The organism is Streptomyces iconiensis (assembly GCF_028657195.3).
GTDB classification, from domain to species: Bacteria; Actinomycetota; Actinomycetes; order Streptomycetales; family Streptomycetaceae; genus Streptomyces; species Streptomyces iconiensis.
In genome coordinates, this window is sequence record NZ_JANCPR020000008.1 from 114,290 (window position 1) to 171,393 (window position 57,104).

Here is a 57,104-nt window from a genome sequence, read left to right on the forward strand (position 1 = left end):
CCGAGTCGGGCACCGTTCCCGGACTGCTCGCCACTCCCGGCTCCGAGCTGGCCCGCGAGCTGTTCCCCGTCGGCGGAGTGCCCTCGGCGCCCGGCCGTACGGTCGTCGACGTCACCTTCCACGGTGAGACCACGACCGAGCCGGTGATCTCCAAGCTGTCGCGCACCTACAACGTCGACATCTCCATCCTCGGCGCCGCCATGGACACCGTCGCGGGCAAGCAGGTCGGCCGGATGCGCATCGAGCTGCCCGGCAGCTTCGAGGACAACGTCGTGCCCATCGGGTTCCTGCGCGAGCAGGGCCTGACCGTGGATGTCGCCGCCGTCGCCGGATCGCCCGGCCTTCCCGTCCCCGATGACGGCGGTCGGCGCGGGCCCGAGGACGTGCGCGTCGAGGAGGGTGCCAAGTGAGCTGGTCCGAAATACAGCCGCTGCTCTCGCAGGGCTTCCTCGACACCCTCTACATGGTCGGCTGGTCCACCCTCATCGCGGTCCTCATCGGGCTTCCGCTCGGGGTGCTGCTCGTCCTCACGGACAGGGGCGGCCTGCTCGGGAACGCGCCCGTCAACAAGGTCGTCGGCGCGATCGTGAACATCGGCAGGTCGCTGCCCTTCATCATTCTGCTGATCGCGCTGATCCCCTTCACCCGCTTCCTGGTCGGCAGCTTCATCGGTCCGACGGCGGCCATCGTGCCGCTGGCCATCGGCGCCATCCCGTTCTTCGCGCGGCTCGTCGAGTCGGCCGTGCGCGAGGTCGACAAGGGGCTGGTCGAGGCCGTGCAGGCCATGGGCGGCGGCACCCCCACCGTCGTCTTCAAGGCACTGCTGCCGCAGGCACTGCCCTCCCTGGTCGCGGGCCTGACCACGACCGTCATCGTGCTCATCGGGTACTCGGCGATGGCGGGAACCGTCGGCGGCGGCGGACTGGGCTCCGTCGCCGTGCAGTACGGCTACCAGCGCTTCGAGACCAGCGTCATGATCGCCACCGTGGTCGCGCTGATCGTCATCGTCACCGCCGTGCAGCTCGTCGGGGACGCCGTCGTCCGTGGCGTGGCAGCGCACAGAGGCGGTGCCGCCGGTGGCGCAGCGGGCGCTTCGGGGCGGCTCGCGCGCCTGGGCCGGGGCCGTACGGTCGCCGTCACAGCGGCGGTCGTCGTCCCCCTCGCGCTGATCGGCTACGGCCTCGGCACGGGCGGCGACGACAAACAGACCCTCAAGGTCGCCGCCTCCCCGACCCCGCACGCGGAGATCCTGGAGTACGTCGAGAAGAACCTCGCCAAGAAGGAGGGGCTCAAGCTCGACATCCGCAAGTTCAACGACTACGTCGTGCCCAACACCGCGACCGAGAGCGGCGAGGTCGACGCCAACTTCTTCCAGCACAAGCCGTACCTCGACGACTTCAACGAGAAGAAGAACACCCACATCGAGCCCGTCGTCAACGTCGAGCTGGAGCCGCTCGCCCTCTACTCCAAGAAGGCGGGCGACCTCAAGGACCTCACAGCGGGCAAGACCGTCGCGGTACCCAACGACAGCACCAACGAGGGCCGCGCCCTCCACCTGCTGGCCGACAACGGCGTCATCGAGCTGAAGTCCGGCGCCGGCGCCGAGGCCACCCTCGGCGACGTCACCGACGACAAGGGCCTCAACTTCAAGGAGCTGGAGGCAGCCTCCGTACCGCGTGCCCTCGACGACGTGGACGCGGCCGTCATCAACGGCAACTACGCCGTCGACACCGGCCTCAACCCCTCCAAGGACGCCCTCGCCGCCGAGAAGGTCAAGGGAAATCCCTACGCCAACTTCCTCGCGGTGAAGGACGGAAACCAGGACGACCCCCGGATCAAGAAGCTCGCCAAGCTCCTCAACTCCGACGAGGTCAAGCACTTCATCGAGAACAAGTACAAGGGGGGCATCGCCCCGGCATTCGGACCTGTGGGATCGTGAGTCGGACGGGTTGAGTCCCCGTATCGACAAGTCTCTTACCAGCGCCGGGGCCCCCTCCCCAGAGGGCCCCGGCGCTGCACATCACGGTGCCGATGCTGCATGCTGTGCACCCCGACGTGTATGGAGCGGCGCATGACATCGACCTTCCCGGACATCTCGATCAGCACGGACCGGCTCGTGCTGCGCCCGTTCGAGGAAGCGGACGTCCCGGCCCTCACCGAGATGATGGCGGACGACCAGATCAGCGCCTGGATGAGTCGGCCCATGCCCTACACCCGCGCTGAGGCCAGGGAGTTCTGCCTCCGGCAGGCCCCCGCACGGCGCACGACGGGACGCGGCATCGTGCTCGCCGTCACCGAGTTCCTCACCCAGCGCCTCGTCGGCCTCGTCGAACTGGACGGCACGGACTGGCGCATGCTCTCCTCCGAGGTCACCTACGCCACCGCCTCCTGGGCCCGCGGCGAGGGATACGCCTCCGAAGCCGTGCTCGCGCTGGCCCAATGGCTCTTCCAGGACCACAAGTTCGAGCGCCTGGAACTGCGCACGGCGGCGGACAACACGGCGGCGCAGCAGGTCGCCCAGAAGCTCGGCTGCATCAGCGAGGGCGTACTGCGCAACGCGTGGATAGCCAGGACCCGCACGGAGGACTGGGGAACGCCCCGCCCCGAGTCGGGCGGAGGCTGGGCCGAGATCCGCACCGACCTCATCGTCTGGAGCCTGCTCCCCGAGGATCTCGACGTCTCCTTCGAGCAGATGGCCGAGGCCGGCGGCTACGCGCCCTATCCCGACTGGCCCCAGGGCGTCTGACCCGGGGCGTCCGACGACCGCGCCCCCGCGGCGTCCGCTCCGGCAACACCAGGTGACCGGCCGCACGCCTGGGGTGAGGGGCGGCCGACAGCTCCGGAACAGGGGTACTCTCAGGGAGCCCCGACCTGCGATGAGCCCAGACCAGCCAGGAGACACGCACCCATGGCCGACCGCGTCACCGTGATCGGGTGGGACGGTTCGCCGCTGACGGAGGCCGCCCGCTCCGCACTCGGAGCCGCCACCCTCGTCGCCGGAGCCGCGCACCACCTCGCGCTTCCCGAGGTGCCGGAGCACGCCGAGCGCATCCGCCTCGGCAGTGCCACCCTCGCGGCCCGCCGGATCGCACGTCACCGCGGCTCGGCCGTCGTGCTCGCCGACGGCGACCCCGGCTTCTTCGGCGTCGTAAGGACCCTGCGCGCGCCCGAACACGGCCTGGAGGTCGAGGTGGTGCCCGCTGTCTCCTCCGTCGCCGCCGCCTTCGCGCGTGCCGGGATGCCCTGGGACGACGCACAGCTCGTGGTCGCCCACACCCGCACCCTGCGCCGCGCCGTGAACGTGTGCCGCGCGCACAAGAAGGTCGCCGTCCTCACCTCGCCCGGCGCCGGGCCCGCCGAACTCGCCCTGCTGCTCACGGGAATCCACCGCACCTTCGTCATCTGCGAGGCACTCGGCACCGACCGCGAAGAGGTCACCGTCCTCACCTCCGACAAGGTCGCCGACCACACCTGGCGCGACCCCAGCGTCGTCATCGTCGTCGGCGGTACGGGCGCCGGAGCCGAGACGGGCACCACCCAGGGCAGCGGATGGATCGCGGGCCACGACGTCGGCTACCCGCCGGCCGTACGCGGCTGGGCGCTGCCCATCGCCGAGTACGCGGGCCAGGCGGCACCCGGCAGGGCGAGCGAGTCCCCGCAACTGCGCGCCGCCCAACTGGCCAGGCTCGGGCCACGCGTGGGCGACCTGGTGTGGGACATCGGCGCGGGGAACGGAGCGCTTTCGGTCGAGGCGGCACGCTTCGGCGCCGCGGTGATCGCCGTGGACAGCGACGCTGACGCGTGCGCCCGCACCCATGCGGCGGCCCGGCGCTTCGGGGTCCAACTGGAGACCGTGCACGGCGCGGCCCCGCACGTACTGGAGGATCTGCCCGAGCCCGACGTCGTACGCGTCGGGGGCGGGGGAGTGGCCACGGTCACCGCCGTCGCGGAACGACGCCCCACGCGCCTCGTCACGCACGCCGCCACCAGGGACGAGGCGGAAGCGATCGGAAGGGCGCTCACCGAAGGCGGATACGCGGTGGAGTGTGCGCTACTCCAGTCGGTGGAGCTGGACACCGGTAGCTGGGCGGAAACTGAACGCGCGGTTGTGTTCCTGCTGTCCGGTGTCCGTATCTGAATCACTGTGATTCGCCGCGTGACGAACCCCGACGAAGTGCGGTTTCTCTCCCACCCATGGCCAGCGGGGCACTCTGTGCCGGGTAGGCTGATGGACTGTTGTGCCACCGTTCGGGGTTGACGCTTCGTCCGTCATTGTCCGAATGGTGTGGGCGGAGGCACGTGCCGCACCGAGTGCGTGCTCGTTCTTCATCTACGGGGCGCGGCGGTCGTCCGCCGGGTTGGAAGGAGCACTAGCGATGGGCGAGGGGAACGCATGAGTGACACCGGCCAGGTCCCGGGAGAGGGGCTGCCGGAGAACGCAGGCGGGCAGCCGGAAGCGCAACCGGGCGTCCCGGTCTCCGGCACCTACACCTTCGCGGACCCGGCCGACGCCCTCGGCAGTCCAGCCCCCGAGGTCACTGTGAACGAGGAAGAGGATCTGCTGATGCCGGGCACCCAGGGCGCCTGGAGCGAGAACCAGCAGGCGCACCCCCAACAGCCCGCGCCGCAGCACCCGCACACGCCGGCCCAGGGCACCCCGGCGAACCAGCAGCCCACCCACGTCCAGCAGCAGCCCGCACACCACGGACAGCAGATGCCGCAGGAGCAGCAGGCCCAGCACAACCCCCAGGCTCAGCACAACCCACTGGACCCGCAGCCGGGCACGCCCCTTCCGGCGCACGCGCAGCAGGGAACGGTGGCGCCCGAAGCCCAGGGCCAGCAGCCGGTCCAGGAAGGGCAGTTCGCGCGGGACGCCGCGTACGCGCAGAACGGCGCTCCCGCGCAGCCGGACGGACAGCCGCAGCCCCACCCCTCACAGCAGCCGCAGGACCAGGCAGCCGTACCGCAGTCGGACCCCGTGCCCGTCTCGGTTCCCGGAGCGCACGAGACGGAGGGCCGCGACTCGGGTTCCATCGACTTCAGCGCCGTCCGTACGCCCCAACCGCCGGTCGCGGCACCGACGTCGGCCCAGAGCACGCCCAGCAACGGAACGCGCCGTCCGCTGCACCTGGGCCCGCCCGTCCCCGAGCAGTCCGGCGCCGTACGCCCGCTCTCCGACCGCGGCGCGGCCACCGCGCAGGCCAACGGCCTCAACGGTGCGGCAGCCCCCGCGCAGGCACAGCCCGCCGCGCCCGCACAGCCGGGCACGGCGCAGCCGGCCACGGCCACCCAACAGGCCACACACGCGCCTGCGGCCCCCGAGCCCCAGGCGGCACCTCAGCCCCAGGAGACCCCGGCCCAGGCTCAGGGCCAGGCCCCGGAGGGTCAGCCCGAGCAGCAGGCCCCCGCGTCCCCGGCACCGCAACAGCCCGCCGCGCAGTCCGATGCCGAGCAGCCCCAGGTGCCGGAGCCCGAGGCGCAGCAGCCCCCGGCTCCTCAGCCCGAGGCGGCGCCCGCCGAGCAGCAGGACGCGGCGCGTCAGGACATGAGCGCGCATGAGGGCGGGCAGCCCGGTGCGCCCGAGTCCGCCGAGGCCGAGGCTTCGGCGCAGCAGTACGCCCCGTCGCAGGTGGCGCCCGCGCCGCCGCAGGACCAGCACGCCACAGGCCCCGAGTACCTGGACATCGCGCCCCCCGACGCCGAGCCGCTGCCGGGCCCGCAACTCGGTGAACTCCCGCCGCAGCGCGAGGAGTGGACGGCGCAGCCTCAACCCGGCACCCCAGCAGAAACGGTCGCTCCCACCCCTGCGGACGGGCACCCCACGAACGAGCACCCCACCGACGGTCCCTCTGCGGCGCAGCCGCCGGTGACCGGAACTCCCGCCTCCGGAACCCCTGTCGAGGCGCAGACCTCCGAGGCCGCGCTCGCCGAGACGGCCACCGAGGCACCGACCGGGGCCGCCGGGACGCCCGCCGAGGCCACCGGTACGCCGGCGGCGGAGCAGGCCGGGCAGCCGGAGCAGCGGGAGCAGCCCGGGGAGCCCGTACGGAACGGCCCCATCGAGGTCTCCTCGTCAGGAGAGGCCGTCGCACCGGAGGCGTCCTCCGGTGGCGAGACCGTTCCGGGGCCCCGTCAGGAGGCGCAGCCTGAGGGGCTGCCCACCGTCCCCGCGCAGGCCACCGATTCCACAGCGCCCCGCGCCGCCGCGCCCGCCAACGCCGTTCCCCCCAATGCGGCTCCGCCCAACGCGGCTCCCCCCATAAACGACGAGGGTGCCTCCGCGCCCGAGGCGCCCGCCTCACCGGATGCCGGGGGGACGAACGCGACCGCCGGAACCGCGGAGGCGAGTGCGCCGCCCCAGGCACAGGCAGACGCACCGGCCACGCCGCAGGAGCCCGCCACCCGGCCCCCGGAGGCCGAAGCGGCACCCGAGGCGCCCGCACAGGGCGAACCGTGGAGCGGGGCACCCACCGCGACGCCCGGGACCCAGCGCCCCGAGGCGCAGGGAACTCCCGCCCCCCCTGAGCAGGCAGCAGCGGAAGCGGCCACGAATACGCGTACGAACACGGAGACCAACTCCGAGACCCAGAACGGGAAGACCGGGAACAACGGGAACGAGGCCCAGACGCACCCCGTGACAGAGACGGAAACGGACGGCGGAACCGCAACCGCAACGGAGACCGGTACGGAGGCGACGCCCGGTACGGGCGAGATCGCCGAGGGCGCGGCCGAGGTCGGGGGAGGGGCAGAGGCGCGGACAGACCAGTCCGAGACCGAGGCGGAGCCCGAATCCGAGACGGAGCCCGAGGACGCCCCTGCCCTTCCCCTCGGTGAACCGGCCCCCGGCTTCGCGGAGGCGGAGCGCGAGGCCGTGCACCGGCTGATGCGGGAACGCCGCGACATCCGTAACGGTTTCCGGTCGGACCCCATCCCGCACGAGGTGCTCCTGCGCGTTCTCGAAGCGGCCCACACCGCGCCCAGCGTCGGCCACTCGCAGCCCTGGGACTTCGTGGTCATCCGTTCGGAGGAGACACGGCGCACCATGCACGAGCTGGCCGAGCGCCAGCGCGACGCGTACGCCAAGTCGCTCCCGAAGGGCCGCGCGAAGCAGTTCAAGGAGATGAAGATCGAGGCCATTCTCGACACTCCTGTGAACATCGTCGTCACGGCCGACCCCACGCGCGGCGGCCGGCACACCCTCGGCCGTCACACACAGCCGCAGATGGCGCCCTATTCGTCCGCCCTCGCCGTCGAAAACCTCTGGCTCGCGGCCCGTGCCGAGGGCCTCGGGGTCGGCTGGGTCAGCTTCTTCGACGAGCGCGAGATGGTCCGTACGCTCGAACTCCCCGAGCACCTGGAGGTCGTCGCGTACCTGTGTGTCGGCTACGTCGACGAGTTCCCGCCCGAGCCGGAGCTGATCCAGGCGGGCTGGTCCAAGCGCCGTCCCCTCTCCTGGGTGGTGCACGACGAGTCCTACGGCCGCCGCGCGCTGCCCGGCTCCGAGCCGCACAACCTGCTGCGCGAGACCCTCGACGCGATCCGTCCGCTGGACGCCAAGGCGCTCGGCGAGGCGTGGGAGCGGCAGAAGCGGATGACCAAGCCGTCGGGCGCGCTCGGCATGCTGGAGATCATCTCCGCGCAGCTGTGCGGCCTCTCGCGCAAGTGCCCGCCGCCCATCCCCGAGCCCGCGGCCGTCGCCGTCTTCGCCGGTGACCACGGCGTGCACGCGCAGGGCGTCACGCCCTGGCCGCAGGAGGTGACGGCCCAGATGGTCGCCAACTTCCTGGGCGGCGGCGCGGTCTGCAACGCCTTCGCCAACCAGGTCGGTGCCGAGGTCTGCGTCATCGACGTCGGCGTCGCCGGTGAACTCCCGTCCACCCCCGGCCTGTTGCCGCGCAAGGTGCGCGCCGGCACGGCCGACATGACGGTGGGGCCCGCGCTCACCCGCGAGGAGGTCGAGCGCGCGATCGAGGTCGGTATCGAGACGGCACGCGACCTGGTCTCGGCGGGCAACAAGGCGCTGCTCACCGGAGAGATGGGCATCGCCAACACCACGGCCTCGGCCGCCCTCGTCTCGGCCTGTACAGGTGTCGACCCAGCCGAGGTCACGGGCAGGGGAACCGGCATCAACGACGAGACGCACGCCCGCAAGGTCGAGGTCGTACGCCGCGCGCTCGATCTCCACTCACCGGATCCGGCCGACCCCATCGGCCTGCTCTCCGCCTTCGGTGGCCTCGAACACGCCGCCATGGTCGGCCTGATCCTCGGCGGCGCCTCGCTCCGTACGCCCGTCATCCTGGACGGTGTCAGCGCGGGGGCCGCCGCCCTCGTCGCCCGCTCGATGGCCCCCGAGGCCCTCGCCGCCTGCATCGCGGGGCACCGCAGCGCCGAGCCCGGCCACGTCGCGGCACTCACCAAGCTCGGCCTCCGCCCCCTCGTGGACCTCGAACTCCGCCTCGGCGAGGGAACGGGCGCCCTGCTGGCCCTTCCCATGGTCCAGAGCGCGGCCCGCGCGATGCACGAGGTAGCGACGTTCGACGCGGCAGGCGTCACCGAGAAGAGCTGACCACGCGGCGGGAAGAGGCGCGCCCCTCTTCCCGCCGCTGGCCGTACGCCGGGCCCTCGGCCCGCGCGGCCCCGCGTCAAGGCCAGCCCGCGCCAGGGGCACCCCGCCTCAGGGACACCACCCGTCAGGGGCGCGGGGCGGTGACCTATGCGGCTCCGCCGCGCGGACACGCCAAGCCACAGGGCACGGCAGCCCGCGAAGCACGGACAGGCACACCCCGCGCTCACCCTGACCCGACAAGGCACACGGCGCCGGTTGGACGAGAGGCACCGCGCCCCCCGACGGCTTCCGGCCCGGCCCCGGCCCCGAGCCGGACAGGTGCCCGGTCGCCGGGGGCCCGCGCCAACGTTCTACGCTGGGCCGACACTCCGCCCCCCCGCCGCAGGCGGGCCCTCGCGACAAGGATGCCGTCCCAGATGCCCGAGACCCCCGCCTACCCCGTAGGACTCCGCCTCGCCGGACGCCGCGTCGTTGTGGTCGGCGGTGGCACCGTCGCCCAGCGCCGGCTGCCCGCGCTGCTCGCGGCCGGTGCGGATGTCGTGCTGGTCGCGCCCGTGACGACCCCGGCCGTCGAGGCGATGGCAGAGGCGGGCGAGTTCACGTGGGAGCGCAGGGCGTACCAGGAGGGTGACCTCGAAGCCGCCTGGTACGCGATCGCGGCCACCGACGAGCCCGCCGTCAACGCCGCCGTCACAGCCGAGGCGGAGGCCCGCCGCGTGTGGTGCGTACGCAGCGACGACGCGGAGGCTGCGACCGCCTGGACCCCGGCCACCGGCCGCAGCGAGGGTGTCACCGTCGCCGTGCTCTCGGGTGGCGGAGGCCCTCGCAGGGACCCACGCGCGCTGGCGGCCGTCAGGGACGCCATCGTCGCGGGCCTGGGCGACGGCACGCTCTCGGCCCCGCGCGGCCGGCCCCGTACGCCCGGTGTGGCGCTCGTCGGCGGCGGTCCCGGCGATCCCGATCTGATCACGGTGAGGGGGCGCCGCCTCCTCGCTGAGGCCGATGTCGTGGTCGCGGACAGGCTCGGGCCGAGGGACCTGCTCGACGAACTCCCGCCGCATGTCGAGGTGATCGACGCCGCGAAGATCCCGTACGGCCGTGCCATGGCGCAGGAGGCCATCAACCAGGCCCTCGTCGAGCACGCGAAGGCGGGCAGGTCCGTCGTACGGCTCAAGGGCGGCGACCCGTTCGTCTTCGGCCGGGGCATGGAGGAGGCCCAGCAACTCGCGGCCGAGGGCATCGAGGTCACCGTCGTACCTGGCATCTCCAGCTCGGTCAGCGTGCCGGCCGCCGTCGGTATCCCCGTCACGCACCGTGGCGTGGCGCATGAGTTCACGGTGGTCAGCGGCCATGTGCCGCCCGGGGACGCCAGGTCCCTGGTGGACTGGTCCGCGCTCGCGCGGCTGCGGGGCACCCTCGTGATGCTGATGGCCGTCGAGAACATCGGGGCCATCGCCGAGGCTCTTCTCGCGCACGGCAGACCGGCCGACACCCCCGTCGCGATGATCCAGGAGGGCACGATGGCCACCGAGCGCCGCGTCGACGCCACCCTCGCGACGGCCGGGGAGCGTGCCCGCGAGCAAGGCGTACGGCCGCCGGCGGTCATCGTCGTCGGCGACGTGGTCACCGTCGGCCCCGCTGCCGGCCCCGGTGCCGGCCCCGCAGCCGCCCCCGCAGGACCTGCTGCCGGACCCGACGCGGCACCCGCAGCGGATACGCGGCAGTAGCAACGCATTGGCACTTCGAGGACGACAAGGCAGTATCGAGCCTGTGGCTACAGCATCCTCCCCGGGAGCGCCTCCCGGATCCGCCGGACGGCTCATCACCGTCGACGACCCCGACGACCCCCGCCTGAGCGACTACACGGGGCTGACGGACGTCGAGCTGCGGCGAAGGCGCGAGCCCGCCGAGGGCCTGTTCATCGCGGAGGGTGAGAAGGTCATCCGCCGCGCCCGGCACGCGGGTTACGAGATGCGCTCGATGCTGCTCTCGGCGAAGTGGGTCGATGTGATGCGGGATGTCATCGACGAGGTACCCGCGCCCGTCTACGCCGTCAGCCCGGAACTGGCCGAACGCGTCACCGGCTACCACGTGCACCGGGGCGCGCTCGCCTCCATGCAGCGCAAGCCGCTCCCGGAGCCGGGCGAACTCCTCACCACGGCACGCCGAGTCGTGATCATGGAGTCGGTGAACGACCACACCAACATAGGTGCCATCTTCCGCAGCGCAGCCGCACTCGGCATGGACGCTGTGCTCCTCTCTCCCGACTGCGCCGACCCTCTCTACCGCCGCTCCGTGAAGGTCTCCATGGGCGCCGTCTTCGCCGTCCCCTACGCGCGGCTCGACACCTGGCCGCGCGGACTGGAGTCGGTACGCGACGCGGGCTTCCAGCTGCTCGCGCTGACCCCCGACGAGAAGGCCGTCCCCATCGACGAGGCCACCCAGGGCGGTTCGGAACGCGTCGCGCTGATGCTCGGCGCCGAGGGCGAAGGGCTCTCCACACGCGCGCTCATGGCCGCCGACGAATGGGTCCGTATCCCCATGGCCCACGGCGTCGACTCCCTGAACGTCGGCGCCGCAGCCGCGGTCGGCTTCTACGCCGTCACCCGCTGAGGCCCCGCCCCCAAGTACGGGCGCCAGACCCCCAAGTACGCGCTGCCCGCGGTGCGTCAGCGCCTGCGGTCCGCCGGCGTGCCAGATGGAGCGGGCGGCTCCATCGGTGCGCGCGGTCTTCCTGCGCGTGCCTACAGCCCGTCAGCGTTCTGGGACGAGGGCGTCGCTTTTCCCGTGAGACCGCCCAGGCCCCGGCTCGGCCCCTGGCAGCCCTGCGCCGCCGCGATCCCGAGCGCGACCAGCAAGGTCACGGTCACAAAGACGATGAGGCGCTGCCGCATCATGCGCCGCCTGCGCTCGGCCGGACTGCGTCCCGCGGGGCCGCGTCCTGCGGGCCGCTTCCCCGGTGGGCCGCCGTTCGTCCGCGCGCCGCCGCCGGTACGGGGCTGCGGCGCGGCCCCGCGCGATCCCGTACGCCCCTCGCTGTAGCCCTCGCGAGGTGTGCGCGGCGTCGAGGCGCGTGCCGAACTCGTCGTGCTCTCCCGCTGACTGCTCCTGCTGTCGCGCTGCGTGCGCTGCTGCGCGTACTCGCGAGCGCGCCGCCCCGTCGGCACCGGGGGGCCCTGCCGGGAGCCCGCGCCCTGGCGGGTGCCCGGGTGGCCTCCTGGCGCGCGTGCCCCGCCGTTCTGCGCCGTCTCGCCGCCGTCGTGCAGCCCGCGTGCCTCGCGTGCGGCGATCTCCTTGAGCCGCAACGAGAGTTGCAGCGTGCTCGGTCTGTCCTCGGGGGACTTGACGAGGCAGGCCCGTACGAGGGGGGCCAGTGCCGCGTGCACACCGCTCAGATGGGGCTCCTCGTGCACCACGCGGTAGAGCATCACCTCCGAACTGCCCTGCCCAAAAGGTGAGTCGGCCGTCGCCGCGTACGCCAGCGTCGCGCCCAGCGCGAACACGTCCGTCGCCGGCGTCACCGCCGCGCCCCGCACCTGTTCCGGCGCGAGGAACCCGGGGGAACCGACGGCGGTACCGACGTGCGTGAGAGTGCTGGCACCCGTCGCCCACGCGATGCCGAAGTCGATGATGCGGGGGCCCTTGGGCGAGAGCAGGATGTTCGAGGGCTTCAGGTCCCGGTGCACCACCCCCGCCTCGTGCACGGCGACCAGGCCCTCGGCCAGCGCGGCACCGATCGAGGCGACCTGCGAGGGCGGCAGCGGACCGCCGTCGTTGACCTTGTCGTGCAGCGAGGGGCCCGGCACGTACTGCGTCGCGAACCAGGGCTTGTCCGCGTCGAGATCGGCCGCCACCAGGCGTGCCGTGCAACCGCCCCGGATACGCCGCGCGGCCGACACCTCGCGGGCGAAGCGCGAACGGAACTCCTGGTCCTCGGCCAGTTCCGGCCTGATCACCTTGAGCGCCACGCGCTGTCCGCGCCTGTCCGAGCCGAGATAGACCACGCCCATCCCGCCGGCGCCCAGGCGCCGGTGGAGCCTGAACGAGCCGACGACTCGCGGGTCCTCGCGTCGGAGCCGCATCATCGCCATGTCCGTTCCCCTACCTCCGGTGTCCGGTGGGGAGGCCCCACCCCGCTGACCGGTCCGTCTGACGACGACAGCTTACGGACTGCCGCCATGTGGCGACGATAGGCCGCGCACGCGGCGACAGCCGGAATGTCAGAGCCCGGTGGAAGACTGGGAGTCAGGCGGACGCGCCTGTCCGCGCGCCGCCACGCCCCGCCCTGCGGGGCCAATGCGCCGTCACGGAAGGGGGATTGACGGAGTGAAGGGCGACTGGGTGGAGATCGTCATAGACACCGGTGACTCCACACGAACGTACGAGATGGTGGCCTCCCGAGCGGGCCGGAGGATAGAGACGCAGGTCCGCAGGGGGGTCGTCGAAGTGAGCGAAGTCACCAGGACCGGCTCCGTCGTGCGGACCGGGCGCTTCATGGCCGGCCGCGTACTGGCCCTCGTGGAGCACCCGGTGCCGCGCGGGGACGCGGTCCCGTAGCCCCCCGGCTGACCTGCGACGGAGGCCGGCCCCCCGGCGTCCCCTGGGGGATGACCCCGGGACGGGTGAGCGGACCTCCACCCTGGGGAGTAGCCGTCGGCACGCCTCGTCATCCTGGGGGAGGCCCAGGAGTCGATACGCGCGCATGACGCCCTGCTTCCTCGCGATGCCTAATGTTGTTCTCAAGCGGCGGGCGCAGCACTCGTCCCCCGAGGTCAGACGCCCGCCGCCCCCAGACCACGACAGGAGCGGATCATGGCGATCACCGCGGGGCGCCCGGCGCCCAGAGGACAGGGAAAGCTGGCAGCGCTCGCTGCCTTCGGCACCCGTCCGGGTGGCCGTCGGCATCCGCTGGTGGCAGCCGCGATGGTGCTGCCGCTGGCCATCGTGCTCGGTTTCGTCTCGGGCTGGGCACAGATGGTGATCACACAGGCGTCGTCCGTGGCCGGAATGCTGGGGTCCTGAGCGGGGCCCCGGGCCTGGTGGAGCGGACCAGGTCGGGGACTTCCGGCTGAACAGCCCCGTGGGGACGGGGGTGCGGCGGACGGCACGAGGCCCGGGCAGCTGGGGAGCTGCCCGGGCCGTCGCGTGTCCGCTTCCCGACCGGCGCCCAACCCCCGCGCCCCGTACCCCGGTTCCGCCCGTAGCCTGGACGCTCCCCAGCCGAGGAGCCCCGTGCGCCGCGCCGCCCTGCCTGTCCCCGTCACCGCCTACCGCACCCGCGTACGCGGAGACGGACTCGAAGGCGTACGCGGAGACGGGCCGCATGACGACCTTCCCCACGTGCGCCCTGCGGGCGAGTGCCTCCCGTGCCCCGGCGGCCTGGTCCAGTGGGAACGTCGCGGCGACGACGGGCCCGGGTGCCACGCGTGAACTCCCGTCTCCACGACGCTCTCTGCGCCCTCGCACATGCCTACGTCCCGCCGGAAGCCGGCCGCGCTGACCGCGCGGACCGCGCCGACCGCGAGGGCCGCGCCGACCGTACGGTGACCGTGGAAGAAGGAGGCGTGGGTACGCTCGCCGACCGCCCGGACGGCACCGTCGTACGGGTCGGCCACCTCGTCGCCAAGGCCCACGCACCGGACGCCGACACCTCGGCCCTGGCCACCCGGATCGCCCTGGCCGCCCACCCAGCCCACGCCGGCATCCTCCTCCCGCCCGCGTCCCCGCCCGCCTCTCCGCCCGACGTCCGGTCCGAGTTCCCCTCCCCGCCCATGCCGTACGGGCCCCCGCCCGCGACCGCGCCCTCGCGCCTGCCTCTCACGGCGCTGCCGTACGGCCGCCCGGCGAGCGTGTGGCCGTACGGGACCCCCGTGGACCCTGCGCGCCCAGAGGCAGCGCCATGGGAGGCGGCGGGCGCGCTGCTCGCCCGGCTCCACACGGCGCCGCGCCCGCAACTGCCCACGCCCGTACCGCTCATGCGCGGCCCCGCCAAAGCCGCCAGGGCCCTCGCGCGGATGCGGCGGGCAGGCGCTGCCGGCGTACCGGTGGCGCACACGTCGGCAGCAGCCGCTGTCGAGCGGGCCTGGGCCTCGCTGCCGGCCTGGTGCCGTGACGAGGCTCCGCCGCCCCGCGCCACTGCCCTGTGCCATGGCGACTTCCACCTCGGCCAGCTCGTCCGCCACCCCGCACCCGACGGCCCCTGGCACCTGATCGACGTCGATGACCTCGGCCTGGGCGACCCCGCCTGGGATCTCGCGCGCCCCGCCTCCTGGTACGCCACAGGGCTGCTGCCGCCGTCCGACTGGGAACGCTTCCTCGGCGCCTACGCGCGCACCAGGGAGGCAGCGGAGACGCGGGAGTTCGGCGACCCGTGGCCCGATCTCGAAGCGCCGGCCGCCGCGTTGACGGCGCAGACGGCCGCGCTCGCGATCGCGAAGGCCCGTACGGCGGCCCGTGCGCTGGACGAGGCCGAGGAGGCGTGCGTCGACGCGTGCGCCAGGATCGCCGCCCTCAACGCCCGTTCCGAACTGCCCGCTCCCCAGGGGCCGTAGGCTGGTGCCCGACCGTGAGAACCGGGAGCCGGGCAGCCCGCGCGACCGGTGAGAGAGGAAGACGACGATGATGCAGTGCCCCAAGTGCGGTGCGCCGATGAGCACGTACAACCGCAACGGCGTCCAGATAGAGCAGTGCGGCGGTTGCCGCGGAATCTTCCTTGACTACGGCGAACTGGAGGCCCTCACCAGGATGGAGGCCCAGTGGTCCCAGCCCGGCCCCCCGCAGCCAGGCCCCCCGCCCGGCGGTCCGCAGTCCTACCCGGCCGGACCCGCGTGGGGCGCCCCGCATCAGGGTTCGCACGGCCACCAGGGGCACTACGGCCAGCACGGCCACCACGGCCACAAGAAGGGCTTCGGACGGATGCTCTTCTCCTCCTGAGCCCCGCGTCCTGAGCCCCAAGAACAGACAGGCCAGGAACAGACGAAGAGGGCCCCGGCCGATACGGCCGGGGCCCTCTTCATGTGTGGACGATACTGGGATTGAACCAGTGACCTCTTCCGTGTCAGGGAAGCGCTCTCCCGCTGAGCTAATCGTCCATGCGGTGCTGTGGCTCTCGGGGGACGACCCCCGAACCCCCAGCCGTCGCTGTGGTTCTCCGGGGGACGACCCCCGAACCCCCAGCCGGTAAAGCGTGCGCGGTACTGGGATTGAACCAGTGACCTCTTCCGTGTCAGGGAAGCGCTCTCCCGCTGAGCTAACCGCGCGGGAGGTCCTTGCGGACCAGTGGACGATACTGGGATTGAACCAGTGACCTCTTCCGTGTCAGGGAAGCGCTCTCCCGCTGAGCTAATCGTCCTTGGAGGTGGAGACGGGATTTGAACCCGTGTAGACGGCTTTGCAGGCCGTTGCCTCGCCTCTCGGCCACTCCACCAGGAGCGTGGGGGTTCGGGAAGATCCCCCACTTCGAGCGGACGACCAGGTTCGAACTGGCGACCTCAACCTTGGCAAGGTTGCGCTCTACCAACTGAGCTACGTCCGCGCGGCCCCGGTTCGCTTGTGCGTTCCGGCGACGTGTTGAACTTTAGCTGATTCCCGGGCCAGCTCAAATTCCGTTTCCGCAGCGTGGCCGCGCAGTCGCCCCCCATAGACTCGCTCCCGTGTCCGATCTGACCCCGCTCGCCCGCTTCGGCGGAAGCCTCGCCACCGACCTGCGTGATGTCACCAGCGACCCCGAGGCGCTGGACTCGAACGGCTGGTGGGCCGTGATCGCGGACTTCGAGGGCGGGTTGCGCTGTGCCCGCTTCGGAGACGTACGGCCCGCGCCCGTTCCCCGGCCCGTGCCAGGTCGCTGGCAGGGCCCCGCACCCGCGGCCTGGACCAGCTCACTCGATCATGCCGCCTACACCGAAGGCGTACGCCGTATACGTACGTCCATAGCGGCGGGCGACGTCTATCAGGCCAACCTCTGCCGCGTACTGACCGCTCCGCTCCCCGACCCGGAGCCGTCCGCGAGCGACATCGACCAGCTCACCGCGCTCCTCGCCCGGGGCAATCCCGCGCCGTACGCGGGCACCGTGCGCCTTCCCGCGCACGGCATCGAGATCGCGACGGCCTCTCCCGAGCTGTATCTGCGCCGCGACGGGTACACCGTCGAGTCCGGACCGATCAAGGGCACGGGGCGTACGGAGGCCGACCTCCTGGAGAAGGACCACGCCGAGAACGTGATGATCACGGACCTGGTCCGCAACGATCTCGGCCGGGTCTGTGCCCCGGGGAGCATCACCGTCCCCGCCCTCTGCGCCGTCGAGCCGCACCCCGGGCTCGTCCATCTCGTCTCCACCGTGCGCGGTGAACTCGCGGAAGCGGGCGGTTCCGGGCGCGGTGGCTGGGCCCGGCTGCTGGCGGGCACCTTCCCGCCCGGCTCCGTCACGGGAGCACCCAAGTCCAGTGCTCTGCGCATCATCGGCGAGCTGGAGACCGCGTCGCGCGGCCCGTACTGCGGAGGCATCGGCTGGGTCGACGCCGACCGGGGTACCGCCGAGCTGGCCGTCGGCATACGGACCTTCTGGATCGAACGTGACGGCGCCGCGCCCCCCGTACTGCGCTTCGGTACCGGGGCGGGGATCACCTGGGGCTCCGACCCGGAACAGGAGTGGCAGGAGACCGAGCTCAAGGCGTCCAGGCTGCTCGCGGTAGCGTCAGGGGGGTACGAGACGCGCGGCCCGGCGCCGGACACCGTGACCGTCCGGCCCCGAACAGCTCCATGAGGTGAACGAGATGAAGATCTGGCTCGACGGCGGACTGCGGGACGCGCACAGCGCGCACATCTCCGTGCTCGATCACGGGCTGACGACGGGTGACGGCGTCTTCGAGACCATCAAGACCACCGAGGGCGTCCCCTTCGCCCTCACCCGCCACCTGGACCGGCTCGCGACCTCGGCACGCGGACTCGGCCTGCCCGAGCCCGACCTCGACGAGGTACGCAGGGCGTGCGCCGCCGTCACCTCGGCCAATCCCATGCGCCGCGGGCGGCTGCGCATCACCTACACCGGCGGCCTCTCGCCGCTGGGGTCCGACAGGGGCGAGGCGACGCCCACGCTCGTCGTCGCGCTCGGCGAGGCCAGCCGCAGGCCCGACACGACCTCCGTCATCACCGTCCCCTGGACACGCAACGAACGCGGCGCACTCGCGGGTCTGAAGACCACCTCCTACGCGGAGAATGTGGTCGCGCTCGCCCGAGCCCGCCAACAGGCCGCCACCGAGGCCCTGTTCGCCAACACGCACGGACAGCTGTGCGAGGGCACGGGATCCAATGTCTTCGTCGTGCTCGACGGCGAACTGCACACACCACCGCTCTCCTCCGGCTGCCTCGCCGGCATCACCCGCGCCCTGACCGTCGAGTGGGCCGGAGCGCGCGAGACCGAGATGCCGATGGACGTGCTGGAACGGGCCGAGGAGATCTTTGTGACCTCCAGCCTCCGCGACGTACAGCCCGTCGCCCGCCTCGACGGCCGCACGCTGCCCGGAGCGCCCGGCCCCGTCACCGCCAAGGCCGTACGCGTCTTCGAGGAGCGCTCAGCCGCCGACATCGACCCGTAGGCGCCCCAGGGAGGGCCCGCGCTCGCAAAACCGGGTGACGGCGGCCGTTCGGGCGGGGTAGAACACCGACGTGACCACCACCCTGCGCCCGACGGGGCCCGAGCACCGCGCCGATGACGGTGTGCGCTCCCGCACGTACAAGATCTGTGTCAACTCCCGCCCCGTGGGCGCCGTACGCCTCGTCTGCGACCCGCGCTCAGGGCAGCCGGTCGGCCGGATGGGCGGTCTGACCGTCGATGAGGGCGAGCGGCGCAGGGGCAGGGGCACCGTCGCCGCGCTCGCGGCCGAGGAGATCCTGCGCAACTGGGGCTGCTCCCGCGTGGAGACCAGCGTTCCGCTCGACCCCGAGGCGGGCGAGGAGGCGGGCCACGCGGCCCCGCACCTGCTGGACGCGCTCGGCTACCAGGAACGCAACCGCAACATGGTCAAGCCGCTGAGCGAGCGCCCCGATCTGCCGCCAGGCAGCACCGTACGCGCCATGACGGACGCCGAGTTCCCCGACTGGTGGACACACGGCCGTGACACGTTCGTCAGGGAGCAGATGGCGCGTGGGTTCACCCGCGAACAGGCCGGGGCCAAGATGGAGGCGACGCGCTTCGCCCAGCTCCCGGACGGCGCCTCGACCCCGGACACATCGCTGCTCACCCTCACCCACGCGGGAGACGACGTCGGCACGGTCTGGATCAGCTACCGCAACCTGCCGCGTACCGACGTGGACGCCTGGATCTTCGACATCGAGGTGCGCGAGGAACGACGCGGCGAAGGCCACGGCCGCGCGATGATGCTGGCCGCCGAGCGCGAGTGCCTCGACGCCGGAAAGCCCTGCCTGGGCCTCAACGTCTTCACCGACAACCCCCGCGCCCAGCGGCTCTACACGTCGCTGGGCTACCGCACGGTGGAGCGCTTCTACGCGAAACCGCTGCTCTGAGCCCCATGCCCTGCTGCGTGCAGCCGGGCGCAAGAGCAGTGACCGGGAGGCGGCGGGGGAGGGGTCAGCGGCCCAGCAGCCCGTCCGCGAGGGACTCGATGCGCTCGCGCAGCCCCTCCTGGCTCTTGCCGCCGTCCAGCCGCTCGCCGGCGATCACATACGTCGGCGTGCCGGTCACCCCGATCGCCTTGCCCTCGGCCTGGTCGGCGTCGACGGCCAGCAGATGCCTGCCGTCGATCAGCGCGGTCTCGAACTCCTCGGAATCCAGGCCCAGTTCGCGGGCCACCTCGATCAGTACCTCCTCGCCGCGCTCGCCCAGATCCCGCGTGCGCGCGAGCACCGCCTCCTCGTAGGCGGGCCCGTTCCCCTGCGCATACGCCTCTTCGGCGGCCTGTGCGGCGGCGTAGGCGTACTTGTGCCGCTCCAGGGGGAAGTGCCGGAAGCGGATCTCCAGCGTGTCCCCGTACCGCTCGCGCAGCGCGTGCACGTCGGACATGGCCCGGTGGCAGTCGGGGCACTGGAGCTCGCACCAGACGTCGAGCACGGGGCGTGTGGCCTCGGAGGCGGCGTTCTCGTCCATGGCGACAGTCTCTCAGCCCTGAGACGGGCTCCGACCCCGAGATGTCCCTGAACCGGCAGGCGGGACATGGCCTCTACCGTCCGCACGGTGACAGGATGGAGGCATGCTCACCACGACCGTCTGTGCCGCGCTCTCCGCCGCGGGCCTCGCCGTCGCGTTCCTCACGGCGTGGCGCCGCCGCTTCGTCGCCGCGACGCGCATCGCCGCCGTCTCGCTGCTGCCCGTCGGGCTGGCGATGTCGGGCCTGGTGGGCCTCGCCGGCAAGATTGGCAAGGCGGTCGGCACCTGGGCCGCCGACCTCGTGCTCAAGCCCACGGTCTGGGCCGGTTTCGGGGTGCTGGCCTGCGCCGTCGTGCTCTACGTGATCGCACGCTTCGCCAGTGGCCGCGCCGCCGGGTCCTCCGGCGCCGGCCGCAAGGAGCGCCGCGCGGCGGCGCGCGCCGACCAGCGGCAGGCCACCGAGCCGGCGGCCGGCGCACCCTCACTCGGCTCCGGCGCCTCCCAGGCCCCCGCGAACCCTCCGGCGAAGGCGAAGAAGCCGGGCTCCTCGGGCGGGGACGAGGACTTCTCCGACATCGAGGCCATCCTCAAAAAGCACGGCATCTGAACCCGCGGGGCCCCGGGCCCCTGCCCTCCTGCGGGCACGGTCCGGCAGGCTCGCGGGGCAGGAACAGCCGCACGTTCCGAATGCCCGGTTCCCGGCGTCTAGCACGCGCTCGCCTTCGCGGCGTGATTTTTCGTGAACTCCACGTCAAAAGGGGCGTGTTGTCTGCCGCAGGCCCCACCCCTGCGACATGATCACCGCGAGATGGACACGACGCCGAACTCCGCGATCGAGCTCGACGAGCCGCCCGCCACCGCAGCCGTACCCCCCGCCGACGAGCCGCCCGCGCTCACCGAGCCCAAGGGGTGTCTCTACGCACTCTCCCAACCCCCGTTGATGCTCTTCCTCGCGGTCATCGGGCTCCTTCTGGCCCTCACGGGCGCCCATGACCTCCTGGTGCTGTGAACTGCTCAGCCGCGCGCGGCGCCGGCCGATTCGCGCTGCCGCGCACGGTAGGCGGCCACATGCAGCCTGTTGCCGCAGGTGCGGCTGTCGCAGTACCTGCGCGAGCGGTTGCGTGACAGGTCGACGAAGGCGCGGCGGCAGTCCGGCGCGCAGCACCGGCGCAGCCTGTCGCGCTCCCCGGAGACGAGGAAGAACGCCAGCGCCATGCCGCCGTCGGCCGCGAGGTGCTGTGCGACCGAGGCACCGGGCGCGAAGTAGTGCACGTGCCAGTCGTAGCCGTCGTGGTCGGTGAGCTGCGGCGTCGTACCCGCCTCGGCGACCAGCGCGTTGATCAGCTCGGCCGCCGTACGGGAGTCGTCCGCGGCGAACACTCTCTCGAAGCGCTCGCGCACGGCACGTACGGCCGCCAGGTCGTCCTCGGTGAGGGGGCCGACGTCGCTGACCGCGTTGCGCCGGACGTAGGCGCGCAGATCGGCGACTGAGGCCAGCGCGTCAGGGGTCTCGCCGTCCGCCATGGTGTTCAGGAGGTCGACCGACTGGTCGAGTGCGCACCGGGTGTCGTGGTTGATCTGCACGGATCGCTCCTGCCGTGTCTGGGGACATCCTCCGGCTGATGCCGGAAGAGCCTAGCCGCTCCGGAGCGCGGCGACGCCGCCGCCGCGTACGAGTACGTACGCGGCGGCGGCGTCGCTGTGTGCCGTACACGAAGTGCGGCGGGCACACGGCCTGCCGGGCCCCGCGAGCCGTCGCCCCGAGTCGGACGGCTGCGGTGACCGGCGGTCTCAGCTCTCGGCGAGAATGTGCGAGAGCTCGGTGTCGAGGTCGAAGTGACGGTGTTCGGTACCGGGTGGCACGGCCGCGTCGGTTCGCTTCAGGAAGGATTCCAGCGCCCGCGCCGGGGCTTCGAGCAGGGCCTCGCCCTCAGGGGAACTGAGGGCGATGCAGGCCACGGACTGACCGTGGCTGCGGGACGGCCAGACACGGACGTCCCCGGTGCCCGTGGGCCGATGGAGGCCCTCGGCGAGGAGATCGCGGGCGAAGACCCACTCCACGGTCTCCTCGGCACCGGTGTGGAAGGTGGCGTGCACGGCGTAGGGGTCCGCCGTGTCGTACCGCAGGCCCGCGGGTACAGGCAGTGAGGACTCGCTCGAAACAACGAGGCGCAGGTGCAGCTCACAGCTCACCGTTGTGTTCATAAGCGCCAGGGCCTTTCGCTCAGTGTGCGCTCGGGGGTTCGCACGTCGGCGCAATCGACATGCCACCTACGCGCCGGTTGTAAACCCCTCTGACTGATTTGTACGGAACCAACCCCTTCGTAGGGCTCTTGTGGGATTTTCGGAGTGCCGCCAATTCAGTGACCCGTCGTGAGGGAAAGGGGTCGGGTACCTTGTCCCCTATGAGTGCGGAGAGTGACGTGAAGCCGCTCGGCTCCCGGGCCCCCGACTTCATCCAGGCTTCGCGGCCACTGCATCTGAGCTGGCGGGTCGGGATCTTCCTGGTCGGCCTGGCCATCGTGGTCGCCGGAGTCGTCATGCTGGTCCTGCCCGGCCCCGGCTGGCTGGTGATCTTCGGAGGCATGGCCGTGTGGGCCACCGAGTTCATCTGGGCCCAGCACGTGCTGCGCTGGACCAAGCGGAAGCTGCACGAGGGGACGCAGTGGTGGAAGCGGCGCAGGGAGCTGCGGCGGGAGCGCAAGAAGCTCGACTGATGGTCCTGGGCACCCGTTGACATGCGGTAACCTTGTGCGGGCCAGCGGGCGATTAGCTCAGCGGAAGAGCGCTTCGTTCACACCGAAGAGGTCACTGGTTCGAACCCAGTATCGCCCACAGCGCACAGGGGCCCGGAAGCCGAACAGCTTCCGGGCCCCTGCTGTTGTCCCGTCTCATCGACTCCGGAGGTGAACCGATGAGACCGAACCACTACCGCTTCCGGAGCGTGTGGACGCTCCCGGCGCAGCGCTCGCGGGTGTACGCCGTGCTCAGCAGGGCCGAGGACTACCCGCTGTGGTGGCCGCAGGTACGGGCCGTGGCCCCGGCCGGCGAACGGTCCGGGACCGGTCGCATCCGTTCCGTGCTGCCCTACTACCTCGACCTCACCGTGCGCATGACGCGGCGCGATCCCGATGCGGGAGTGCTGGAGATCAGCATGGCGGGCGATCTGGAGGGGTGGGCCCGGTGGACGGTGCGCGCGTACGGCGGAGGCACCGTCGCGCTCTTCGAGCAGGAGGTCGAGGTGCGCAAGCCGCTGATGCGCTTGCTCGCCGTGCCCGCACGGCCTCTCTTCCGCGCCAACCACGCGCTGATGATGCGCGGTGGGCGGCGGGGCCTGCGCGAGCTGCTGAGAAGGGGTTTGGATGAAGAGCGAGAGCCGTTGTAGTGTCTGCACGTGCCGCAGCGCCAAGAGCGGGCGGGCCGGGGCGATTAGCTCAGCGGAAGAGCGCTTCGTTCACACCGAAGAGGTCACTGGTTCGAACCCAGTATCGCCCACCCCTGGTTCGTTGAAGAAGTTGAAGAAGCAGCCACCGAAGAGGCCGCACCGTCATCCGGCGGAGCGGCCTTTTTCCATGCGCAGCGGCCAGGCGGGACGGACGGTGCGCCCCGCGCTGCCGAGCGCGAACCAGGGTGTGGGGCCGTGCGCTTGGGCCGCGTACCAGACCGCCTGGAGCGTGTGCAGTTCGGCGGGGGACAGGCGGGAGAGCCGCGGCGCGAAGCCGCTCCCCAGCCGCCGCACCACACGCAGTGCCGCCGTCGCGTCGCCCGCTGACCCGGTGCCTGCCCCGGTCCCGGTATCCGGCTCCGGAACGCCGTAGCGCGCGCACAGTTCGGGGAGCGAACGGGACACGGGACGCGCGCGGTCGAGGTGGTGGTCCAGGACGCGCGGGTCCAGCACGCACAGTGACGAGAGGGCGAGATAGTCCGTCAGCCGCGCGCCGCGTGTCCTGTGCAACTCGCGGTCCAGCAGCGTCAGGGCGTACGGCGCGTCCGCCACGACCAGTGGCGTACCGGCCCGCCAGTGCACCGTCAGCGCGCGGGCCACCTTCTCCATCGCCTCGCCCTGCCTGCGGGCCGCGCCCACCGGCCACTCCCGCACCCCGAACGGGGCGTCGTGCGCGGGCTGCGTCACCAGCGCGGCAGAGTCGATCCTGTCGTCCTCGACGGGCGGCCCCGCCGAGCGCAGCGCGAAGGCCGCCAGCGGTGCCTCGTACCAGTAGTCCATCGGCCGCTCTCCCGATTTCCCGTGCATCCGAGGCCCGTACAGCAGTACGGCCACGAGCAGGTGATACCGCAGCGCGTACGCGGCCAACCACGGCAGTTTGCCGTCCCGTTCCACGGTCAGGAGACAGGGAGGGAACGGCCCGGAGACGGAGACCCTGATGCGAGTCGGCGCCGACGACGGCGATGAGATCCACTGGCGGCGCGAGCTGCCTGACAGCAACAGAGCGGCGGCCTGGCGTGCCCGGCAGAAGCTGGCGGCGGCAGCCCGGGCCATGCTGTGCGCGGGAGCACTGGCCGCGCGCGAGCGCACCGGATACCACGGAGCGCGCAGGGAACAGCACGCACACGCGTACGCGGAGCGTGCCACGTTCGACGAGGGGCCCGAAGAGGGGCGTGGCGGGCGGCAGTTGACCGCACGGATACCGGCGGCGGGCGAAGGACAGCGGCGCGCGCTCGTCGTGCTCTGCCGGGCCCTGCGCGCGACGGCCGACGCCGTGTGCCGCTACCGCGCGACCGGCGCCATGGAGGCGTTCGACGCGGCCGTCGAACGCGGCGTCTGCCAGGAACTGACCGACGCCGTGCACCAGTTGGTGCGCGGCACCGAGGGCGTACGGATCACCGTCGTCTGGTCCCGTACCGCCGGTGCGCCCGAGGGCTGTCCCGAGCGGCCTGCGCCCGTGGTCTTCACCCCGGGCGACATCCCCGCGCTGGAGCAGGCCGGGCGGCGCTACATGCGGGACGAGCCCTCCGTGCCCGTACGCGTGACCGGTGCCGTGGTGCGGCTGCGCCGGGCCGAGCCCGCGGGGCCGGGCTCCGTGCGGCTGCGGGTGCTCGCGGGCGCCGAGGTGACGCAGGTGCGGGCGCGGCTGGACGAGGAGGCGTACCGCACGGCCGTGCACGCCCACCTCGCGGGGCTTCCGCTGCGGGTGAGCGGCGTGCTGGAGAGCGGCGGCGGCTTCCGTCGCATCACGGGGGCGCACGGGGTCACGCCGGTGCCGCTCCCTGATGCGGCCAGGGAGCGGCTGCTGAAGTCGCTACGGGGCGGGCTCGACGGGTTCGAGCGTGGACTGTACGGACCGGGAAGCGGGCCCCACGGGCCGGGAAACGGGCCGCAAGGACCGGAATGCGTGCCCGGCGGCTGAGAGGCAGGCGAGGGCTGCCCGTAAACCGTTTCGCGGTCGGGGCCACCGGCTCGGTACGATTCGACCGCGCGGTGACGGCCGCGTATCCCAGGCAAGAGTCAGGAGAGACCGGTGTCAGATGTCCGCGTGACCATCCAACGCGATTCCGAGCGGGAAGAGCGCGTGGTGACGACGGGCACTACGGCCGCCGCCCTCTTCGAAGGCGAGCGCTCCGTGATCGCGGCGCGCGCCGGGGGCGAGCTGAAGGACCTCGCCTACGAGCCGGCCGACGGTGAGGTGATCGAGCCCGTCGACATCACCAGCGACGACGGGCTGGCCATCCTGCGCCACTCCACCGCGCACGTCATGGCCCAGGCGGTGCAGGACCTCTTCCCCGAGGCCAAGCTCGGCATCGGCCCGCCCATCAAGGACGGCTTCTACTACGACTTCGATGTCGCCGAGCCCTTCACCCCGGACGACGTCAAGCGCATCGAGAAGAAGATGCAGCAGATCCAGAAGCAGGGCCAGCGCTTCTCCCGCCGGGTCACCACCGACGAGGACGCGCGTGAGGAGCTGGCGGACGAGCCGTACAAGCTGGAGCTGATCGGCCTCAAGGGCAACGCCTCCGACGCGGCGGACGGGGCCTCGGCCGAGGTCGGCGGCGGCGAGCTGACGATCTACGACAACCTCGACCGCAAGAGCGGCGAGCTGTGCTGGAAGGACCTGTGCCGGGGTCCGCACCTGCCCACCACCCGTATGATCCCGGCCTTCAAGCTGATGCGCTCGGCGGCGGCCTACTGGCGGGGCAGCGAGCGCAATCCGCAGCTCCAGCGGATCTACGGCACCGCGTGGCCCTCCAAGGAAGAGCTGAAGGCGCACCTGGAGTTCCTCGCCGAGGCCGAGAAGCGTGACCACCGCAAGCTGGGCACCGAGCTGGACCTCTTCTCCATTCCGGAGGAGATCGGCTCGGGCCTCGCGGTCTTCCACCCCAAGGGTGGCACCGTGCGCCGGGTCATGGAGGACTACTCCCGCAAGCGGCACGAGGAGTCGGGGTACGAGTTCGTCTACACCCCGCACGCGACCAAGGCGAAGCTCTTCGAGAAGTCGGGCCACCTGGACTGGTACGCGGACGGCATGTACCCGCCCATGCAGCTGGACGAGGGCACCGATTACTACCTCAAGCCCATGAACTGCCCCATGCACCACCTGATCTTCGACGCGCGGGGCCGCTCGTACCGGGAACTGCCCCTGCGGCTCTTCGAGTTCGGCACGGTCTACCGGTACGAGAAGTCCGGCGTGGTGCACGGCCTCACCCGGGCCAGGGGCTTCACCCAGGACGACTCGCACATCTACTGCACCAGGGAGCAGATGGCGACCGAGCTGGACTCGCTGCTCACCTTCGTGCTGAACCTGCTGCGCGACTACGGCCTGGACGACTTCTACCTGGAACTGTCGACCAAGGACCCGGAGAAGTTCGTCGGGTCGGACGAGGTCTGGGAGGAGTCGACCGAGGTCCTGCGGCAGGCGGCCGAGAAGCAGGGCCTCCCGCTGACCCCCGACCCGGGCGGCGCCGCGTTCTACGGGCCGAAGATCTCCGTGCAGGCGCGGGACGCCATCGGCCGCACCTGGCAGATGTCCACGATCCAGCTCGACTTCAACATGCCGGAGCTGTTCGACCTGGAGTACACCGCTGCTGACGGCTCCCGCCAGCGGCCCGTGCTGATCCACAGGGCGCTGTTCGGGTCCATCGAGCGGTTCTTCGCGGTGCTGCTGGAGCACTACGCGGGCGCGTTCCCGGCGTGGCTGGCCCCGGTGCAGGCGGTCGGCATCCCGATCAGCGACGACCACGTGCCGTACTTGGACGAGTTCGCCGCCGCCGCGAAGGCCAAGGGGCTGCGGGTCGAGGTGGACTCGTCGTCCGACCGGATGCAGAAGAAGATCCGTAACGCTCAGAAGGCCAAAACGCCGTTCATGGTGATCGCCGGTGACGAGGACATCGCCAACGGCGCTGTCTCCTTCCGGTACCGGGACGGGTCCCAGAAGAACGGGGTTCCGAAGGACGAGGCGATCGCGGAGATCCTGGACGTGGTGGAGCGCCGCGTGCAGGTGTGAGCCGCACCCCGCGACTGCGGGGTTCCATGAGGGGCAGCTCACCGGGGCTGCCCCTCATCATGCGTAACACCCCGTGGGAATAAGCTGGGCCGCATGACGAGTGAGCCGGAGCAGCAGATCGGAGTGGGAACGCCGGACGCGTTCCAGCGCCTGTGGACCCCGCACCGCATGGCGTACATCCAGGGCGAGAACAAGCCGAGTGGCCCCGGCTCCGAAGAGGGGTGCCCGTTCTGTGCGATCCCGGAGAAATCCGACGAGGACGGGCTGATCATCGCGCGGGGCGAGCAGGTCTACGCGGTGCTCAACCTTTACCCCTACAACGGCGGCCACCTCATGACGGTCCCGTTCCGGCATGTCGCGGACTACACCGAGCTGACCGAGGTGGAGACCGCCGAGCTGGCGGAGTTCACCAAGCGGGCGATGACCGTGCTGCGCCGGGTCTCGGGCGCGCACGGCTTCAACCTCGGGATGAACCAGGGCACTGTCGCCGGTGCCGGGATCGCCGCGCACCTGCACCAGCACGTGGTGCCGCGCTGGGGAGGCGACACCAACTTCATGCCCGTCGTCGGCCATACGAAGGTGCTGCCCCAGCTCCTCGCCGACACCAGGGCGATGCTCGCCGAAGCCTGGTGAGGCTGCCGGTCAGGCGTCGTACGAGTCGGCCTTCTTCGGCGTCGGGTCCTGTACGGCGCCGCTGAGGTTGAGGGAGCGGCTGCCGAACTTCTCCACGTCGCAGCCGTTCTCCGCCAGTACCTTGATCGCGGCTCCGTGTACGACCCGTAGCACCGGGGTCGCCGCACGGAGCGCGTCGTCGGCCATGAAGCGGTGGCGCCACGGCTTGTCCGCCCACGCGTGCCGCAGCCCGAAGGGTTCGGGCAGGGCGAGCTTGCCGCCGAGGTAGTCCAGCACCGGCGGGAACCAGGTGAGGGGCGCGCGGGCCGTGAGGCGTACGACCTCCCTGGGCTCCACCAGCGGCAGCTTGACCGTCCTGGTCTCCCAGAACTTCACGCTCTTGGCGACCTGTTTGGTCTTCGCCGACGGGCCGCCCATGAACAGGCCGTGCACGGGGCCGAGGGCATGGCCCGTGACCTCGATGCGCAGGGTGTGGTGCAGCACCGTCACGGTGATCAGCAGCGTGATGACCAGCTGTCCGTCCCAGAGCACGAACTGGACGCCGAGGTAGTGCCTGTTGCCCGCGCCGAACTGCTGCTCGTTGCAGATGCGCTGTATCTCGAAGTCCCTGATGCGGTAGCCCTCGACCTCCTGTCCTTCGGGGCGCTTGACGGCCTTGGCCTTCTCGGCGATGGGCGAGACGATCCAGTGCCGTATCGAGGGGGTCGGGAAGCCGCCGGTGTGCAGGGGGCCGCGCTCCAGCAGGCGCAGCTGGTCGTGGATGGCGCGGACGACGTCCCAGCTGCGGAAGGGGTTGATGTCGTCCTCGCCCTGTGCCGGGACGAGTTCCTCGGCGAGCTGCCAGCTGCCCCAGCGGGTGCCCATGCCGAGTATCCCCTTGGGGCCGGCGTAGTAGACGAGGTTGCTGGCCTGCTCGGCGGCCACCTTCGCGAGCCCGAGCCGGATGCGTTCGGCGCCCGCGTCGCCCGGGTCCTGGGGCACCGCCTCGGGGATCTTCGCGCCGACCCCGCCGCCGCCCAGCAGGCCGGACCAGCGGCCCCGCAGATCCTTGGCGTAGCGCTCACAGATCTGCTTGGCCCACAGCCAGCCGATCACGGGCGTGATGAGCATGGCCCGCAGATACAGGGCCCAGAAGCCGCCGAAGGGCAGCTTGATGGCGAAGAGAACGATCAGCGCGCCCACGGCGACCATGGCGACCATGCCGAAGGCGCCCGCCCGCTTGTCCTTGGAGCCCGCGATCGTACGGCGGAGCTGGAAGGCGCCCAGCCACAGCAGCACACCGGGCAGGAACAGGATCCCGAACAGGACCATGACCAGGGTCAGTTGGGAGTCGCGCTGTTTGCGTACGCGGGTGGCGGCGAGGCAGTGCTCGACCACGGTCTGGGGTTCGATGCCGAAGGACTGGATGAGCGGGTTGCGGGCGCCGCCGAGCAGCCGGGTCTGTATCGCGCGCGAGAACGCCTCGCCCAGGTTGGGTTCGAACAGCGAGATCCTGGGCTTCTTGAACTCGGCCTCTTCGTTGATGGCGATCAGCTTCTCCACCGCGTCGTCGCGGTAGGCCGCCGAGGCGAGGGCCTGGGTGGCGGCTGTCTGTCCGGCCGCTCCGGAGAGCGGGATCTGTGCGCCTGGCCTGAAGTCGGATGCCGCGTCGGCACCGCTGGAATCGTCGAACCCGGCCACTGGGCCCCCACTTCGCTCGGATCTGCTCGCGGCGCCACGCCCGGGCCTGCTTGCGGAAGTGCCGCCGACCACGACGGCTTCCCAACTGCCGTGGTCGGCACACATCTTGTCCCAGCCTAGTGTCGTCAGCGGCCGTTCGTCGTACTGCCCTCCTCTTCGAGGATCTTGGCCGCGAGCTGCTGGGGCATGGGTTCGTGACGTGCGTACGTACGGGAGAATCTGCCCGTTCCGTGGGACATGGAACGCAGGTCCACCGCGTATCTGCTCAGCTCGATCTCGGGGATGAGCGCGCGCACCAGCGTGCTTCCGTCCGCCGCTTGTTCCGTGCCCACGACCCTGCCTCGCCGCCCCGACAGGTCGCTCATGACGGCGCCCACGTAGTCGTCGGCGACCACGATCCTCAGTTCGGCGACCGGTTCGAGGAGATGGACGCCGGCCTGGTTGGCGCACTCACGGAGGGCGAGCGCTCCCGCGGTCTGGAAGGCGGCGTCCGAGGAGTCGACGGAGTGCGCCTTGCCGTCGGACAGGGTGACGCGCACATCGACCAGCGGGGAGCCGGCCGCGACGCCCTTGGCCGCCTGGGCGCGTACGCCCTTCTCGACGGACGGGATGAACTGGCGGGGCACGGCGCCGCCCACGACCTTGTCGACGAACTCGATGCCCGAGCCGCCCGGCAGGGGTTCGACCGTGATCTCGCAGATCGCGAACTGCCCGTGTCCGCCGGACTGTTTGACGTGCCGTCCCCTTCCCGTTGCCGGCGCGGCGAACGTCTCGCGCAGGGACACCTTGTGCGGAACCGTGTCGACCTGGACGCCGTAGCGCGTACGCAGCCGCTCCAGCGCCACATCCATGTGGGCCTCGCCCAGACACCACAGGACGAGCTGATGGGTGTCGGGGTTCTGCTCCAGGCGCATGGTCGGGTCCTCGGCGACCAGCCTGGCAAGCCCCTGGGAGAGCTTGTCCTCGTCTGCCTTGCTGTGTGCCTGGATGGCGACGGGCAGCAGGGGATCGGGCATGACCCAGGGCTCCATGAGCAGCGGATCGTCCTTGGCCGAGAGGGTGTCGCCGGTCTCGGCGCGGCTCAGCTTCGCGACGCACGCCAGGTCGCCGGCTATGGCCTTGTCCAGGGCGCGCTGCTGCTTGCCGAAGGGGGCCGAGAGTGCGCCGATGCGCTCGTCCAGCTCGTGCAGGGACCGGTCCTCGGGGTCCCTGCCCTCCAGGCCGTGCCCGGAGACATGCACGGTTTCGTCGGGGCGGAGGGTGCCGGAGAAGACGCGTACGAGAGAGACGCGTCCCACGTACGGGTCGGAGGAGGTCTTGACCACCTCGGCAGCGAGCGGCCCCGCCGGGTCGCAGCTGAGCCGGGGCCGTGGCGCTCCGAGCGGGGTGGTGACCTCGGGTATCTCGCGCTCCTCCGGTGTCGGGAAGCCGCCCGTGACCAGTTCCAGCAGCTCGACCGTGCCGAGGCCCTGCCGGCCACCGTCGGCGGCCGGAGCAGCGGCGAGCACCGGGTGGAAGACGCCGCGCGCGACGGCCTTCTCCAGGTCCTGGACGAGGGTCTTGACGTCGCACTCCTCGCCGCCGAGGTAGCGCTCCATCAGGGTCTCGTCCTCGCTCTGCGCGATGATGCCCTCGATGAGCCGGTTCCTGGCCTCCGCGATGAGCCCGGTGTGCTCCTCGCCGGGCTCGCGTTCGGTGCGGCTGCCCGAGGAGTAGTCGAAGAGGCGCTGGGTCAGCAGCCCGACGAGGCCCGTGACCGGTGCGCTGCCGTCCGCGCGCCGCCGGCCTTCGAGGGGGAGGTAGAGGGGGATGACGGCGTCGGGGTCGTCGCCGCCGAAGACGCGCTGGCACAGTGCTGTCATCTCGTCGAAGTCGGCACGGGCCGCGTCGAGATGGGTGATGACGATGGCGCGCGGCATGCCGACGGCCGCGCACTCCTCCCACACGAGGCGGGTCGCGCCGTCCACTCCATCGGCTGCCGAGACAACGAAAAGGGCGGCATCCGCCGCCCGTAGCCCGGCCCGCAGCTCCCCGACGAAGTCGGCATAGCCGGGGGTGTCCAGCACATTGATCCTGATGCTGTTCCAGTTCAGTGGCACCAGCGAGAGCTGTACGGAGCGCTGCTGCCTGTGCTCGATCTCGTCGTAGTCGGACAGGGAGCCGCCGTCCTCCACCCTGCCCGCCCGGTTCACGGCGCCCGCGGTGAGGGCGAGAGCGTCGACGAGGGTCGTCTTTCCCGCTCCGCTGTGGCCGACCAGTACCACGTTCCGTATGGAAGCGGGATGGTCGGCCGCCGCTGCCCTGCCGGCGGCTCCGGGGTGTGCGTTCGCTTTGTCGGCCATGTGTCCCGCCTTCCGGTTGACACCTGCTGGACCACGCCGAAGGGGCCCAGGGATCGCGAAGACCACGGTTCTTCGAGCTTTCCACCGCCGCGGGAAGGCGTCCATACGTTGAACAGGGCGCTACCGGACGGTGTGCGCGGAGCGCCGCCGTCGCGTGGCTACGATGGGCCAGCCGATGGCCACATCGCCATGCGGCTCACTCACGACCCTTCGGGACGGCCATGCTGAACAAGTACGCGCGTGCTTTCTTCACGCGTGTCCTCACGCCATTCGCCGCGATGCTGCTGCGCCTGGGGGTGAGCCCCGACGCCGTCACCCTGGTCGGCACCGGGGGAGTGATGGCGGGCGCGCTGGTCTTCTACCCCATGGGCGAGTTCTTCTGGGGCACCGTCGTGATCACGCTGTTCGTCTTCTCGGACCTGGTCGACGGCAACATGGCCAGGCAGCTGGGGCGTTCCAGCAGATGGGGCGCTTTCCTGGACTCGACGCTCGACCGGGTGGCGGACGCCGCGATCTTCGCCGGCATCGCGCTCTGGTACGCGGGCCGGGGCGACAGCCTCACGCTGTGCGCGGTCACCCTCTTCTGTCTGGCCAGCGGCCAGGTCGTGTCGTACACCAAGGCGCGGGGCGAGAGCATCGGCCTGCCCGTGAACGTCAACGGGCTGGTGGAGCGGGCCGAGCGGCTGGTCATCACGCTGGTTCTCGCGGGCCTCTCAGGCTTCGAGCTGACTTTCGGCGTCCCCTATATCGACGTGCTGCTGCCGGTCGCGCTGTGGGTGGTGGCGGCGGGCAGCGCCGTCACACTCGGCCAGCGTGTGGTGACCGTACGCCGGGAGGCGGCCGAGGCCGACGCGCCGTCAGCCGGGGGCGAAGCCGAAGGGGACGGCGGGGACGGCGCGCGGGAAGCGCCCGCTGCCGGGCAGGAGAAGGGGAGGACCGCGTGAGCACAGCGCGCGACCGGCTCACCGACGGGCTCTACGGGCTGGGCTGGGCGGGGGTCAGGAAGCTGCCGGAACCCGCGGCTGCCGCGCTCGGACGGCGCGTGGCCGACACCACGTGGAAGCGCCGCGGCAAGGGCGTGACCAGGCTGGAGTCCAACCTCGCACGCGTGGTGCCCGACGCGTCGACGGCGTATCTGCGCAGGCTCTCGCACGCCGGGATGCGCTCGTACATGCGCTACTGGATGGAGTCCTTCCGGCTGCCTTCCTGGAGCGAGCGGCGCATCAACGAGGGCGTCGAGATCGAAGGGCTGCACCATCTGACGGACGGGCTCGCCTCCGACCGCGGTGTGGTCCTCGCGCTGCCGCACATGGCCAACTGGGACCTGGCGGGCGCCTGGGCGGTGACCGCGCTGAAGACGCCGTTCACGACGGTCGTCGAGCGGCTCAAGCCCGAGTCGCTGTACGACAGGTTCGTCGCCTACCGCGAGGGCCTGGGCATGGAGGTGCTGCCGCACGCGGGCGGCTCGGCGTTCGGCACCCTGGCGCGCAGGCTGCGGGCCGGCGGGTTCGTGTGCCTGGTCGCCGACCGCGATCTGTCGGCGGGCGGTATCGAGGTGAAGTTCTTCGGCGAGACCGCGCGGATGCCGGGTGGCCCCGCGATGCTGGCGCAGCAGACCAACGCGCTGCTGCTGCCGGTGACGCTGTGGTACGACGAGACCCCCGTCATGAAGGGCCGCGTCCATCCGCCCGTCGAGGTGCCCGACATCGAGGGGCGCAGGGAGCGGGTGGCGGCCATGACGCAGACCGTCGCCGATGTCTTCGCGTCGGGGATCACCGAACACCCGGAGGACTGGCACATGCTCCAGCGGCTGTGGGTCGCGGACCTGGAACCGTCCTCCGGCGCGGAGACCGGGGCCAGGGGTAAGGGGGAGGGATGAGGATCGGCATCGTCTGCCCGTACTCCTGGGACGTACCGGGTGGCGTCCAGTTCCACATCCGCGATCTGGCCGAGCACCTGATCGGACTCGGGCATCAGGTGTCCGTCCTCGCGCCGTCGGACGACGAGACCCCCCTGCCGCCGTACGTCGTCTCGGCGGGCCGGGCCGTACCCGTCCCGTACAACGGCTCGGTCGCACGGCTCAACTTCGGTTTCCTCTCGGCCGCGCGCGTACGCCGCTGGGTGCACGAGGGCGACTTCGACGTACTGCACATCCACGAGCCGGCCACGCCCTCGCTGGCGCTGCTCGCCTGCTGGTCGGCGCAGGGCCCGATCGTCGCCACGTTCCACACCTCCAACCCGCGCTCCCGGATCATGATCGCGGCGTATCCGATCCTCCAGCCGGCGCTGGAGAAGATCAGCGCCCGTATCGCCGTGAGCGAGTACGCGCGCCGCACCCTTGTCGAGCACCTTGGCGGGGACGCCGTCACCATCCCCAACGGTGTCGACGTGGACTTCTTCGCCGGCGCCGAACCCAAGAGCGAGTGGCAGGGCGGCCCCGAGGGCCGCACGATCGGCTTCATCGGCCGTATCGACGAGCCACGCAAGGGACTTCCGGTGCTGATCAAGGCGCTGCCCCGGATCCTGGAGGAGGCCCCGGGCACCCGGCTGCTGGTGGCGGGCAGGGGCGACGAGGAGGAGGCCGTCGCCTCCCTGCCGGAGAAGATGCGCGAGAGCGTGGAGTTCCTCGGCATGGTCAGCGACGAGGACAAGGCACGGCTGCTGCGCAGCGTCGACCTGTACGTGGCACCCAACACGGGCGGTGAGTCCTTCGGCATCATCCTCGTCGAGGCGATGTCGGCCGGGGCGCCGGTGCTCGCCAGCGACCTGGACGCCTTCGAGCAGGTGCTCGACGGGGGAGCGGCGGGCCAGCTGTTCCCCAACGAACAGGCCGACGCGCTCGCCACCGCTGCCGTCAGCCTGCTCGCCGACCCCGAGCGCCGTGCCGAACTGCGCGCACGCGGCACACGGCACGTGCGGCGCTTCGACTGGAGCACCGTGGGCGCCGACATCCTCGCCGTGTACGAGACCGTCGCCGACGGCGCCGCCTCCGTGGCGCCCGACGAACGCATCGGGCTGCGCGCGCGGCTCGGCCTGGCCCGGGACTGACGACCGAGGACCGATACCACGATGCCCACGCTCACCACACTCATCTGGATCGCCGTCGCACTGCTGCTGATCGGCGTCTACCTCAGCTGGACAGCGGGCCGCCTGGACCGGCTGCACGCCCGTATCGACGCGGCCAGGGCGGCGCTCGACGCGCAGCTGCTGCGCCGAGCCTCGATCGCACAGGAGCTGGCCACGGCCGGGGTGCTGGACCCCGCGGCCTCGATCGTCCTCTACCAGGCAGCGCACGACGCGCGGCAGGCCGAGGAGGAGCAGCGTGAGGTCGCCGAGAGCGAACTGAGCCAGGCGCTGCGCGCCGTGTTCGCCGAGAGTGCGCAGGTGGAGGCCGTACGGGCCGCGCCAGGAGGGGACGAGACGGCCGGCGAACTGGCCGCCGCCGTACGCCGGGTGCCGATGGCACGGCGCTTCCACAACGACTCCGTACGGGCCGCGCGTGCGCTGCGGCGGCACCGGAAGGTGCGCTGGTTCCGGCTGGCGGGGCACGCGCCGTTCCCGTTGGCGTTCGAGATGGACGACGGCCCTCCGCCCGTACTGGCCGACAGGGCGCAGTAGGGGCGGGCCGCAGCCGGTCCGCTGTGCACGTGTGCATGTGACCCCGGGCGCAGCGGACAGGGTCCGCCCGAGCCGAGCCGCCGGGGGGCCCGGGCGCGGGCCACAGCTCTGTGACCGGCGCATGGGCAGCGCGGGGTGACGGGACGCGGGCCGCGGCTCGTCCCTGGGAGGGAACCGCAGGCCCCGCACCCTCCGGTGCGGGAACGCAGGCCACAGCCCGGTGATTGGCCCTTTTCCGGGCGGCCCGGATCGGCGACCGTACGGATACGGACCCATCAGGGCCCCGCCGTACTTACCCCGTCGAGTGAGGTCGCACCGTGTCATCTCCGTCCACTGCCACCGCAGCGTCTTCCGCCTCTTCCGCGAGCCCCGAGACCGGCACGGCGCGCGTCAAGCGCGGCATGGCCGAGCAGCTCAAGGGCGGCGTGATCATGGATGTCGTCACACCGGAAGAGGCGAAGATAGCCGAGGACGCGGGCGCCGTGGCCGTCATGGCCCTGGAGCGCGTACCCGCCGACATCCGCAAGGACGGCGGCGTGGCCAGGATGTCCGACCCGGACATGATCGACGGCATCATCAACGCCGTCTCCATCCCCGTCATGGCCAAGTCCCGTATCGGCCACCTCGTCGAGGCACAGATACTCCAGGCACTCGGCGTGGACTACATCGACGAGTCCGAGGTCCTCACCCCGGCCGACGAGACCAACCACAGCGACAAGTTCGCCTTCACTACGCCGTTCGTCTGCGGCGCCACCAACCTGGGCGAGGCCCTGCGCCGTATCGCCGAGGGCGCCGCCATGATCCGCTCCAAGGGCGAGGCGGGCACGGGGAACGTGGTCGAGGCCGTGCGCCACATGCGGCAGATCAAGAGCGAGATCGGCAAGCTCACCGTCCTCGACAGGAACGAGCTGTATGCGGCGGCCAAGGAGCTGCGGGCTCCGTACGAGCTGGTCAAGGAGGTCGCGGAGCTGGGCAAGCTGCCGGTCGTCCTGTTCTCTGCCGGTGGCGTCGCCACTCCCGCCGACGCGGCGCTGATGCGCCAGCTCGGCGCCGAGGGCGTCTTCGTCGGCTCCGGGATCTTCAAGTCGGGCGACCCGGCCAAGCGGGCTGCCGCCATCGTGAAGGCCACCACCTTCCACGACGACCCCAAGATCATCGCGGATGTCTCCAGGGGCCTGGGCGAGGCCATGGTCGGCATCAACTGCGACACCCTCCCCGAGGGCGAGCGCTACGCCAACCGCGGCTGGTAGCGCCCGGCCCCTGGCGGGCCCTGGTCAGCTCACGGGCGCGTACCAGGCGCTCGCCAGGGGCGGCTTCGGTTTCCCTCCCCCCGGCGCGGCCCAGCGGGGCGCCCTACCCCGCACCACCCGGCCACGCCCGGCAGCCCACGCCGCTGCCGCCCATCCGCGGTGCGCCGCCGCACCCCGTGCACCTCGCCCGCACCCCGTCCACCGTGCACCGGCCATAGGCCCCGCATCCCAGAAGGACCCGCACCGTGTCTGAGCCCACCATCGGCGTGCTCGCCCTCCAGGGCGATGTCCGCGAACACCTCGCAGCCCTCGCGGCGTCGGGGGCCGGGCCCCGTTCCGTACGGCGGGCCGAGGAGCTGGACGCGGTGGAGGGGCTGGTCATCCCGGGCGGGGAGTCCACCACCATCTCCAAGCTGGCGGTGGCCTTCGGCCTGATGGAACCCCTCCGTGCCCGCGTCCGTGCCGGGATGCCGGTGTACGGCTCCTGCGCAGGGATGATCCTGCTCGCCGACAAGATCCTGGACCCACGCTCGGGCCAGGAGACGGTGGGCGGCATCGACATGATCGTGCGGCGTAACGCCTTCGGCAGGCAGAACGAGTCCTTCGAGGCCGCAGTCGCCATGACGGGCGTGGACGGCCCGCCGGTCGAGGGCGTGTTCATCCGCGCACCGTGGGTCGAGTCGACGGGCGCTGCCACCGAGACGCTGGCGGCGTACGAGGGTCACGCGGTCGCGGTACGGCAGGGAGCCCTGCTGGCCACCTCCTTCCACCCCGAGCTGACGGGGGACCACAGGGTGCACGCCCTGTTCACGGAGATGGTGCGGTCGGCACGCTGAGTCGCTGACGGTAGGATCTCGGCGTTGACTGAAGTCGAAGATTTTGAAGGAGCGAGGCTGTGTCCGGCCACTCTAAGTGGGCAACCACCAAGCACAAGAAGGCCGTGATCGATGCCAAGCGCGGCAAACTCTTCGCAAAGCTGATCAAGAACATCGAGGTCGCCGCCCGCACGGGTGGTGCCGACCCCGACGGCAACCCGACGCTGTATGACGCCATCCAGAAGGCGAAGAAGCAGTCGGTTCCGAACAAGAACATCGACAGCGCGGTCAAGCGTGGTGCCGGCCTCGAAGCGGGTGGCGCCGAGTACGAGACGATCATGTATGAGGGCTACGGCCCCAACGGTGTCGCCGTGCTGATCGAGTGCCTCACCGACAACCGCAACCGCGCGGCCTCCGACGTGCGCGTCGCCATGACGCGCAACGGCGGCTCGATGGCCGACCCGGGCTCGGTCTCGTACCTCTTCAACCGCAAGGGCGTCATCATCGTCCCGAAGAACGGCCTGAGCGAGGACGACGTCCTCGCTGCCGTGCTGGAGGCGGGAGTTGAGGAGGTCAACGACCTCGGCGAGAACTTCGAGGTGATCAGCGAGGCCACCGACCTGGTCGACGTGCGTACCGCGCTCGTCGAGGGCGGCATCGACTACGACTCGGCCGACGCCAGCTTCGTGCCCAGCATGCAGGTGCAGCTGGAGGAGGAAGGCGCGCGCAAGATCTTCAAGCTGATCGACGCGCTGGAGGACAGCGACGACGTGCAGAACGTCTACGCCAACTTCGATGTCTCCGACGACGTGATGGCGAAGGTCGACGCCTGAGCGAAGCGTTCAAGGGTGCGGCCCGGCGGGACACATGTTCCGCCGGGCCGCACCCTTTGGCAGCGCGCCACTCCGCCGGCCGCGCGGCGCACTCCGGCCGTACAGCTCGACGGCGGTGACGGCGGCGACCGCGACGATCGCGGTGACTGCGGTGGCTGCGTTGTCGGTGGCACCCGATAACCTGCGGGAACAGCGGAATCAGGTGCGAGAGCCGGCCGACGGAGGAGGAACGCGTTGCGCGTGCTGGGAGTTGACCCGGGTCTGACCCGCTGCGGCATCGGCGTGGTCGACGGGGTCGCCGGCCGCCCCCTCACCATGAAGGCCGTCGGCGTGATCCGTACGCCTTCCGAAGCGGCCGTCGCCGAGCGCCTGGTCCTCATCGAGCGCGGCATGGAGGAGTGGCTGGACGCGCACAGCCCCGAAGCCGTCGCCGTCGAGCGGGTGTTCAGCCAGCACAACGTGCGCACGGTCATGGGCACGGCACAGGCCAGCGCCGTCGCCATGCTGTGCGCCGCGCGACGCGGACTGCCCGTCGCACTGCACACGCCCAGCGAGGTCAAGGCCGCCGTCACCGGCTCGGGCCGCGCCGAGAAGGCGCAGGTGGCCGCCATGGTGACCCGGCTGCTGCGGCTGGAGGCGCCGCCCAAGCCGGCCGACGCCGCCGACGCGCTCGCGCTCGCCATCTGCCACATCTGGCGCTCGCCCGCGCAGAATCGCCTCCAGCAAGCCGTAGCAGCACAGCGTCTGAAAGGCACCATCCGATGATCGCCTTCGTCTCAGGACCCGTCGCCGCGCTGGCCCCCGACTCCGCCGTGGTCGAGGTCGGCGGCATCGGCATGTCCGTCCAGTGCACTCCGGGCACCCTCGCGGGACTGCGGGTGGGCGAGCAGGCCAAGCTCGCCACCTCGCTGGTCGTGCGCGAGGACTCGCTGACGCTCTACGGCTTCGCCGACGACGACGAACGGCAGACCTTCGAACTCCTCCAGACCGCCAGCGGCGTCGGACCGCGCCTCGCACAGGCGATGCTCGCCGTGCACAGCCCGGACACGCTGCGTACCGCGGTCTCCAGCGGCGACGAGAAGACGCTCACCGCCGTGCCCGGCATCGGTAAGAAGGGCGCACAGAAGCTGCTGCTGGAGCTGAAGGACCGTCTCGGCGAGCCCCTCGGCACCGGCAGGCACACCGGGGCGCAGGGCGTCGGCACCCCTGTCGCGGCCGGCTGGCGCGAGCAACTGCACGCGGCGCTCGTGGGGTTGGGGTACGCGACCCGGGAGGCCGACGAGGCGGTCTCGGCCGTCGCGCCGCAGGCCGAGGCCACCCTCGCCGAGGGAGCCACCCCGCAGGTCGGCCGGCTCCTGAAGGCGGCGCTGCAGCAGCTGAACCGGGCACGGTGAGGCGGTTGGCGCCCCCGACCCCGCCGTTCCCGCGCGCGACGCCCACAAGCCGGAGGACCCCAGCATGAACTCTGACGAACGGCTCGTCGGAGCCGACGCCGACACCGAGGACCAGGCCGTCGAAGCGGCCCTGCGGCCCAAGGAACTGGGCGAGTTCATCGGCCAGCACAGGGTGCGCGAGCAGCTCGACCTCGTCCTGCGGGCAGCACGCGCACGCGGTGGTACGGCCGACCACGTGCTGCTCTCCGGGGCGCCAGGACTCGGCAAGACCACCCTGTCCATGATCATCGCGGCCGAGATGGGCGCTCCCATCAGAATCACCAGCGGCCCCGCGATCCAGCACGCGGGCGACCTCGCCGCGATCCTCTCCTCGCTCCAGGAGGGCGAGGTCCTCTTCCTCGACGAGATCCACCGGATGTCCCGGCCGGCCGAGGAGATGCTGTACATGGCGATGGAGGACTTCCGCGTCGATGTGATCGTCGGCAAGGGCCCCGGCGCGACGGCCATCCCGCTCGAACTGCCGCCCTTCACCCTCGTCGGCGCCACCACACGCGCGGGACTCCTGCCGCCGCCCCTGCGCGACCGCTTCGGATTCACCGGGCACATGGACTTCTACGAACCCGCCGAGCTGGAACTGGTCGTGCACCGCTCGGCCCAACTCCTGGACGTGCGTACGGATCCCGAGGGCGCGGTCGAGATCGCGGGGCGCTCGCGCGGCACCCCCCGTATCGCCAACAGACTGCTGCGCCGTGTGAGGGACTACGCACAGGTCAAGGCCGACGGTGTGATCACCCGTGAGATCGCCTCCGCCGCGCTGGAGGTCTACGAGGTGGACGAGCGCGGCCTCGACAGGCTGGACCGCGCCGTTCTCCGTTCGCTGTTGAAGCTCTTCGGCGGCGGCCCTGTCGGCCTCTCGACGCTGGCCGTCGCCGTGGGGGAGGAGCGCGAGACGGTCGAGGAGGTGGCTGAGCCCTTCCTCGTACGGGAGGGACTGCTCGCGCGCACTCCCCGTGGTCGCGTCGCCACCCCCGCAGCATGGGCACACTTGGGCCTCACTCCGCCCCCACAGCCCCACCCGTCAACTCCGGGCGGATCGGGGCAACCGGGACTGTTCGGAGCGTGACGGCGCGGAGAGTCGCGGGGTCAGGAACCCCGGTGCCATGCTTGACGTTGTTCCATCGGCGAAGGCTCGCTTAGACTCCGCCGACGCCGCCCCTTCAAGGACGGCTGCCCACCCCGAATACCCCCAGGCCGCTGAGACGCGGCTATGTGAAGGAATATCTTCCGCCGTGGATCCTATTGCTCTGCTCCCGTTCATCGTTCTTATCGGGGCCATGTTCCTGATGACCCGCTCTGCCAAGAAGAAGCAGCGCGCGGCCACGCAGATGCGTGACCAGATGCAGCCCGGCACCGGCGTCCGGACGATCGGGGGAATGTACGCCGTTGTGAAGGAGATCCGGGACGACGCGGTTCTCCTTGAGCTCGAACCGGGCGCGCACGCGCTGTTCGCCAAGAACGCCATCGGCGCCGTTCTCCCCGACGAGGAGTTCGACCGCATTGTGAACGGCTCGGACAGCCAGGACCTCGACGTCGACACCGTCGTGCCGGACGACGCCTCCTCGCTGACCGCGGGTGACGACACGTCCGACGAGCGGAAGATCGACCTCGGCAAGGACGACTCCTCCGAGGACGCCGACACCGCCGACTCCGACGAGCCCGTGGACGCGGAAGCGGCCAAGGCCGACACCGAGACCAACTCCAAGGACGCCAAGCGGGACGGAGACTCCGACTCCAAGTAAGGTCGGCGCCGCCGGACCGGGGGTACCTCCTGGCCGAAGGCTCAGGGAGACCGGGTCCGGCGGCGTAGCACGTCCACAGACCACTTCGCGTGCCGCCGGTCGCCCGGCCGAACTAGGGGGGCGGCCTGGGCGGTTGGACAGGGAGAGACGAGAAGGTGGCAGCACCGAAGAGGGGCCGTAGGTCCCCGGGCGCCCAGGGGAAGCCATGGCGTTCCCTGACGTTGATCATGCTGGTCATGGCAGGTCTCGTCGGGGGCATGTTCCTCGCGGGCCACAAGGCGCCTCGACTGGGCATCGACCTCGCGGGCGGCACGAGCATCACGCTTGAGGCCAAGAACCAGCCCGGCAAGCCCAACGCGATCAACAAGACCAACATGGACACTGCCGTCAGCATCATCGAGCGGCGCGTCAACGGTCTTGGTGTGCAAGAGGCCGAGGTCCAGACCCAGGGTGACCGGCACATCATCGTCAACATCCCTAAGGGCACGAACTCCAAGCAGGCTCGCGAACAGGTGGGCACCACCGCCGAGCTGGGCTTCCGTCCGGTGCTGACGTACGCGCAGACCACGCCGCAGCAGCCGCAGCCGAAGCCCTCGGACACGGCGGGTGGCAAGAAGGACAAAAAGCAGAAAAGCGAGAAAAACGGGGAAAAGAGCGGAGATTCCGATGACGAGGCGTCTCCATCCGACTCTTCCTCGCCCTCGGGCCAGGGCCGGGCGGTCACCGAGGGCCTGAAGTCGCAGACCGCCAAGACCGATGCGACGCCCACTCCCAAGCAGAGCGAGCCGGGCGGCGAGAAGACCCCGCAGCCCTCTGTCCCCCCGCAGCAGCCGCAGCAGCCGCAGCTTCCGGGCGGTCTGGACAAGAAGCTCCAGGCTCTGAACTGCTCAGGCACCGAGGCCAAGGCCAAGGCGAGCGAGCAGGCAGCACGTGCCAAGCCCTCCGAGCCGATCGTCGCCTGTGACCAGCAGGAGAAGATCAAGTACGCGCTCGGGCCCGTCGCCGTCCAGGGCAAGCACGTCAACGAGGCGAAGGCCGTCTTCGACCAGAAGCGCGCCACCTGGATCGTCCAGATGTCGTTCGACGACACGGGCTCCAAGCAGTTCGGCGACATCACGGGCAAGCTCGCCGGCAAGCAGCAGCCGCAGAACCAGTTCGCGATCGCGCTGGACGGCGAGGTGGTCTCGGCCCCGAGCGTCAACGAGCGGCTGACCAGCAACGCCGAGATCTCGGGCAGCTTCACGCAGGAGTCGGCCGAAGACCTGGGGAACATCCTTTCCTACGGCGCCCTGCCGCTCTCCTTCGACGAGTCGGACGTCACCACCGTCACGGCGGCACTCGGCAGCGACCAGCTTGAGGCCGGTCTCATCGCGGGCGCCATCGGCCTCGCACTGGTGATCATCTATCTCGTCGCCTACTACCGCGGGCTCTCGCTCATCGCCATCGTCAGCCTGATCGTCTCGGCGATCCTGACGTACACGATCATGACCTTGCTGGGTCCCGCGATCGGCTTCGCGCTGAACCTCCCGGCCGTCTGTGGTGCCATCGTCGCCATCGGAATCACGGCTGACTCGTTCATCGTCTACTTCGAACGCATCAGAGACGAAGTGCGCGAGGGCCGCACGCTGCGGCCAGCCGTGGAGCGTGCGTGGCCGCGCGCCCGGCGCACCATCCTTGTCTCCGACTTCGTGTCGTTCCTGGCCGCGGCCGTGCTGTTCATCGTGACGGTCGGCAAGGTGCAGGGCTTCGCGTTCACGCTCGGCCTGACCACGGCGCTCGACGTGGTGGTGGTCTTCTTCTTCACCAAGCCGATCATGACGCTGCTGGCCCGCAGGAAGTTCTTCTCCGACGGCCATCCCTGGTCCGGGCTCGACCCCACGCGACTCGGGGCCAAACCGCCCCTGAGGCGCGGTCGCCGTACCGCCGTCAGCACCGACACGAAGGAGGCGTGAGATGTCCCGTCTCGGTAATCTCGGCGCCCGGCTCTACCGCGGTGAGGTCGGCTACGACTTCATCGGTCACCGGAAGTTCTGGTACGGCCTGTCGATTCTGATCACCATCACGGCGATCGTCGGGCTCGTCGTCCGCGGCCTCAACATGGGCATCGAGTTCGAGGGCGGGGCCGTCTTCACCACGCCCAAGACCACCGCCTCCGTCGAGCGGACCACCGACTCGGCGGAGAAGATCTCCGGGCACACGGCCATCGTCCAGGAGCTGGGCGACGGCGGGATGCGCGTCCAGATCGCCGGCGTCGACACCAAGACCTCCTCCGCCGTCAAGGAGAAGCTCGCCGACGAACTGCACGTCAACGCCGAGAAGATCGACGCACAGCTCGTCGGTCCCAGCTGGGGCGAGCAGATCGCCAACAAGGCGTGGCAAGGACTGGGGATCTTCCTGGTCCTGGTGGTGATCTATCTCGCCATCGCCTTCCAGTGGCGTATGGCGCTGGCCGCGCTCATCGCCCTCATCCACGACCTCACGATCACCGTCGGTGTCTATTCGCTGGTCGGCTTCGAAGTCACGCCAGGCACCGTGATCGGACTGCTGACGATTCTCGGTTACTCGCTCTACGACACGGTCGTCGTCTTCGACGGGCTGAGAGAGGGCAGCAAGAACGTCACCAAGCAGACCAAGTTCACCTACAGCGAGATCGCCAACCGCAGCATCAACGCCACCCTGGTGCGCTCCATCAACACCACGATCGTCGCCCTGCTGCCGGTCGCGGGACTGCTGTTCATCGGTGGCGGCATGCTCGGTGGCGGCATGCTCAACGACATCGCGCTCTCGCTGTTCGTCGGCCTCGCGGCGGGCGCGTACTCCTCGATCTTCATCGCGACCCCGCTGGTCGCCGACTTCAAGGAGCGCGAGCCGCAGATGAAGGCGCTCGCCAAGCGCGTGCACACCAAGCGGGCCAGGGCCGAGGAACACGAGGGCCGCGACCCCGAGGGCCCCGACGACCCCGAGGACACCCCGCCCGGCAGGAGCGGCGGAGGCGGTACCCCGGTCACCGTCGACGACGCGGAGGGTGGCGGCTCGGCGACGGCGGGCGCGGGAACCGGTCAGCGCCGCCAGCAGCCCTCCCGCGGCAAGAGCCGGGGCCGCCCGTCCGGAAAGCGCAGGTGAACGAGGTGAGCACCCTGGATCCCGCAGCCGCCCCACTGATCGCCCCAGATGTACGGGAACTGCTCTCCAGCCGCATCCGCGACGTGCAGGACTACCCGAAGCCGGGCGTGGTCTTCAAGGACATCACGCCGCTGCTCGCCGACCCCGTGGCGTTCTCGGCGCTGACCGACGCGCTCGCCGGGCTTGTCGACAGGCACGGCGCCACCAAGGTCGTCGGTCTGGAGGCGCGTGGCTTCATCCTCGCCGCGCCGGCCGCCGTCCGCGCGGGCGTCGGCTTCGTGCCCGTACGCAAGGCGGGCAAGCTCCCCGGCGCCACCCTGGGCCAGGCGTACGACCTGGAGTACGGGAACGCCGAGATCGAGGTGCACGCCGAGGACCTCGGCGAGGCCGACCGCGTCCTGATCATCGACGACGTGCTGGCCACCGGAGGCACCGTGGACGCCTCCGTGCAACTCCTCCGGCGTGCGGGGGCCAGGATCGCCGGTGTGGCCGTACTGCTGGAGCTGGGTTTCCTCGGCGGCAGGGCCAGGCTGGAGCCGGCCCTCGGCCGGACGCCCCTGGACTCGCTGGTCACGGTCTGACCTGTCACAGTCCGGCCACATGACACATGCTCCGGCAGCGGCATAAGGCGGCCACCCGATACGTTCCCTTGGGAGCGGTGCCCGGCCCAGGCCGGTGGGGGTGGCCGCCTTCGTCGTTCCCGTACCTCCCACGGCTGGAGGAGGGATGCGGCGGCCATGGTGGCTACCATGGCAGTCCGACCTGGGGTCCAACGAGGAGTGCTCTTGCCAGACGAGGCCCAGCAGCTCACCGCCGCGCAGCGCCAGGAAGCGGATCGCGCGAACAACGCGAAGAAGCGATCAGGTGCCACGGCGACCGAACCCCTGCCCGGGAAGAAGGGTGGCGGGAAATCACGTTCCGCCGACCCCCAGGGCGAGGGCGCGAGCGAGGGCTCCTCCGGCGGCAGCGGCAAGAACGGCGACGAGAACGGCTCTCTCGACCGTGTGGCGCCCGCGCGTGCCGTCTCCGGTGTCTCGGGACGTTCCGGCTCCTCCAACCGCGTACGCGCCCGTCTGGCGCGTCTCGGCGTGCAGCGCTCCAGCCCGTTCAACCCCGTCCTGGAGCCGCTGCTGCGGATAGTGCGCAGCAACGACCCCAAGATCGAGTCGTCCACGCTCCGCCAGATCGAGCGGGCCTACCAGGTCGCAGAGCGGTGGCACCGCGGCCAGAAGCGCAAGAGCGGCGACCCGTACATCACGCACCCGCTCGCCGTGACCACGATCCTCGCCGAGCTGGGCATGGACCCCGCGACGCTGATGGCCGGCCTCCTGCACGACACCGTCGAGGACACCGAGTACGGCCTCGACACGCTGCGCCGGGACTTCGGTGACCAGGTCGCGCTGCTCGTGGACGGTGTCACCAAGCTAGACAAGGTCAAGTTCGGCGAGGCGGCGCAGGCCGAGACCGTACGCAAGATGGTCGTGGCGATGGCCAAGGACCCGCGTGTGCTGGTCATCAAGCTCGCCGACCGCCTGCACAACATGCGCACCATGCGCTATCTCAAGCGGGAGAAGCAGGAGCAGAAGGCCAGGGAGACCCTGGAGATCTTCGCGCCGCTGGCACACCGCCTGGGCATGAACACCATCAAGTGGGAGCTGGAGGACCTCGCGTTCGCGATCCTCTACCCCAAGATGTACGACGAGATCGTGCGCCTGGTCGCCGAGCGCGCCCCCAAGCGCGACGAGTACCTGGCCGTCGTCACCGACGAGGTCCAGGCCGATCTGCGCGCGGCCCGTATCAAGGCCACCGTCACCGGGCGGCCGAAGCACTACTACAGCGTCTACCAGAAGATGATCGTGCGCGGCAGGGACTTCGCGGAGATCTACGACCTGGTGGGCATCCGTGTCCTGGTGGACACCGTCCGCGACTGCTACGCCGCACTGGGCACCGTCCACGCGCGCTGGAACCCGGTTCCCGGGCGCTTCAAGGACTACATCGCGATGCCCAAGTTCAACATGTACCAGTCGCTGCACACGACGGTCATAGGGCCCGGCGGCAAACCGGTGGAGCTCCAGATCCGCACCTTCGACATGCACCGCCGCGCGGAGTACGGCATCGCGGCGCACTGGAAGTACAAGCAGCAGGCCGTGGCAGGCGCTTCCAAGGTGCGTACGGACGTGCCCAAGGGCGGCGGCAAGGACAAGGCCGGCCAGGACACGATCAACGACATGTCCTGGCTGCGGCAGCTCCTCGACTGGCAGAAGGAGACCGAGGACCCGGGGGAGTTCCTGGAGTCCCTGCGCTTCGACCTCTCGCGCAACGAGGTCTTCGTCTTCACGCCGAAGGGCGACGTCATCGCGCTCCCGGCCGGAGCGACGCCCGTGGACTTCGCGTACGCCGTGCACACCGAGGTCGGTCACCGCACCATCGGCGCGCGCGTCAACGGCCGCCTGGTGCCGCTCGAATCGACCCTGGACAACGGCGACACCGTCGAGGTCTTCACCTCCAAGGCGTCCGGCGCCGGGCCCTCCCGCGACTGGCTCGGCTTTGTGAAGTCACCGCGGGCCCGCAACAAGATCCGCGCCTGGTTCACACGGGAGCGCCGCGACGAGGCCATCGAGCAGGGCAAGGACGCCATCGCGCGGGCGATGCGCAAGCAGAACCTGCCGATCCAGCGCATCCTCACCGGTGACTCGCTCGTCACCCTCGCCCACGAGATGCGCTACCCCGACATCTCCGCGCTCTACGCCGCGATCGGCGAGGGCCATGTGTCAGCCCAGGGCGTGTGCCAGAAGCTGGTGCAGGCGGTCGGTGGGGAGGACGAGGCCAAGGAGGACCTGGCCGAGACCGCGCCCCCGATGCCGACCCGTACCAAGCGGCGTACGGCGTCCGACCCGGGCGTCGTCGTCAAGGGCGTGGACGACGTCTGGGTCAAGCTCGCACGCTGCTGCACTCCCGTGCCCGGCGACCCCATCATCGGGTTCGTCACGCGCGGCAACGGCGTCTCGGTGCACCGCGCGGACTGCGTCAACGTCGACTCCCTGTCCAAGGAGCCCGAGCGGATCCTGGAGGTCGAGTGGGCGCCCACCCAGTCCTCGGTCTTCCTGGTCGCCATCCAGGTCGAGGCACTGGACCGCTCCCGGCTCCTCTCCGACGTCACCCGCGTCCTCTCGGACCAGCACGTGAACATCCTGTCCGCGGCCGTCCAGACCTCCCGCGACCGGGTCGCCACCTCCCGCTTCACCTTCGAGATGGGCGACCCCAAGCACCTCGGGCACGTCCTGAAGGCGGTACGCGGCGTGGAAGGCGTCTACGACGTCTACCGCGTGACCTCGGCACGACGGCCATAGCGGGCGACGGCCTCAGCGGGCGCTTTGCGGGGCGCCCGGCCCGGGCGGCTTTGCGGGGCGCCCGGGCCCCAACCAGCGCACGGCTCCGAACACGCCAAAGGGGGTGGAGGCTCAGCCTCCACCCCCCTCGCGTGCTGCTACGGCGTGCGACCACGACGGCGAGGGTCCGGCAGCATCCCGGACGGCACGAGCCCCCACGTTCGCCGGCGGGAGCGCCGGCCGCGTCAGCCGCCGAACTCCTCCAGGCCCTTGAGCGCCTGGTTCAGCAGCTCCTGGCGACCTGCCAGCTCCTGCTCCAGCTTCTCCGCCTTGGCGTTGTTGCCGGCGGCGCGTGCCTTCTCGATCTGGCCGCGCAGCTTGTCGACCGCGTCCTGGAGCTGGCCGGTCAGCCCCGCGGCGCGGGCGCGTGCCTCGGGGTTGCTGCGGCGCCACTCGGCCTCCTCGGCCTCCTGGATCGCTCGCTCCACCGCGTGCATCCGGCCCTCGATCTTCGGCCGGTCCTCACGCGGTACGTGCCCGACGGCGTCCCAGCGCTCGTTGAGGGCGCGGAAGCTGTTCCGCGCGGCCTTCAGATCGGTGATCGGGAGCAGCTTCTCGGCCTCGGCCGCCAGCTCCTCCTTGACCGTGAGGTTCTCCCGCTGCTCGGTGTCGCGCTCGGCGAACACCTCGCTACGGGCCTGGAAGAAGACGTCCTGCGCGCCCCTGAAGCGGCTCCACAGGTCGTCCTCGTACTCGCGCTGCGCCCGGCCCGCCGCCTTCCAGTCCTGCATCAGCTCGCGGTACTTGGCGGCTGTCGGGCCCCAGTCCCTGGACTGGGAGAGCGCCTCGGCCTCGGCGACCAGCTTCTCCTTGCGCTGCCTGGCCTCCTCGCGCTGCGCGTCGAGCTGCGCGAAGTGTGCCTTGCGGCGCTTGGAGAAGGCGGACCTGGCGTGCGAGAAGCGGTGCCACAGTTCGTCGTCGGTCTTGCGGTCCAGCCGGGGCAGGCCCTTCCAGGTGTCCACGAGCGCGCGCAGCCTCTCGCCCGCCGCCCGCCACTGCTCGCTCTGGGCCAGTTCCTCGGCCTCGGCGACGAGCTGTTCCTTCGCGCCGCGCGCCTCCTCGGTCTGCTGCGCCTTACGGACCTTGCGCTCCTCGCGGCGCTGGTCGACCGTCTCGACCAGCTTGTCGAGCCGGACGCGCAGTGCGTCGAGGTCGCCGACCGCGTGGTGCGCGTCCACCTGCTCGCGCAGGTGCCCGATGGCGGCCGAGGCGTCCTTGGCCGACAGGTCCGTGGTCTTCACCCGGCGCTCCAGGAGACCGATCTCCACGACCAGACCGTCGTACTTGCGCTCGAAGTAGGCGAGGGCTTCCTCAGGGGAGCCCGCCTGCCACGATCCGACGACCTTCTCGCCGTCGGCCGTACGCACGTACACAGTCCCCGCGTCATCGACGCGGCCCCACGGGTCGCTGCTCACAGCGCCTCCTCCACATGATGCCTGAATAGGGGCGAGTGGCCCCCGGCATCGTCCACAGTTTTCGTCCGGCCGACAGAATGGTCCGGCCGTCGGCGCAGGCACCCTACACAACGCCAACATAGGCGACCGGCGGCTGCGCTGTCCGCAATCCGCGCGGCCGAAATTCCCGGCATGGAGGGCCTCACGACCTCCTGACCGTGGCCTTGTCGATCACAACGGTCGCGTTGGGCGCGGTGTTGCCCGTCTGAGGATCAGGTGTGCTCCCGGCCTTGGCGATCTTCTTCAGTACGCCCATGCCCTTTTCGATCTTCCCGAAGGGTGTGTAGTCAGGAGGCAGTTGGCTGTCCTCGAAGACCAGGAAGAACTGGCTGCCGCCGCTGTCCCTGCCCTTGCCGGTACGTGCGTCGTACTGGTTGGCCATCGCGACCGTGCCCGCCGGGTACGTCTTGCCCTTCAGCCGCGGGTCCTTGAGGTTCTCGTCGGGGAGCGTGTAGCCGGGCCCGCCCTGGCCCGTGCCCCGGGGGTCGCCGCACTGGAGGACGTGGATGTTCTCGTCGACCAGCCGGTGACAGCGCGTGTGGTCGAAGAAGCCCTCACCGGCCAGGAAGTTGAAGGAGTTGACGGTGTGCGGCGCCTTCTCCGCGTCCAGGCCGATGCCGATGGTGCCGCACGTGGTCTTCAGATCCATCGCGTAGGAGGCCGACTTGTCGATCTTCATCGCCGGCTCCTTCTTCCACTGTTTGCCGTTCGGCTTGCCCTTGGCCGGCTTGGCGCAGGGGTCGGGCGCCTTGCTGGGCGAGGGCGACTGTTCAGGGGTGTCGGCGGCTGCGTCGTCCTTGTCGTCCCCGCCCAGCCCTCCGGAGGCCGCGTAGGCGCCGCCCGCAGCCAGGACGAGGACCACGCCGACCGCGATGGCGCTGTTCCGTATGCGTGCCCGGCGCCGCGCGGCGGCCCGCCGCTCCAGCTGGCGCTGGAACTTCTCGCGGGCGAGCTGCTTTCTGCGCTGCTCATTGCTGACCACGGTTTCGTCTCCTTCGAGGCGTTGCGCGTCCAGGGTTCGTGGCCACGTACCGTATACGGCCCGGATACGGTTCGCCCCGTGCTCGCACGCGCCGGTACGCTGTGACCTGCCTTGTCGGCGATATCGCCGTTCCCCGTTGTCGGATGAATGAAGGACGATCGTGCTCGTTGCCGGGTTCCCCGCAGGGGCCTGGGGGACCAACTGTTATCTGGTCGCCCCGGCCGCTGGCGAGGAGTGCGTGATCATCGACCCTGGCCACCAGGCCACCCAGGGAGTCGAGGAGGCCGTGGCCAAGCACCGGCTGAAGCCGGTCGCCGTGATCCTCACGCACGGCCACATCGACCATGTCGCCTCCGTCGTCCCCGTCTGCGGCGCGCACGACGTCCCCGCCTGGATCCACCCGGCCGACCGGTACATGATGAGCGACCCCGAAAAAGCGCTGGGCAGGGCCATCGGGCAGCCCCTCATGGGAGAGCTGACCATCGGCGAGCCCGACGATGTCGAGGAGCTGTCCGACGGCGCCAGGCTGGAGCTGGCGGGCCTGGAGCTGACCGTCGCGCACGCGCCGGGCCATACCAAGGGGTCGGTGACCTTCAGGATGCCCGAACAGGCCGACGTACCTCCGGTCTTCTTCTCGGGCGACCTGCTGTTCTCCGGCTCCGTCGGACGTACCGACCTTCCCGGAGGCGACCCCGCCGAGATCCTCAGCTCGCTGGCACGCGTGTGCCTGCCGCTGGAGGACCAGACGGTGGTCCTGTCCGGACACGGTCCCCAGACGACCATCGGCCGAGAGCGCGCCACCAACCCCTTCATGCGGCAGGTGGCGGCCGGCGGCCCCGAGAGCGGCGGACCCGATGCCGCCGCTCCGCGACGAGGAATGTGACGAGAAGCTACGTGAGTACCTTCAAGGCCCCCAAGGGCACCTACGACCTGCTCCCGCCCGAGTCCGCGACGTACCTCGCGGTGCGCGAGGCGATCGCTGCCCCGCTGCGGCGCTCCGGGTACGGGTACGTGGAGACACCCGGGTTCGAGAACGTTGAACTGTTCGCGCGCGGCGTCGGTGAGTCGACCGACATCGTGACCAAGGAGATGTACACCCTCACCACCAAGGGCGGCAGCGAGCTGGCCCTGCGGCCCGAGGGCACGGCCTCCGTGCTGCGCGCCGCCCTGGAGGCCAACCTGCACAAGGCGGGCAACCTCCCGGTGAAGCTGTGGTATTCGGGCTCCTACTACCGCTACGAGCGCCCGCAGAAGGGGCGTTACCGCCACTTCTCGCAGGTCGGCGCCGAGGCGATCGGCGCGGAAGACCCCTCGCTCGACGCCGAGCTGATCATCCTGGCCCACGACGCGTACCGCTCGCTGGGCCTGCGGAACTTCCGGCTGCTGCTCAACTCCCTGGGCGACAGGACGTGCCGCCCCGTCTACCGCGCCGCGCTCCAGGAGTTCCTGCGCGGCCTCGACCTGGACGACGACACCCGCGCCCGTATCGAGATCAACCCCCTGCGCGTGCTGGACGACAAACGCGACAGCGTGCAGCGGCAGTTGAAGGACGCGCCGATGATGCGCGACCACCTGTGCGAGGAGTGCAAGGCGTTCCACGAGGAGGTGCGCACACTGCTCACCGCTGCCGGTGTCGCCTTCGAGGACGACCCCCGGCTCGTGCGCGGGCTCGACTACTACACGCGTACCACCTTCGAGTTCGTCCACGACGGCCTCGGGTCCCAGTCCGCCGTCGGCGGCGGGGGACGGTACGACGGCCTGTCCGAGATGATCGGCGGACCCCCGCTGCCCTCCGTCGGCTGGGCGCTCGGCGTCGACCGTACGGTCCTCGCGCTGGAGGCCGAAGGGGTGCGGCTCGAACTGCCGCCCACCACCGAGGTGTTCGCCGTCCCGCTCGGCGACGAGGCACGCCACCGGCTCTTCGCCCTGGTGACCGCGCTGCGCAGGGAGGGTGTCGCCGCCGACCTCTCCTACGGCTCCAAGGGCATGAAGAACGCCATGAAGTCGGCCAACCGTTCCGGCGCACGCTTCGCGCTGCTTCTCGGCGACAGGGACCTGGCCGAGGGAGTGGCCCAGCTCAAGGACCTGGAAAGCGGCGAACAGAAGTCCGTCGCACTCGATCGTGTGGTGGCCGAAGTGACGGCCACGGTGCGGTAACACCCGTACCCGGTGGGGCAGAATGAGCGGCACACCGGCCATGGACCAGATGACGGGACGACGAACGCTATGACCACGACGGCACCCCTCGACGAGACGCACAGCGATGCGGACGCACCCAAGGGGGGTGCCGTCGGCGCGGGTCGAGCGTTCTCGTGGATGCTCATCGTCACGGGTGCCGCCGGACTGCTCGCCGCCTGGATCATCACGCTCGACAAGTTCCACCTGCTTGAGGACAAGAACTTCAAGCCGGGGTGCAGCATCAACCCCATTGTGTCCTGCGGCAACATCATGGAGAGCGACCAGGCTGCCGCCTTCGGAGCGCCCAACCCCATGATCGGGCTCGTCGCCTACGGCATCGTCATCGCCGTCGGCGTCACGCTCCTGACCCGCGTACGGTTCCCGCGCTGGTACTGGCTCACCTTCAACGCGGGCACCCTCTTCGGAGTCGGGTTCTGCACCTGGCTGATGTACCAGTCGCTGTACAACATCGGCTCGCTCTGCCTGTGGTGCTGCCTGGCCTGGGTCGCCACCATCATCATGTTCTGGTACGTCACGGCACACAACGTCCGTCACGGCTTCCTGCCGGCGCCCGCCTCCGTGCGCGGCTTCGCCGACGAGTTCCCCTGGGTGCTGCCCGTCCTGCACATCGGCGTGATCGGCATCCTGGTCCTCACCCGCTGGTGGGACTTCTGGACCGGCTGAGCAGGACCCGGCGAACGGGACGGCGAAGGCCGCCGCGTACCGCCCCGTCCCGGTTGTCAGTGGCCTGACTTAGGGTTTCCGCGTGGAGCCCGATCTTTTCACCGCAGCAGCAGAGGACCGTCAGGCCAAGGATCCGTCCGCCAGCCCCCTGGCCGTACGGATGAGGCCGCGTACGCTCGACGAGGTCGTCGGACAGCAGCACCTTCTGCGTCCCGGATCGCCCCTGCGCCGCCTGGTGGGTGAGGGCGGCGGCGGACCCGCCGGACCCTCGTCCGTGCTGCTGTGGGGACCGCCCGGCATCGGCAAGACGACCCTCGCCTACGTCGTCAGCCAGGCGACGGACAAGCGCTTCGTCGAGCTGTCGGCGATCACCGCAGGCGTCAAGGAGGTCAGGTCCGTCATCGACGGAGCGCGCCGCTCCTCCGGCGCGTACAGCAAGGACACCGTTCTCTTCCTCGACGAGATCCATCGCTTCAGCAAGGCCCAGCAGGACTCGCTGCTGCCTGCCGTCGAGAACCGCTGGGTCACCCTGATCGCGGCCACGACGGAGAACCCGTACTTCTCGGTGATCTCCCCGCTGCTCTCACGCTCCCTGCTCATGACCCTGGAACCGCTCACCGACGACGACCTGCGCGGTCTCCTGCGCCGCGCCGTGACCGACGAGCGGGGCCTGGCGGACGAGGTGACGCTGCCCGAGGACGCGGAGGCGCATCTGCTGCGCATCGCGGGCGGCGACGCGCGCCGTGCCCTCACGGCGCTGGAGGCGGGCGCCGGCGCCGCACTCTCCAAGGGCGAGACGGCGATCTCCCTGGTCACCATCGAGGAAGCGGTCAACCGCGCGGCCGTGAAGTACGACCGCGACGGGGACCAGCACTACGACGTCGCCAGCGCGCTGATCAAGTCCATCCGGGGCTCCGACGTGGACGCGGCGCTGCACTACCTCGCGCGCATGATCGACGCGGGCGAGGACCCGAGGTTCATCGCACGGCGACTGATGATCTCCGCCAGCGAGGACATCGGAATGGCCGATCCGACGGCGCTCCAGACGGCCGTTGCCGCCGCCCAGGCGGTGGCGATGATCGGTTTCCCCGAGGCACGGATCACCCTGAGCCAGGCGACGGTCGCGCTCGCGCTGGCACCCAAGTCCAACGCGGCGTATCTCGCCATCGACGCTGCCCTCGCCGACGTACGCGGGGGACTGGCGGGACCGGTGCCGCCGCATCTGCGTGACAGCCACTACAAGGGCTCGCAGAAGCTCGGCCACGGCCAGGGATACCAGTACCCGCACGATCTGCCGGGCGGTATCGCGGCGCAGCAGTACGCGCCGGACGCCGTGCACGGCCGCCGCTACTACGAGCCGACGCGGCACGGCACGGAGGCGCGGTACGCGGACGTGGCCGAACGGGTCCGCGCCCGCCTCCAGGGCGACACCGACGAGAGCTGACCCCGGGAGACGAGCGCTGTGCCCCGGAAGCGAGGGCACCAGGACCGCACGTGCGCGCCCGTGTACCCGGTTCGTTCAGTCCTGGGCCGCCGTGAACAGCGCGTGCATCGCGTGCCGGAGTTCGGCGACGGAGTCGACGGGGGAGGGGAAGTCGAAGCGCGCGTCCACACACGCGCCGCTCGCGCCCCACGAGCGCACACGCAGCCCGAACCTGTCCACGCCGAGGGGAACGACGTGTTCGCCCTCCCGGCAGGCGCACAGCGTTCTCACCTGGTCCCCGTGTGCGGACGCGAGATGCTGGATCAGCTCGGCCTCGTGCGGGATCAGCGGGTCGGGCTCGGCCTCGGCGAACTCGTCCGGCTCGACGGATTCCGCGCCCCACAGGTCGTCGACGTATGCCTCACCGACCTCCAGCCGCAGCATGGACCAGGCGGTTCCGGCCGCCGGGCCGGGGTGCGACGTGGCGAGCAGGCGGGCGCAGGCGGCGCGCTGTTCGTTGCGTACGGGCGTGAGCCAGCCCGCGACCCAGGCGCGTCCTCTGATGCGATGGGGCACCGAGACGGGTGCCACATCCGTGATCTCCATCACTGCGGTGAGGTCGTCGTCCTGCGCGTACGCACAGGCGCGCGCTTCCGGTGAGTCGGCGGGGACCAGCAGGATCACGTCGCCCTCGGGGGTGACGGCGCGGGCCTCCGGCCCACCCGGTCCGGTCTCGTCCTGTCCGGTGGCCGTGCTCGGAATGGTCAGCATGGCGGATACGCTGGACTGCACGAGGGTGCGTACACGTTCGGCGGCAGTGGGCTGCCGGACGTCTTCCACGGGACGCGGCTGATCCCCGTCGGCGCAGGTGCCGTAGCGGGAACTCCCAGGTCGAAACATGCGTTCTCCTCAGCTAAGGTAAGCCTCACCTAACTTACACGGAGGTCCGTTCAACGTGAACCAGTCGCGTCCCAAGGTCAAGAAGTCGCGTGCCCTCGGCATCGCGCTGACTCCCAAGGCCGTGAAGTACTTCGAGCAGCGCCCCTACCCGCCGGGTGAGCACGGCCGGGGTCGCAAGCAGAACAGTGACTACAAGGTCCGTCTGCTGGAGAAGCAGCGTCTGCGCGCGCAGTACGACATCAGCGAGTCCCAGATGCGCCGTGCGTACGACCGCGCGCGCAAGACCGGTGCCAAGACCGGTGAGGCCCTGGTCATCGAGCTGGAGCGCCGTCTCGACGCGCTCGTGCTCCGTTCCGGGATCGCGCGGACGATCTACCAGGCGCGTCAGATGGTCGTGCACGGTCACATCTCGGTCAACGACCGCAAGGTCGACAAGCCGTCCTTCCGTGTGCGCCCCGACGACGTCGTCATGGTGCGTGAGCGCAGCCGCAGCAAGTACCCGTTCCAGGTCGCCCGCGAGGGTGGCTACGCCGGTGAGGGCGAGACCCCTCGCTACCTCCAGGTGAACCTTCAGGCGCTGGCGTTCCGTCTCGACCGGGACCCCAACCGCAAGGAGATCCCGGTGATCTGCGACGAGCAGCTCGTCGTCGAGTACTACGCTCGCTGAGCCCGTTCAGCACCACGGACGGGCCCGCTTCTCAGCCCGCCTGCCTTCCGTCGGCACCGCCCGGCGGAGGCACGGCGGGCTGAGGTGTGTCCTGGCCCTGTTCCCCCTCGGGCGCGGCCCCGGCCCCGGGCAGCCGCCCCGCCGAACCCTGTGTGCTGCGGCCCGTCTCCGTGCCGGTGGAGCGGGCGCCCGTTACCCGGTCCCTCTCCCGCGCCGCGTGCCATCCGCGCACCTCGCGGTCCACGACCGTCAGCAGGCCCAGCTCGCGTCCGCGCGTGAAAGCGTGCTCGTAGTACGCGCCGCCCAGCGCGGCACGCAGGTGCGCCTGCGAGGTGGCGGCGAGGCTCTCGAAGTGGCGTGAACCGAAGCGCCGCGCGCCCACCAGCCGCCAGCCGTCCTCGGCGGCGCCCAGCATCGCCGCGGCGCGCTCGGGGTCCTCTGCGGCCGTGAGCGGCGCCAGGTGTTCCAGCGCGATGGTCATGCCGAGCACGTCGTGGAAGTCCCGTTTGATCGCCAGGCACTCCGAGGACAGCTCCCGCGCCCGCGCGTGATCGCCGCGCACCATGTGCACATAGGCGAGGAGGTAGAGCGTGTACGACAGGACCCAGCGCTCGCCGCTGCCGGCGGAGATGTCGCGTGCCTCCTCGCTCAGGGTCAGCGCGGTCTCCAGCTCGCCGTCGAAGGCGTGCGCCATCGCCAGCTCGACCTGTGCCAGCACCACCAGCGCGTTCAGCTCGCCGAGCTGGCGGAAGCGGTCCAGCGCGTCGCGCAACAGGGCCTTGGCGCGCCCGAGTTCGTCGCTGACCACGGCCAGG

The 57,104-nt window shown here is 70.9% G+C and carries 52 protein-coding genes, 7 tRNA genes and 1 pseudogene (2 of these 60 running past the window's edge); 44 read left to right on the top strand and 16 right to left on the bottom strand.

Annotation, left to right across the window (positions count from 1 at the left end):
* The 8 genes and pseudogenes from NMN56_RS10150 to NMN56_RS10185 all read left to right on the top strand — a co-directional run.
* A protein-coding gene (locus tag NMN56_RS10150) for a methionine ABC transporter ATP-binding protein (protein ID WP_274038853.1) crosses the window boundary here: on the top strand, positions 1–410 show its end. The gene continues 682 nt to the left of window position 1, outside the view; the window shows 410 of its 1,092 coding nt (coding positions 683–1,092); its start codon lies off the left edge, out of view; the stop codon is at positions 408–410.
* Positions 407–1,066 (top strand): annotated as a pseudogene (locus NMN56_RS10155) (methionine ABC transporter permease); the annotation flags it as partial. The gene NMN56_RS10150 and the pseudogene NMN56_RS10155, both read left to right, overlap by 4 nt.
* Before the next feature lie 99 nt (positions 1,067–1,165).
* Positions 1,166–1,939 (top strand): MetQ/NlpA family ABC transporter substrate-binding protein, encoded by a 774-nt coding sequence (locus NMN56_RS10160; protein ID WP_274039353.1) that lies wholly within the window; start codon positions 1,166–1,168, stop codon positions 1,937–1,939.
* Between the two features lie 132 nt (positions 1,940–2,071).
* Positions 2,072–2,746, top strand: coding sequence for a GNAT family N-acetyltransferase (locus NMN56_RS10165; RefSeq protein WP_274038854.1), 675 nt, complete (start codon positions 2,072–2,074; stop codon positions 2,744–2,746).
* Between the two features lie 162 nt (positions 2,747–2,908).
* On the top strand, positions 2,909–4,138 hold the full coding sequence (gene cbiE / locus NMN56_RS10170; RefSeq protein WP_274038855.1) for a precorrin-6y C5,15-methyltransferase (decarboxylating) subunit CbiE: 1,230 nt from the start codon (positions 2,909–2,911) through the stop codon (positions 4,136–4,138).
* A gap of 255 nt (positions 4,139–4,393) precedes the next feature.
* Positions 4,394–8,566 carry a nicotinate-nucleotide--dimethylbenzimidazole phosphoribosyltransferase gene (gene cobT / locus NMN56_RS10175; protein ID WP_274038856.1) on the top strand — a complete coding sequence of 1,391 codons (4,173 nt, stop codon included), beginning with the start codon at positions 4,394–4,396 and terminating at the stop codon, positions 8,564–8,566.
* Between the two features lie 416 nt (positions 8,567–8,982).
* A complete protein-coding gene (gene cobA, locus NMN56_RS10180; protein ID WP_274038857.1) occupies positions 8,983–10,293 on the top strand; it encodes a uroporphyrinogen-III C-methyltransferase in 1,311 nt (436 codons plus the stop codon).
* A 43-nt stretch (positions 10,294–10,336) separates the two neighbouring features.
* A complete protein-coding gene (locus NMN56_RS10185; protein ID WP_274038858.1) occupies positions 10,337–11,179 on the top strand; it encodes a TrmH family RNA methyltransferase in 843 nt (280 codons plus the stop codon).
* 131 nt (positions 11,180–11,310) lie between these two features.
* Here the strand turns inward: NMN56_RS10185 and NMN56_RS10190 are convergent, their stop codons facing one another.
* Complete coding sequence (locus tag NMN56_RS10190; RefSeq protein WP_274038859.1) at positions 11,311–12,657, bottom strand: serine/threonine-protein kinase; 1,347 nt, start codon at positions 12,655–12,657, stop codon at positions 11,311–11,313.
* A 235-nt stretch (positions 12,658–12,892) separates the two neighbouring features.
* On the opposite strand from NMN56_RS10190, the gene NMN56_RS10195 reads away from it, so the two are divergent.
* From NMN56_RS10195 to NMN56_RS10210, 4 genes are all read left to right on the top strand, one after another.
* Positions 12,893–13,123 carry a hypothetical protein gene (locus tag NMN56_RS10195; protein WP_274038860.1) on the top strand — a complete coding sequence of 77 codons (231 nt, stop codon included), beginning with the start codon at positions 12,893–12,895 and terminating at the stop codon, positions 13,121–13,123.
* Positions 13,124–13,378: 255 nt separating this feature from the next.
* Positions 13,379–13,588 (top strand): hypothetical protein, encoded by a 210-nt coding sequence (locus tag NMN56_RS10200; RefSeq protein WP_274038861.1) that lies wholly within the window; start codon positions 13,379–13,381, stop codon positions 13,586–13,588.
* Between the two features lie 521 nt (positions 13,589–14,109).
* Entirely contained in the window at positions 14,110–15,117 is a 1,008-nt protein-coding gene (locus NMN56_RS10205; RefSeq protein ID WP_274039354.1) for a phosphotransferase, read from the top strand.
* Positions 15,118–15,187: 70 nt separating this feature from the next.
* Positions 15,188–15,499, top strand: a complete 312-nt coding sequence (locus NMN56_RS10210) for a TFIIB-type zinc ribbon-containing protein (protein ID WP_274039355.1) — start codon at positions 15,188–15,190, stop codon at positions 15,497–15,499.
* Between the two features lie 86 nt (positions 15,500–15,585).
* Here NMN56_RS10210 and NMN56_RS10215 read toward each other — a convergent pair.
* The 5 genes from NMN56_RS10215 to NMN56_RS10235 all read right to left on the bottom strand — a co-directional run bounded on the left by NMN56_RS10215 (position 15,586) and on the right by NMN56_RS10235 (position 16,100).
* A tRNA-Val gene (locus tag NMN56_RS10215) sits at positions 15,586–15,657 on the bottom strand.
* A gap of 96 nt (positions 15,658–15,753) precedes the next feature.
* Positions 15,754–15,825, bottom strand: a tRNA-Val gene (locus tag NMN56_RS10220).
* Between the two features lie 20 nt (positions 15,826–15,845).
* A tRNA-Val gene (locus NMN56_RS10225) sits at positions 15,846–15,917 on the bottom strand.
* Between the two features lies 1 nt (position 15,918).
* Positions 15,919–15,992 (bottom strand) — tRNA-Cys (locus tag NMN56_RS10230).
* 35 nt (positions 15,993–16,027) lie between these two features.
* Positions 16,028–16,100, bottom strand: a tRNA-Gly gene (locus tag NMN56_RS10235).
* Between the two features lie 118 nt (positions 16,101–16,218).
* Here NMN56_RS10235 and NMN56_RS10240 point away from each other — a divergent pair.
* From NMN56_RS10240 to NMN56_RS10250, 3 genes are all read left to right on the top strand, one after another.
* Entirely contained in the window at positions 16,219–17,328 is a 1,110-nt protein-coding gene (locus NMN56_RS10240) for a chorismate-binding protein (protein WP_274038863.1), read from the top strand.
* Positions 17,329–17,338: 10 nt separating this feature from the next.
* A complete protein-coding gene (locus tag NMN56_RS10245; protein WP_274038864.1) occupies positions 17,339–18,160 on the top strand; it encodes an aminotransferase class IV in 822 nt (273 codons plus the stop codon).
* A 70-nt stretch (positions 18,161–18,230) separates the two neighbouring features.
* Positions 18,231–19,088, top strand: a complete 858-nt coding sequence (locus NMN56_RS10250; protein ID WP_274038865.1) for a GNAT family N-acetyltransferase — start codon at positions 18,231–18,233, stop codon at positions 19,086–19,088.
* A gap of 64 nt (positions 19,089–19,152) precedes the next feature.
* On the opposite strand, the gene NMN56_RS10255 is transcribed toward NMN56_RS10250, so the two are convergent.
* Entirely contained in the window at positions 19,153–19,668 is a 516-nt protein-coding gene (locus NMN56_RS10255; RefSeq protein WP_274038866.1) for a DsbA family protein, read from the bottom strand.
* A 103-nt stretch (positions 19,669–19,771) separates the two neighbouring features.
* On the opposite strand from NMN56_RS10255, the gene NMN56_RS10260 reads away from it, so the two are divergent.
* Complete coding sequence (locus NMN56_RS10260; protein ID WP_274038867.1) at positions 19,772–20,275, top strand: hypothetical protein; 504 nt, start codon at positions 19,772–19,774, stop codon at positions 20,273–20,275.
* A 201-nt stretch (positions 20,276–20,476) separates the two neighbouring features.
* Positions 20,477–20,677 carry a hypothetical protein gene (locus NMN56_RS10265; RefSeq protein ID WP_274038868.1) on the top strand — a complete coding sequence of 67 codons (201 nt, stop codon included), beginning with the start codon at positions 20,477–20,479 and terminating at the stop codon, positions 20,675–20,677.
* Positions 20,678–20,682: 5 nt separating this feature from the next.
* On the opposite strand, the gene NMN56_RS10270 is transcribed toward NMN56_RS10265, so the two are convergent.
* Both NMN56_RS10270 and NMN56_RS10275 read right to left on the bottom strand, forming a co-directional pair.
* On the bottom strand, positions 20,683–21,252 hold the full coding sequence (locus tag NMN56_RS10270; RefSeq protein WP_274038869.1) for a CGNR zinc finger domain-containing protein: 570 nt from the start codon (positions 21,250–21,252) through the stop codon (positions 20,683–20,685).
* Between the two features lie 207 nt (positions 21,253–21,459).
* The gene (locus tag NMN56_RS10275) at positions 21,460–21,873 is read right to left on the bottom strand and encodes an SsgA family sporulation/cell division regulator (protein WP_026005227.1); all 414 of its coding nucleotides are present in this window, start codon (positions 21,871–21,873) and stop codon (positions 21,460–21,462) included.
* A 200-nt stretch (positions 21,874–22,073) separates the two neighbouring features.
* On the opposite strand from NMN56_RS10275, the gene NMN56_RS10280 reads away from it, so the two are divergent.
* The 4 genes from NMN56_RS10280 (at position 22,074) to NMN56_RS10295 (ending at position 23,163) form a co-directional block, all read left to right on the top strand.
* A complete protein-coding gene (locus NMN56_RS10280) occupies positions 22,074–22,385 on the top strand; it encodes a TIGR02611 family protein (protein ID WP_430542520.1) in 312 nt (103 codons plus the stop codon).
* Between the two features lie 46 nt (positions 22,386–22,431).
* A tRNA-Val gene (locus tag NMN56_RS10285) sits at positions 22,432–22,503 on the top strand.
* Between the two features lie 79 nt (positions 22,504–22,582).
* Complete coding sequence (locus tag NMN56_RS10290) at positions 22,583–23,053, top strand: SRPBCC family protein (protein WP_274038870.1); 471 nt, start codon at positions 22,583–22,585, stop codon at positions 23,051–23,053.
* Between the two features lie 38 nt (positions 23,054–23,091).
* Positions 23,092–23,163 (top strand) — tRNA-Val (locus tag NMN56_RS10295).
* A 52-nt stretch (positions 23,164–23,215) separates the two neighbouring features.
* Here the strand turns inward: NMN56_RS10295 and NMN56_RS10300 are convergent.
* Positions 23,216–23,893, bottom strand: coding sequence for a 3'-5' exonuclease family protein (locus NMN56_RS10300; protein ID WP_430542525.1), 678 nt, complete (start codon positions 23,891–23,893; stop codon positions 23,216–23,218).
* A 157-nt stretch (positions 23,894–24,050) separates the two neighbouring features.
* On the opposite strand from NMN56_RS10300, the gene NMN56_RS10305 reads away from it, so the two are divergent.
* The 3 genes from NMN56_RS10305 to NMN56_RS10315 all read left to right on the top strand — a co-directional run bounded on the left by NMN56_RS10305 (position 24,051) and on the right by NMN56_RS10315 (position 27,758).
* Positions 24,051–25,034 (top strand): hypothetical protein, encoded by a 984-nt coding sequence (locus tag NMN56_RS10305; protein ID WP_274038872.1) that lies wholly within the window; start codon positions 24,051–24,053, stop codon positions 25,032–25,034.
* A gap of 111 nt (positions 25,035–25,145) precedes the next feature.
* Positions 25,146–27,125 carry a threonine--tRNA ligase gene (gene thrS / locus NMN56_RS10310; RefSeq protein ID WP_274038873.1) on the top strand — a complete coding sequence of 660 codons (1,980 nt, stop codon included), beginning with the start codon at positions 25,146–25,148 and terminating at the stop codon, positions 27,123–27,125.
* Positions 27,126–27,218: 93 nt separating this feature from the next.
* On the top strand, positions 27,219–27,758 hold the full coding sequence (locus NMN56_RS10315) for an HIT family protein (RefSeq protein ID WP_274038874.1): 540 nt from the start codon (positions 27,219–27,221) through the stop codon (positions 27,756–27,758).
* Between the two features lie 9 nt (positions 27,759–27,767).
* Here the strand turns inward: NMN56_RS10315 and NMN56_RS10320 are convergent, their stop codons facing one another.
* The gene (locus tag NMN56_RS10320) at positions 27,768–29,438 is read right to left on the bottom strand and encodes a hypothetical protein (protein ID WP_274038875.1); all 1,671 of its coding nucleotides are present in this window, start codon (positions 29,436–29,438) and stop codon (positions 27,768–27,770) included.
* Between the two features lie 125 nt (positions 29,439–29,563).
* The gene (locus NMN56_RS10325; protein ID WP_274038876.1) at positions 29,564–31,780 is read right to left on the bottom strand and encodes an elongation factor G-like protein EF-G2; all 2,217 of its coding nucleotides are present in this window, start codon (positions 31,778–31,780) and stop codon (positions 29,564–29,566) included.
* A 221-nt stretch (positions 31,781–32,001) separates the two neighbouring features.
* On the opposite strand from NMN56_RS10325, the gene pgsA reads away from it, so the two are divergent.
* From pgsA to NMN56_RS10400, 15 genes are all read left to right on the top strand, one after another.
* Positions 32,002–32,724, top strand: coding sequence for a phosphatidylinositol phosphate synthase (gene pgsA / locus NMN56_RS10330; RefSeq protein WP_274038877.1), 723 nt, complete (start codon positions 32,002–32,004; stop codon positions 32,722–32,724).
* The gene (locus NMN56_RS10335) at positions 32,721–33,659 is read left to right on the top strand and encodes a phosphatidylinositol mannoside acyltransferase (protein ID WP_274038878.1); all 939 of its coding nucleotides are present in this window, start codon (positions 32,721–32,723) and stop codon (positions 33,657–33,659) included. Before pgsA ends, NMN56_RS10335 begins: the two co-directional genes overlap by 4 nt.
* On the top strand, positions 33,656–34,828 hold the full coding sequence (locus NMN56_RS10340; protein WP_274038879.1) for a glycosyltransferase family 4 protein: 1,173 nt from the start codon (positions 33,656–33,658) through the stop codon (positions 34,826–34,828). The genes NMN56_RS10335 and NMN56_RS10340 overlap by 4 nt, the downstream gene beginning before the upstream one ends.
* Before the next feature lie 21 nt (positions 34,829–34,849).
* Positions 34,850–35,398, top strand: coding sequence for a hypothetical protein (locus NMN56_RS10345; RefSeq protein ID WP_274038880.1), 549 nt, complete (start codon positions 34,850–34,852; stop codon positions 35,396–35,398).
* A gap of 317 nt (positions 35,399–35,715) precedes the next feature.
* Positions 35,716–36,648, top strand: a complete 933-nt coding sequence (pdxS, locus tag NMN56_RS10350) for a pyridoxal 5'-phosphate synthase lyase subunit PdxS (protein WP_274038881.1) — start codon at positions 35,716–35,718, stop codon at positions 36,646–36,648.
* A 245-nt stretch (positions 36,649–36,893) separates the two neighbouring features.
* Positions 36,894–37,484, top strand: coding sequence for a pyridoxal 5'-phosphate synthase glutaminase subunit PdxT (gene pdxT, locus NMN56_RS10355; protein WP_274038882.1), 591 nt, complete (start codon positions 36,894–36,896; stop codon positions 37,482–37,484).
* 59 nt (positions 37,485–37,543) lie between these two features.
* Positions 37,544–38,296 carry a YebC/PmpR family DNA-binding transcriptional regulator gene (locus NMN56_RS10360; RefSeq protein ID WP_274038883.1) on the top strand — a complete coding sequence of 251 codons (753 nt, stop codon included), beginning with the start codon at positions 37,544–37,546 and terminating at the stop codon, positions 38,294–38,296.
* Positions 38,297–38,530: 234 nt separating this feature from the next.
* Positions 38,531–39,061 carry a crossover junction endodeoxyribonuclease RuvC gene (gene ruvC, locus NMN56_RS10365; RefSeq protein WP_274038884.1) on the top strand — a complete coding sequence of 177 codons (531 nt, stop codon included), beginning with the start codon at positions 38,531–38,533 and terminating at the stop codon, positions 39,059–39,061.
* Complete coding sequence (ruvA, locus tag NMN56_RS10370) at positions 39,058–39,690, top strand: Holliday junction branch migration protein RuvA (RefSeq protein WP_274038885.1); 633 nt, start codon at positions 39,058–39,060, stop codon at positions 39,688–39,690. The genes ruvC and ruvA overlap by 4 nt, the downstream gene beginning before the upstream one ends.
* Before the next feature lie 64 nt (positions 39,691–39,754).
* Positions 39,755–40,813, top strand: a complete 1,059-nt coding sequence (gene ruvB, locus NMN56_RS10375) for a Holliday junction branch migration DNA helicase RuvB (RefSeq protein WP_274038886.1) — start codon at positions 39,755–39,757, stop codon at positions 40,811–40,813.
* A gap of 166 nt (positions 40,814–40,979) precedes the next feature.
* Positions 40,980–41,489, top strand: a complete 510-nt coding sequence (yajC, locus tag NMN56_RS10380; protein ID WP_274038887.1) for a preprotein translocase subunit YajC — start codon at positions 40,980–40,982, stop codon at positions 41,487–41,489.
* Between the two features lie 155 nt (positions 41,490–41,644).
* On the top strand, positions 41,645–43,441 hold the full coding sequence (gene secD / locus NMN56_RS10385) for a protein translocase subunit SecD (protein ID WP_274038888.1): 1,797 nt from the start codon (positions 41,645–41,647) through the stop codon (positions 43,439–43,441).
* Between the two features lies 1 nt (position 43,442).
* Entirely contained in the window at positions 43,443–44,612 is a 1,170-nt protein-coding gene (gene secF, locus NMN56_RS10390) for a protein translocase subunit SecF (protein WP_274038889.1), read from the top strand.
* A 38-nt stretch (positions 44,613–44,650) separates the two neighbouring features.
* The gene (locus NMN56_RS10395; RefSeq protein WP_274039356.1) at positions 44,651–45,193 is read left to right on the top strand and encodes an adenine phosphoribosyltransferase; all 543 of its coding nucleotides are present in this window, start codon (positions 44,651–44,653) and stop codon (positions 45,191–45,193) included.
* 198 nt (positions 45,194–45,391) lie between these two features.
* On the top strand, positions 45,392–47,962 hold the full coding sequence (locus NMN56_RS10400; protein WP_430542521.1) for a RelA/SpoT family protein: 2,571 nt from the start codon (positions 45,392–45,394) through the stop codon (positions 47,960–47,962).
* Positions 47,963–48,186: 224 nt separating this feature from the next.
* Here NMN56_RS10400 and NMN56_RS10405 read toward each other — a convergent pair whose 3' ends face one another.
* Both NMN56_RS10405 and NMN56_RS10410 read right to left on the bottom strand, forming a co-directional pair.
* On the bottom strand, positions 48,187–49,416 hold the full coding sequence (locus tag NMN56_RS10405; RefSeq protein WP_274038891.1) for a DUF349 domain-containing protein: 1,230 nt from the start codon (positions 49,414–49,416) through the stop codon (positions 48,187–48,189).
* 181 nt (positions 49,417–49,597) lie between these two features.
* Positions 49,598–50,437 carry a peptidylprolyl isomerase gene (locus NMN56_RS10410; protein ID WP_274038892.1) on the bottom strand — a complete coding sequence of 280 codons (840 nt, stop codon included), beginning with the start codon at positions 50,435–50,437 and terminating at the stop codon, positions 49,598–49,600.
* A 160-nt stretch (positions 50,438–50,597) separates the two neighbouring features.
* Between NMN56_RS10410 and NMN56_RS10415 the strand changes: the two genes are divergently transcribed.
* The 4 genes from NMN56_RS10415 (at position 50,598) to NMN56_RS10430 (ending at position 54,743) form a co-directional block, all read left to right on the top strand.
* Complete coding sequence (locus NMN56_RS10415; RefSeq protein ID WP_274038893.1) at positions 50,598–51,320, top strand: MBL fold metallo-hydrolase; 723 nt, start codon at positions 50,598–50,600, stop codon at positions 51,318–51,320.
* Between the two features lie 11 nt (positions 51,321–51,331).
* Positions 51,332–52,594, top strand: a complete 1,263-nt coding sequence (gene hisS, locus NMN56_RS10420; RefSeq protein WP_274038894.1) for a histidine--tRNA ligase — start codon at positions 51,332–51,334, stop codon at positions 52,592–52,594.
* Between the two features lie 69 nt (positions 52,595–52,663).
* The gene (locus NMN56_RS10425) at positions 52,664–53,299 is read left to right on the top strand and encodes a vitamin K epoxide reductase family protein (protein ID WP_274038895.1); all 636 of its coding nucleotides are present in this window, start codon (positions 52,664–52,666) and stop codon (positions 53,297–53,299) included.
* An 82-nt stretch (positions 53,300–53,381) separates the two neighbouring features.
* On the top strand, positions 53,382–54,743 hold the full coding sequence (locus tag NMN56_RS10430; RefSeq protein ID WP_274038896.1) for a replication-associated recombination protein A: 1,362 nt from the start codon (positions 53,382–53,384) through the stop codon (positions 54,741–54,743).
* 75 nt (positions 54,744–54,818) lie between these two features.
* Here NMN56_RS10430 and NMN56_RS10435 read toward each other — a convergent pair whose 3' ends face one another.
* Positions 54,819–55,493: a DUF2470 domain-containing protein gene (locus tag NMN56_RS10435; RefSeq protein WP_274039357.1), complete on the bottom strand. Its 675-nt coding sequence runs from the start codon at positions 55,491–55,493 to the stop codon at positions 54,819–54,821.
* A 184-nt stretch (positions 55,494–55,677) separates the two neighbouring features.
* Here NMN56_RS10435 and rpsD point away from each other — a divergent pair, with 184 nt between their 5' ends.
* The gene (gene rpsD, locus NMN56_RS10440; protein WP_274038897.1) at positions 55,678–56,289 is read left to right on the top strand and encodes a 30S ribosomal protein S4; all 612 of its coding nucleotides are present in this window, start codon (positions 55,678–55,680) and stop codon (positions 56,287–56,289) included.
* 31 nt (positions 56,290–56,320) lie between these two features.
* Here rpsD and NMN56_RS10445 read toward each other — a convergent pair whose 3' ends face one another.
* Positions 56,321–57,104: the 3' portion of an ATP-binding protein gene (locus NMN56_RS10445; protein ID WP_274038898.1), read on the bottom strand. It continues 1,499 nt past the right edge of the window; only the last 784 of its 2,283 coding nucleotides appear in the window; its start codon lies beyond the right edge, outside the window; the stop codon is at positions 56,321–56,323.

Excerpts from the sequence above, each read along its gene's own strand:
- NMN56_RS10165 (WP_274038854.1), top strand. The coding sequence starts at position 2,072 with ATGACATCGACCTTCCCGGACATCTCGATCAGCACGGACCGGCTCGTG.
- cbiE (WP_274038855.1), top strand. The coding sequence starts at position 2,909 with ATGGCCGACCGCGTCACCGTGATCGGGTGGGACGGTTCGCCGCTGACG.
- cobT (WP_274038856.1), top strand. The coding sequence starts at position 4,394 with ATGAGTGACACCGGCCAGGTCCCGGGAGAGGGGCTGCCGGAGAACGCA.
- cobA (WP_274038857.1), top strand. The coding sequence starts at position 8,983 with ATGCCCGAGACCCCCGCCTACCCCGTAGGACTCCGCCTCGCCGGACGC.
- NMN56_RS10190 (WP_274038859.1), bottom strand. The coding sequence starts at position 12,657 with ATGGCGATGATGCGGCTCCGACGCGAGGACCCGCGAGTCGTCGGCTCG.
- NMN56_RS10200 (WP_274038861.1), top strand. The coding sequence starts at position 13,379 with ATGGCGATCACCGCGGGGCGCCCGGCGCCCAGAGGACAGGGAAAGCTG.
- NMN56_RS10210 (WP_274039355.1), top strand. The coding sequence starts at position 15,188 with ATGCAGTGCCCCAAGTGCGGTGCGCCGATGAGCACGTACAACCGCAAC.
- NMN56_RS10245 (WP_274038864.1), top strand. The coding sequence starts at position 17,339 with ATGAAGATCTGGCTCGACGGCGGACTGCGGGACGCGCACAGCGCGCAC.
- NMN56_RS10255 (WP_274038866.1), bottom strand. The coding sequence starts at position 19,668 with ATGGACGAGAACGCCGCCTCCGAGGCCACACGCCCCGTGCTCGACGTC.
- NMN56_RS10260 (WP_274038867.1), top strand. The coding sequence starts at position 19,772 with ATGCTCACCACGACCGTCTGTGCCGCGCTCTCCGCCGCGGGCCTCGCC.
- NMN56_RS10265 (WP_274038868.1), top strand. The coding sequence starts at position 20,477 with ATGGACACGACGCCGAACTCCGCGATCGAGCTCGACGAGCCGCCCGCC.
- NMN56_RS10275 (WP_026005227.1), bottom strand. The coding sequence starts at position 21,873 with ATGAACACAACGGTGAGCTGTGAGCTGCACCTGCGCCTCGTTGTTTCG.
- NMN56_RS10280 (WP_430542520.1), top strand. The coding sequence starts at position 22,074 with ATGAGTGCGGAGAGTGACGTGAAGCCGCTCGGCTCCCGGGCCCCCGAC.
- NMN56_RS10290 (WP_274038870.1), top strand. The coding sequence starts at position 22,583 with ATGAGACCGAACCACTACCGCTTCCGGAGCGTGTGGACGCTCCCGGCG.
- NMN56_RS10300 (WP_430542525.1), bottom strand. The coding sequence starts at position 23,893 with ATGGACTACTGGTACGAGGCACCGCTGGCGGCCTTCGCGCTGCGCTCG.
- NMN56_RS10305 (WP_274038872.1), top strand. The coding sequence starts at position 24,051 with ATGCGAGTCGGCGCCGACGACGGCGATGAGATCCACTGGCGGCGCGAG.
- NMN56_RS10315 (WP_274038874.1), top strand. The coding sequence starts at position 27,219 with ATGACGAGTGAGCCGGAGCAGCAGATCGGAGTGGGAACGCCGGACGCG.
- NMN56_RS10325 (WP_274038876.1), bottom strand. The coding sequence starts at position 31,780 with ATGGCCGACAAAGCGAACGCACACCCCGGAGCCGCCGGCAGGGCAGCG.
- pgsA (WP_274038877.1), top strand. The coding sequence starts at position 32,002 with ATGCTGAACAAGTACGCGCGTGCTTTCTTCACGCGTGTCCTCACGCCA.
- NMN56_RS10340 (WP_274038879.1), top strand. The coding sequence starts at position 33,656 with ATGAGGATCGGCATCGTCTGCCCGTACTCCTGGGACGTACCGGGTGGC.
- NMN56_RS10345 (WP_274038880.1), top strand. The coding sequence starts at position 34,850 with ATGCCCACGCTCACCACACTCATCTGGATCGCCGTCGCACTGCTGCTG.
- ruvA (WP_274038885.1), top strand. The coding sequence starts at position 39,058 with ATGATCGCCTTCGTCTCAGGACCCGTCGCCGCGCTGGCCCCCGACTCC.
- ruvB (WP_274038886.1), top strand. The coding sequence starts at position 39,755 with ATGAACTCTGACGAACGGCTCGTCGGAGCCGACGCCGACACCGAGGAC.
- secF (WP_274038889.1), top strand. The coding sequence starts at position 43,443 with ATGTCCCGTCTCGGTAATCTCGGCGCCCGGCTCTACCGCGGTGAGGTC.
- NMN56_RS10425 (WP_274038895.1), top strand. The coding sequence starts at position 52,664 with ATGACCACGACGGCACCCCTCGACGAGACGCACAGCGATGCGGACGCA.
- NMN56_RS10435 (WP_274039357.1), bottom strand. The coding sequence starts at position 55,493 with ATGCTGACCATTCCGAGCACGGCCACCGGACAGGACGAGACCGGACCG.